Below are 56,995 nucleotides of genomic sequence, written 5' to 3' on the forward strand. Positions count from 1 at the left end.
AGTGCCGTCCTCGCGCGGGTGGGTCCACATCCGGCGGTCATCAAGGGCCTGCTGCCGACGTTCCCGCACCGCGTCGGGGTCATGACGGAACACAATCCGGTCTATCATGTCGCGGAAACGTGCCTTGCTCCAGGTCCCGTTCCGGGTCCGCAGCGTCTGTGCGATCGCCGCATCGACCAACGGCGCCGCTGACGAATCGTCGAGCAGGTCGGTCCGGCTGACCGCCTTCTGCGCGTGCCACGGCCCGATCACGCCGTCACGCAAACATTCCGACACCTCCGGCAGCCGGTCCCGCAACGCGACCGCATCATTGAGCAGTGTTTCCGCGGCGCCACGAGAAGTGCCGCGGAGTTTGGCGATACGTGCTGCGGCGTCGGCGAAGCCGTCCACCACGAAACCGTCGGTGTCGTCACGCGCAGCGACCAGCCGGTCGTAGAGTGCTGCCACCGAACGATATTCGGCGTAGGCGAGATAGGCGCGACCGCGGTCGAGCTCGGCCATCCCGAGCAGAATGTCGTTGGTGGGGTCTTCATCCGGGTAGGCCGCATCCACACCACCGAGAAAGTCACGCGGCAACTGCGGCCACGGCGACGGCGAGGACAACACGGACGACACGAGCGCACCCTTCACGGATCTGATCACAACCAACTGATGCAGGATCATTTCCGATATGCCACCCACCGTGATCAATCCGACCCCGAGACCGGATTCAGCGAGTTCGCGCCCACCCGTTTCGCATCAACTCATCCTGCACACACCAATCTAGAACACACCACCGACAAGAATGATCACCGCAGGTCAGAGTGTCTGTTTGCGAATCTCAGCGTTGCGCCCATTGGGCCAACGCGTCGACAGTGGTGACGTGGTCGACGCCCCGCAGGGCGGCGCCGTGCAGCGGCCCGTCATCGCCGTGGATTCCATCGACGACCGGTGACGGCAGGTGCTTGCGAAACGACATCAACCCGGCTCGGTAGGCCGCCTCGAAAGGTTCGGGGGCGGCCGCCCTCAGGGGGGTCGCGAGCCCGCCGAGGGTGACCATGTCGGGGTCGTGTATCGAGACAAGGCCGGCTATGCCGCGGCCGAGCGCGGCGGCCACGCGGTCGAATGCTCGCTGGTGGCGTTCGTCGGACGCCCCGGCCGAATGCTGCCGAAGAAGCTCATGGGCATAGTCAAAAGCATTGTCCGGCGGCGGTTCTCCCAGGTGCTCGGCCAATGCGCGCCCGTCGATGGTGAGATCCCAGCAGCCGTGCGCACCGCACGGACACTGCTTGGCCGGATCGCCGAAGGGTACGTGCCCGTACTCACCGGCGCCGCCATGTGCGCCGACAACCGGTACGCCGTCCACAACCAGGGCGCCACCCAAGCCCACTGCGATGATCAGGTGCAACGCCGTGCCGACACCGCGCGCCGACCCGGTGCGGGCCTCGGCCAGCCCGGCCAGGGTCGCATCGTTGGCCACCAGCATCGGGATGTCGCTGTCTGCCAACAGGTTCGCGGTCAATGGGGTGAGGTCGACGTCGGTCCAGCCCAGCGGCGTGAACTGGACCAGTCGGTCGTCGAGTACCGCACCGGCCACCGACACCGACACTGCCCGAACCCGTGACGGGTCGCGTTGAACGACGGCGCCGATCGCGTCTGCCATGTCGGCGAGCACCCGATCCGGCCCACCCCGTAACCGGCCCGCCGCGGCCTCGATCCGGGGTTCGCCACAGAGATCCGCAGTGGCCACCCGCCACCCGGTCGGGCTCAACTCCGCGATCACCACCAGCGGCCCAGCGGGATGTGGTTCGAGGATCGTCGTGGGGCGTCCGCGACCCTGCGCCGGCGCGGGTGATTCGTCGAGTAGGTCCAGGCGGCGCATCCGAGCCATCAGATCGGTGGCCGCCCCACTGCCGATGCCCAACTCCTGCGCCGCCACCGCGCGGGTGACGCCGGGGCGCGAACGCACCAGATCGATCAACCGTGCCGGTGTCGACCAACGCGCGGCGCCCGGGCCGGGAGACGGGAGTGACACCCGGACATTGTGGCATTTACATTAAACTCGAACACCGATTATATTCGTGAGATGCTCACGACCCCGACCGCTGCGCCCGACACCCGCCAGGACGTTCGGCAACGCATGCCTGCGCTGGCAGCACTCGCGGTGGCCGGGTTCCTCGCGGTGACCACCGAGATGCTGCCCGTGGGCCTGCTCCCGGCGATCGGCGGCGCGTTCGGGGTCGACGACGCCGTCACCGGCCTGCTCGTGACGGTGTTCGCGGTGATGGTCGCCGTGTTCGCGGTTCCGCTGACCGTGGCGACGCGCCGATATCCCCGCAAGCCGCTGATCCTCATCACGGTGGCGGGCTACCTGATCAGCAACCTGCTCAGCGCGTTCGCGCCCAGTTTTGCAGTGGTGGCCGCGGGCCGGGTCGTCGGCGGCGTGGCGCACGCGCTCTTCTTCTCGGTGTGCATCGGCTATGTCCCGCGATTGGTCGAACGTGGACAGGTGGGCCGAGGGCTGGCACTCGTCGCCGGTGGCACCACCGCGGGATTCGTACTGGGTGTGCCGTTGTCGACGGCACTGGGCGCCGCGATTGGTTGGCGGGGATCGTTCGCGGTGCTCGCGGTGCTCGCGGCCGGTGTCCTGGTCGCGATCCTGCGGTTCCTACCGGCGGTGTCCGGCACACCCGCCGGCCGCCGCATCCAAACCTCCGGCGCCCGCTCGGCGCTCGGTGTGGTGGTCACCTCCAACACGCTTACGTTCATCGGCCAGTACACGGTGTACACCTACATCAGCGTGATCCTGCTGACCGGCGGCGCCGGCGAATCCTGGATCGGCCCGCTGCTGCTGGTGTGCGGAGTGTGCGGCCTGGCCGGTCTCGCCTGCGTCGGGCGCACCATCGACCGGCACCCGCGCACGACGGTGCTGACCGTGCTGGCGCTGTTGGCCGCCACCATCCTCGCGGTCGGCCTCACCCACGCGTGGTTCGTCGGTCTCGTCGTGGCGATCGCCCTGTGGAACGGGTTGTTCGGCGGCGTTCCGTCGATGTATCAGACGGCTGCGGTGCGCGTGTTCCATGAGGCGCCCGAGGTGGCGGGTGCATGGATCAACGGCACCTCCAATCTCGGCATCGCGCTCGGGGCCGTGCTCGGCGGACTGTTCCTCGGGTCGTCGCCGGCCATCCTGGCGTTGAGCGTGACGGCAGCCGCGCTGGTGGTCGCGGGGCTCACGGTTGCGGTGATGGGGAAGCGGGGTTTCGCGCCCTGAGGAGCGGAGCGCCGACACGTCTCACCCGACGATGAGCGGCCAGAGTCCGTCGGCGCCCGCGTCGACGGCGGCGTCGGTGATCCGCTGCTCCCAAGCGTGCACCGAGCCGAACTCCGAACACCACGCCAACGCGGGCAGCGTGAATTCATGCAGGCCGTGTTCCTGTGTTGTCCCGAGGGCCCCGTGAACCTGATGAGCGTTGCGCACCACCGTCGATGTGGCTCGCCCCGCACATGACCGGGCCACCGCGATCAGGAACGCCAGGTTCGGCGCCGACCACTCGCTGTGTACCGCCGCGGCCAGCGCGGCCTCGGTCGCCGCGCGCGCGAGCGCGGCTTCGGCCGCGGCGTCGGCGACCAGCGCCGCCACCGCCTGGAATCGCGCCAGCGGTCGGCCGAACTGTTCCCGGGCAGAGGCATGGGAAACACTCAGGGTGACAGCCCCATCGAGAGCCCCGCAAGATTGCACCGCGCGGGCCAGTGCGCCGCGCAGACCGAACCGGTCGATCACGCCCGGCGGGACGTCGACGCCGGTGAGACGATCAACGGCAACTGCGACGACGTCACGCGGCTCGCCCGCCATGTTGACGCCGGCGGTCACATCGACATCGGCGATGTCGACGTCGGCGACCTGATGGCCACCCGCGTGCGGCCAGGCAACGACGAGTTTCTCGGCGCCGGACGCCCAACCGACTCCCCGCGCGATGCCGTGTTCGTCGGTGACACACGCGGATCGTCGCGCGTCGTCTACCGGCAGGGCGGCCTCGTCCAGGAGCCAGCCGGCCAGCAGATCATGCTCGACGACGGGTGTCGGTACGCCGAACCGGGCTGCGGCATCCAGCAATTCGGCGGCGGCGAACCAGGTGGCACCGCTACCTCCGCTGGCCTCGGAACCGGTCAATCGGGCCAGTCCGACCTCGTCGAGCTGCTCCCAGAGTGCCAAGTCCCAGGTCGGCACCGTGGTGCGGTCCGGTGCTGTGGACCGCTTCCTGCGGTGCTCGACGAACACCGCCGACATCAGTTCGGCGAGTTCTTGATCCACCTCGATCATTACCGCAGCCCCAGACCGCGGGCGATGACGCCGCGCAAAACCTCGTTGGTGCCGCCGCGCAAGGTGAAACCCGGACGCTGCACCAAAGCGGTCCGGGTCAGACGGGTGTGCTCGGCCAGGGCTGGGTCGAGCCCGTCGCTCAGCGTGTCGACGAACGCGGCGATGTTGCCCTCGGTGCTGGTGCCCAACACCTTCACCACTGCGGCTGCGGTGTCGGCAGACTCGTGGCGCGCCAACGCACCGGCGACCGCGGTGGACATCTGATGCAACCCGGCGAGCCGGGCCACGTAGCGTCCCAGGTCCGGATGGTGCGGAATCATGTGCGCCCGCGTCTGTTCTGCGGTCTCGGCGAGCAGCGGCAGGGTGGACAGGAACCGCTCGGGGCCACTGCGTTCGAAGGCGAGTTCGGAGGTGACCTGGGTCCACCCGTCGCCGATGGTGCAGAAGACCATCTCGTCTGGGACGAAGACGTTGTCCAGGATCACCTCGTTGAAATGGTGCCTTCCGTCCATCGACCGAATCGGGCGGACATCGACCCCGGTGCTGTCGAGGTCGATGATGAACTGGCTCAGCCCGGCATGGCGGTGCGCGGTGTCCAGGGCCTGTGACCGGGCCAGACAGATGAACACCTCGGCCCGGTGGGCGCCGGAGGTCCACACTTTGGTTCCCGACAGCGACCACCCTCCGTCGACACGTGTAGCGCGGGTGCGCACGCTGGCCAGGTCGGAGCCGGAATCGGGTTCGCTCATGCCGATCGCGAAAAAGCAGGTGCCGTCGGCGATCCGCGGAAGGTACCGCTGTTTCTGTTGTTCCGTGCCGTAATTCAGCAGCGACGGGACGACCTGCCGGTCTGCGATCCAGTGGGCGGCCACCGGGGCGCCTGCGGCGAGCAACTCTTCGGTGACCACGAACCGTTCGACATGCCCGCGCCCGCGGCCACCGTATTCGACCGGCACCGTCATACCCAGCCAGCCGCGTTGCGCCAGCGCTTGGGTGAAGTCCTCGTCCCACCCGGTCAGCCAGGTGTCGACCTCACGCCCGATGTGTCCGGCAGCGCGCTGCTCGGCGACGAAGGCGCGGACCTCGCTGCGTAGGGGCTCGAACTGTGCGGGATCGTCGGTGATCGGCGGGACCAGTCGGAGATCGGGCATGACCTGCACCATAACCCGTCGGGGAGTGCGAGTGCGGTGGTCTCATGGAGACCGACGGCGTGGAGAGGTGGACGATGAACGGGCGGACGATCGCGACGGCAGCACTGAGGCAGTTCACCAAGGCGCGCGTGGCGTATCTGCGGTTACGCGGTCAGACGCCCGACAGCGTCGCCGAAAAACGCGTGGCGAGCGGGACGTCGTGGGACGAGTTCTGCGACACGCTCAAAGCAGCCGGGGCGGCAATCGTCTTCCCTGGCACGCCGACCGACCCCGTCACGCAGGCCGAGGGCTATCGATACCTCAGCCGGCTCACCCGGGCCGGCCTCGAGGCCTTCGTCGAGTACGCCGATCCCACCGCGCCGGTATTGCGTCGGATGATTCACGAGACCGCCAAGATGGGATCGGACAATCCCGACAACCACTATCTCAACGCCACCATCGACGGATCGCTGGAGTACCGCATCACCGGAACCCGCGGCACCGTCGACTATCTGGGATTCGGCACCCAGGAAGGCAATTACGGTGAGGGCGGCCAAATGCCGACCACCGGATACGTCGAGGCCACCGAGCTCGCCATCGACGACGACGGTCGATTCGAACTCATCCTGTCGGCCACCGAACACCCGGGCAACTGGTTGCCGATGACTCCGCAGACCGGATTGCTGATCGTGCGACAGACCTTTGCCGACCGGACCGCCGAGGTTCCCGCCGAACTGCACATCGAACTCCTCGATGGTGCGACTCCACCGACGCCGCTGACCGCCGCCCAACTCGACGCGGGGCTCGGCAAGGCGAGCCTGCTCGTGGCCGGGGCGTCGATGCTGTTCGCGAAGTGGGCGCGTGACTTCGCCCAACATACCAACGAATTGCCGATGTTCGATCCCGAACGGTCCACGAAGGCCGGTGGCGACCCGAACATCATCTACTACCACAGTTATTGGCGGCTCGGCCCCGACGAAGCGCTCGTCATCGACGCTGAGATCCCCGTCTGCGACGGCTGGAACTTCCAGCTCGACAATCACTGGCTGGAGTCACTGGACTACCGCTACCACCAGATCCACGTCAACAAGCACACCGCGATCTACCGCGATGACGGCAGTGTGCGGATCGTCGTCGCCCACCGAGACCCGGGGCTGCCCAATTGGATCGACACCGCCGGCCACGAGTGTGGCGCGATGACGTTTCGCTGGATAAAAGCAGACACCCATCCGCAGCCGCGGACTCGTGTGGTGACGCTGTCGGCCCTGGCGCAACTGTACTGATCCCGTGTCGAGCACTTTCGAGCCGTTTCGTCGGCGTCCGGTCCGCGCGGTCAACCGCATCGGCGAGATGCTGCAGGCGCGTGACGTCTCGGTGGTCGACCTGTCGGCGGACACCTTGCGACGACGCGCACAACGGGCCACCGGCCTGCCCTGGGATGCCGATCCGCAAGCAGACGAGGCCCTCGATGTGTTGTGTTCCTCGATCATCGATGAAGCCCGGCTGAGTCTGTTCGGCGCGTTGGTGATCCGGGCGCGACTGCACGGCATCCTCACCACCCGGTTGCGGGTGGGCGACCGGCTGCGGCGGGACCCGACGATCGTGGCGACGCCCATCACGCCGCCGATCGTCATCGCCGGGCTGCAACGAAGCGGAACCACCATGCTGCACCGGCTCATCGCCGCCGACCCGGACATGCGTGCGGTCGGATCGTGGGAGGTCGTCCATCTGCTACCACGCAGGCGGGAGAAGTCCGGTCGGCCGAGGATGCGCGTGGCGCAGACAAGGGTCGCCGAATGGTCGCTGCGCTATCTGAATCCGCAGTTCTTCGCCATCCACGCGGTGGAGGCGGACGGTCCCGAGGAAGATGTTCTGCTGCAGGAGTATTCACTTCTGTCACAGGTGCCGGAGGCGATGCTGCACGTGCCGTCCTACGCCGCGTGGCTGCAGCGGCAGGACGTGCACGCGTCCTATCGATACCTCAGAACTCTGCTGCAGATCCTGCACGCCCAGAACCCGCGACCGCGCTGGGTGCTCAAGACGCCGGCTCATCTCGAACATCTCGACACCCTGCTCGATGTGTTTCCGGGTGCGGTGATCGTGCAGACCCACCGCGATCCGCTGCGGACCACCGCGTCGTTCTCCAGCATGCTCGCCCACGGACACTCCATGTTCAGCGACCATGTGGACGCCGCAGGTGTCGCGCGACATTGGTTGGCGCGCAATGCGGCGATGGTCGAACGCGCCCTCGAAGTGCGCCGGCAACGCCCCGAGGTGTTCGTCGACGTCTTCTACGACGACCTCGTCGACGATCCGATGGTGCAGGTCGCGCGGATCTACACCGCGGCGGGCGTCGACCTCACCGACGGCACGCGGGCACAGATGGAGCGTCACCGGGCCGGCCATACCCAGCACGCCCACGGCGTCCACACCTACGCGCTCGCCGATTTCGGTCTCGCCGAGGATGAGGTGAACGCCGCATACGCGCGTTATCGCACCGCGTTCGACCTGTGACGCTCGTTCAGGAGATCGGGCAGGGGATGCCGGTCAGCGTTTCGGCCTTGGCCCACAGTCGGGCGGCGGACTCGAAATCGCATGCAGCGGTAGATCGTCCGAACAGCACGGGCTCGCCGCGCAGGGCCCATATGCCGTCCACGCCGACGTAGCTGCCCGGTGCGATCGGATGGGTGAGACAGTACAGGGTGGTCTGTGCGCCGGCATCGACATTGTTGGCGAACCGAGCGGCGGCGCCCTGCACCACCTTGTGTGCCATACCGAGGTGCGGTTTGTTGGAGATGTTCGAGGCCACCCAGCCCGGCGTGGTCAGCATCGCGCTCACCGGTGAGCCACTTGTCCGGAGCCTCCGGTCGAGTTCCAGGCCCCACAGCATCACCGCCAACTTGGACCGTGCGTAGGCACGCGGCGGGCTCCACCGCGACCGGGTGAGGTCGAGGTCATCGGGATCGATGGACTTCGCGCCGCGATGAGCGTCGGAGGCCACCGACACGATCCGCCGCTCGATGCCTGGCAGTAACAGATTGGTCAATGCGAACGGGCCGAGGAAGTTGGTACCGATACCCAATTCGAAGCCGTCGGTGGTGCGGCGATGCTGGTGCGGGAACACTCCGGCATTGTTGATCAGGTAGTCGATCGGACCATCGAGAGTGTCGGCGAACGCCCGTACCGACGACAGGTCGGCGAGATCGAGCGGCAGCACCTCGCAGTCGCCGCCGAACTGGTCGGCGCGCTGCATGCCGAGGTCGGTGTCGCGCACTGCCAACACCACGCGCAGCCCTGCCTGTGCGAGTGCCCGCGCGGTGGCCATCCCCAGTCCGTTGGTGGCGCCGGTGACGACCACACGTCGTCCGGCGAGAGCCGTGAGTCGGTCATTCATGCCACGAGCGTAGCGCTGACAGTTCTGGCCGCACTTGCAAGTTCTGGCCGCAGTTCCGGCCCCAAGCCGGACTCCGAAACTGCGGCCAGACCGATCAACTGTGCTTGCCCATGTAGGCGAGCATCGTGTCGTGTTGGTAGCGCGACACTTCCGCGGCGTTCTCGTTCTCGGCGAACACCGATGACACCATCACCGTATCGTCGCGATCGTAGAAGCCGAGACGCCCCAAACCGCCGAAGAACTCGTCCCAGTCGACGTCACCGTCGCCGATCTTGAGGTGCTGATGCACGCGCACGGCGTTGCCGGGCGGATTGGTGATGTAGCGCAAGCCGTGTGACCGGTGGTGGTCCATCGAGTCGGCGACGTGCACCAGGCGGAGCTTGTCGCCGGCGGCGGTCATGATCTCGGACATGTTGCCGCCCATGTGGAAAGTGTGGCAGGCGACGTACACCATGCCGAGGTTCGGTGAGTTCACCCCGCGGATGATGCGGACCGCCTCCAGTCCGTCCTCGACGAAGTCGTCGGGGTGCGGGTCGATGCGGACGTCGATGCCCTCGCGTTCGATGATCGGCATCAACTCTTCCATCGAGCGGAAGAACGCGCGCTCGGATTCCTCGGCACGTTCCGGACGGCCGGAGAACTCGGTGTTCATCACGTTCACCCCGAGGTCGACGGTGATCTGGATGGCGCGTTTCCAGTTGCGCACGGCGGCTTCCCGGGCGTCCTCGTCGGGTCCCGACCAGCGCAGCACCGGCAGCACCGAGGCGACACCCACCCCCGCATCCGCACAGGCCTTGCGGAACTTCGCGACGAGATCGTCGTCGGCGCGCGGGTGGTTGAAGAACGGGATGAAGTCACGGTGCGGGGTCAACTGCAGATACTCGTAGCCGAGCTCGGCGACCAGTGCCGGGAACTCCAACAATTCGTGGCTGTGGTGAAACGGAGTCGGGTCGAGGGCGAGTTTCATCAGCGGGTTCCTTGACTGTTCGGCGGCGTGTCAGCGGGCGGTGCCGACGGAATTGGCCGATTCCAGACTCTCGGCGGCCACCTGTAGGCCTTCCAGCGCACCGAATTCGACATCTTCGTGTTCGATGTTGACCCACATGTCGGGATCGACCTTCTCCAGCGCTTGCAGGAAACGGGCCCAGAAGTCGACGTCGTGCCCGCGGCCGACGGCGACGAAATCCCACGCCGAGTCCTCCGGCCACTTGTTCACCACGTGCTTGCCACCGAGACCGGTCGGATTCTGCGACATCGGGATACGGGTGAACCGCTCGTCCAGCACACCGTAGATCTCGCAGTTCTTGTTGATCCGGGTGTCCTTGGCGGCGGCGTGGAACACCAGCGGCCCCAGCCACTCGATGGCGGCGACGGGGTCGATGCCCTGCCAGAACAGATGTGACGGGTCCATCTCGGCGCCGACATTGGTGGCGCCGACCTTGTCCACGAGACGCTTGAGCGTCGGCGGGTTGAACACCAGGTTCTGCGGATGCATTTCGATGGCGACCTTGACGCCGTGTTCGCGGGCCAGGGCGTCGATCTCTTTCCAGAACGGCACGGCCACCTCATCCCACTGGTAGTCCAGCGAATCAAGATAGCCCGAATCCCAGGTGTTGACGTGCCAGGCCGGCCACTGCCCGCCCGGATGGGCCTGTGGCAGACCGGACATGGTGACCACCCGGTCCACGCCCAGCAATCCCGCGACACGGATGGCCTTGCGCAGGTCTTCGGCGTCCTCGGGGCCGACCTCGGGGTCGGGGTGCAGCGGGTTGCCGTTGCAGTTGAGTCCGGCGATCGACACGCCGGTGCCGTCGAAGGTGGCCAGATACTCCTGCGGGGAGACCGCGCCGGACAGCAGATCGTCGACCGGCAGGTGCGGGGTCGGCAGGAATCCGCCAGCATTGATCTCCGCGCCCGTCAGACCGAGGGAGCCGATGGTCTCCAGGGCCTCACGCAGGGGCTTGTCGTGCAAGATCGCGGTGTAGACGCCGAGTTTCATTGTTCAAGAACCTTTCGAAAAGTGTGTGAAGCGAGTGGATTTCAGGAGACCTTGACGGTGGCGCCACCACCGAGGGCCGATTCGGTGATCGCCGCGACGGTGCGCATGCTGTGCACGCCGGTGGCGAAGTCGGGGACCGGGGCGAGGCCGCCGTCGATTCCGGCGACCTGGTCGAGGAAGGCGCGTGCCTGATAGGCGAAGAACTCGGCCTTGCCGTGTCCGACGCCGCCGGCGTCCATCGGCAGACCGCCACGGATGTAGGGGTGATCAGGGCCGATGATCACGCGACGCGGACCGGAGAGCTCGGGGCGGTCGCCGACCACGGAGATCTCGTACTCGCTCGCCCGGAACAGCTGCCATGACGCCGAGCCCTGCGAGCCGAAGAGCTCGAAACCGAGACCGTCGGGCAACGCGTGGGCGACGCGGGATGCGGAGAAGGTGCCCACGGCGCCGTTGGCGAAGGTGGCGGTGAAGGTGGCGACGTCCTCGTTCTCCACCGGTGCCATCTCGCCGGTGACCTCGGCTTTGGTGTGGCCGTAGGTGGTGCCGACCGGGACCGGACGCTCGGTGATCAGCGTGTGGAACGTGGCGCCGCTGACCTCGGTGATCGGTCCGCACACGAACTCCGAGAGATCGATCAGGTGGCTGCCGACGTCAGCCAGCGCCCCGGTGCCGGGTCCGCCGCGATGGCGCCAGGTGATCGGCGACGACGGGTCGAGGCCGTAGTCGCACCAGTAGTGGCCGTTGAAATGAACCAACTCGCCGACGGTACCGGCGGCCAGTTCACGACGGATCTGCTCCACGGCGGGCGAGCGACGGTAGGTGTAACCGACCACGGCCAGGCTGTCGGCGCGCTCGGCCGCGAGCAGCATCGCCTCGGCATCGGCAGCCGAGCCGGCCAGGGGCTTCTCGCACAGAACGTGTTTGCCGGCGGCCAGCAGGCCCTCGACCATCTCACGGTGCAAGTGATTGGCGACGACGACGCTGACCACGTCGATGTCCGACGCCTCGGCGATGGCCTGCCAGTCGTATTCGGCGCGTTCGTAGCCGTAGCGCTTGGCGGTGTCGTCGGCGACGGCCTTGTTGGCGTCGGCGATGGCCACCAACCGCACGTCGGGGCGGTGGGTGCCGAACAGGGTGCTCGCCATCCGGTAGCCCGCGGCGTGCGCGCGGCCTGCCATACCGCCGCCGATGACGGCGACGCCGATCGTTCTGTCAGTCACTGGCCAGCTCCTTCGTGCTGATTCCGGCTCCCTCGCCGGGTGGTCGAAGTCTCAACTTGTCCGGTCTACTAAACCGGTCTAGTTCCGCTACTATGAGCCCAGTCACAGGGGTGTGTCAAGCCCCCGGGTCTGAAGCAATCGGATGGGAGTGTGCAGAGGTGGCGAACGGGTCGAGCCGACCGACGATGCAGGACGTCGCGGATCGTGTCGGTGTCTCCAAAGCGACCGTGTCGCTGGTCTTCCGGAAGGCGCCAGGGGTCGGCGACAAAACGCGCGAGGACGTGCTGGCTGCGGCCGACGCCCTCGGCTACCGGATGAACCGTGCGGCCGCGCTGATGACTGCTCGCCGGTCCCATCTGCTCGGTGTGGTGGTGCAGATTCGCAACAGTTTTCACGCCGAGATCGTCGAGAGTATCGTGTCCGCGGCGGATCTGGTCGGATACGAGACCGTGCTGGGGGCGGTCACGCCCACCCACGACGAGCGCCGGGTCATCGAGACGCTGATCGACTTTCGCTGTGAGGGAATGCTTCTCATCGGTCCGGAGCTGGAGACCAAAGACATCGTCGGACTGGGTGAACAGCTGCCGACTGTGGTGGTCGGTCGACGGATGAGCTCGGCGTCGATCGACGTGGTGCGCGCCAACGACGGTCGCGGCATCGGTGCGGTCGTCGATCACCTGGTCGGTCTCGGTCACCGCCCGATCGCGCATGTGGCGGCGGGGCCCGGTGTGATCGCGAGCGATCGGCGAACCGGCTTTCTGCGCGCCATGCAACGGCATCAGCTTGATCCCCGTGGCGCCGTAATCGACGCCGGCGGCTACACCGAGGACGCGGGGATGGCGGCCGCTCGTGACATGGTCGGCGCTGCGATGCCCACCGCGATCGTCTGTGCCAATGACCGGCTCGCCGTCGGGGTGCTCGATGTGGTGCGACGCGCCGGCTACGACGTACCGGGGGAGGTGTCGATCACCGGATACGACGACTCTGCCCTGGCGAGGCTCGCGAATGTGGACTTGACCACGGTGAGTCAGCAGCCTGGCGCGCAAGCCGAGCAGGCCGTCGCGGCCGTGGTCGAGCGCCTCGACGGCCGGCGCGCCCGCCGCGCGTCGTCAGTGCTCGTACCCAAGCTCGTCGTGCGGTCGACCAGTGGCCCGGCACGTTTGTCCGAACTCGGCGTGCCATGACGTTTACCGGCTCGTTCACGTCGCGCCGGCAGCCCTCTCCGGCAGACCCGAGCTTGGATCGACGGTCTCATCGTCGACGTCTGCTGCATTACGGGAATCGACCATCCGCTGCTGATCGGCGCTGAGCGTGTTCAGCGCGACCTCCTTGATGAACAGGATGGCGATGAGACTCAGGCCCGCCATCACCGCGGCAACCAAGAAGATGCGTGCGGTGCCGTCGCCGTAGGCGCCGCGGACGATATCGGCGATCGGTGTGGGCAACTCGTTGAGGTTGGCGAGCCCGGCCGTGGCACCATCTGACTGGCCGGCGCCGACCCCCAGCGCCGACAACCCTCGGGCGATCAGATCGGTGACGTGATTCGACAACACAGCGCCCAGCACGGACACACCGGCGGCGCCGCCGAGGGAGCGGAAGAACGCGACGGTTGACGTGGCCGAGCCGAGATCGTCGGGCCGCACATTGTTCTGCACGGCAAGGACCAGATTCTGCATGGTCATGCCCATGCCGACGCCGAGGATGAACAGGAACCCACCCAGCAGCACCATGTTGGTGTGGGCGTCGATCGTCGACAACAGGCCGAAGCCCAGCGTCATCATCGCCGCGCCGACCACGAGGTAGATCTTCCATCGCCCGTAGCGGGTGATCAGCGAGCCGGACACCGATGCGGACACCATCGACCCGATGACCATCGGCAAGGTCAGCAGGCCGGCAGCGGTGGGCGAATAGCCACGCGCGATCTGGAAATACTGACCGAGGAATACCGCCCCACCGAACAGGGCGACGCCGACGGCGACGCTGGCCACGGTGGCCAGGGTGATGGTGCGGTCGCGGAACAGGTAGAGCGGGATGATCGGATCGGCGACCCTGGTCTCGGTCCACACCGCGACGGCCAGGAGGATTACGCCGAGCGCCACCAGGCCATACGAGAAGCCAGATGCCCAGTCGAAGCTTTTGCCGGCCAGTGTCACCCAGATCAGCAGGGTGCTGACCCCGGCGGCGATCAGTGCGGCGCCCACGTAGTCGATGCGGACGTCTTTGCGGACGTGGGGCAAATCGAGGGTGCGCTGGATGACGAACAGCGCGATCACCGCGAGAGGGACGCAGACGTAGAAGGTCCACCGCCAGCCGAGCCAGCTGGTGTCGACGATGACGCCGCCGATCAGCGGTCCGGCAACGGTCGCGACCGACATGACCGCGGCGATGGGCCCCTGGTAGCGACCGCGTTCACGCGGGCTGAACATCGACGCGATGACGATCACCACCAGTGCCTGCAGGCCACCGAGGCCCAGGCCCTGGATGACGCGGAAACCGATCGGCATGCCGACCGATTGAGAAAGTCCGGCCAGGATCGAGCCGAGGGTGAACAGCACCAGTGAGAGCTGCACGAGCAGCTTCTTGTTCACCAGATCCGACATCTTGCCCCAGATGGGGGTGGTGGCCGTGGACGCCAGCAGCGTCGCCGTGACCACCCAGGTGTACTGGTCTTGCGTGCCGTGCAGGTCGGTGATGATGACGGGTAGCGCATTGGACACGATCGTCGAGGACAGGAAGGCCACGAACATCCCGAGCAGCAGGCCGATCAGTGCGAGATGCGGGCGAGAGTGCGCCGGAGTGCGGCGCGCAGCGAATAGTTGAGTACCGCAACTATCTAGCTGGTACTTGCAACCTTCAACTATCTGGGGTTATTCCTCGGGGTCGGAGGAGACGTCAGCGGTGTCGACGGCGAGGCGATGTAGCAGGTCAGCGAGTTGACGGACATCGTCCGGGTTCCAACGGGACAGACGCTCACGCCAAACCGCGGTCGCGGTGGTGGCCACCTCGTCGAGCCGTGAGCGCCCCTCGTCGGTCAACGCGACCAGGCGAGCGCGAGCGTCGTCCGGGTCGGGATGGCGCTCGACCAGACGTAGCCGAACCACCGAGTCGATCTGCCGGGTCAGGGTCGATTTCTCCAACCCGAGGTCGGAGAGCAGGTCCGACATCCGGATCGCGTCGTGGCGGGACAGCAGCACCAGCAACGGGTAGCAGGTCGGGTCGAGTCGAGGATGGATTGCACGGGCACGTGCGCGCATCTGGATGCGGCCGCGGCGCCAGATGTCGGCGAACTCGGCTTCCAGGTCGGTGATCGGATCCGATCCCATCGGCGCCGTGGTCCTTCCCCGCGAATTGTGATCGGTGTTGTCGTCGAACCCCGACCGATCACACACTACCGACCCCGCGTCTGGGCGCCGACCGCAGCGCAATGGCACACGGAATGGAACACGACGCAGCGATACCGCGTTGGACCTCGGTGGTCGGTCGAGAGGCGCCGACCGGAGAGGACCATCGCCACCATGACCGTCGCCGTCGACATCTGGACCGACATCAACTGTCCGTTCTGCTACCTCGGAAAGCGTCGCTTCGAGTTGGCCCTGGCCGAATTCGCTCATCGCGACGAGATCACCGTGGTGCACCGGTCCTTCGAACTCGATCCGACGATCCCCGCCGGCACCAGCGGAACCGTCGAAGAACACATCGCGCACAGGTACGGCATCCCGGTGGAGCAGGCGCAGGCAAACGAACGCGGCATCGCAGCCCAGGCCGCCGAGATCGATCTGCCCTACCAGGCCGGCGGCCGGGACTACGGCAACAGTTTCGACATGCATCGCCTGCTACATCTCGCTGCCGCGCACGGCAAACAGGATGTCATGCTCGATGGCCTGTATGCGGGCAACTTCGCCGACCCGACCCCCGTCTTCGGCGACCGGGAGCGGCTCGTCGCGATCGCGGTGTCCGCGGGCCTCGACGAGTCGGAGGTGCGGTCCACGCTCGATGACCCGGAGGCCTACGCCGACGATGTCCGCCGCGACGAGCAGCAGGCCCGCGAACTCGGGGTCACCGGTGTGCCGTTCTTCGTATTCGGCGGAAAGTATGCGGTGTCCGGCGCCCAGCCGACCGAAACCTTTGCGCGCGCACTGCAACTGGCATGGGAGGAGCGGCCCGTCACGATCGTCGGTGATCAAGACGCCGCCGCATGCGGTCCGGACGGTTGCGCCGTACCCAGCCCAAGCTGAGACCGCGGGCCACTGACAGCACGGCCGGGGCCCGGGCGATGATTCCGGCAAGTACGACAAATGCCGCGACACGTGCGGAAATGGGCGTCGACGAATCCCTGCGGATCGAACATGGCGCTCCTAGAGTTAGCTCCAGTCCGCAGACTCGCCGAGAGCCCATCTCGCGCGAGTCACCAGCCGAGCACGGTCGGGTAAGGGGTCGCTGTCATGTCCACGCCAGGCTCCACTGTGAAGGGTTCGTCGGCGAGCCTGCGTGAACTCACCATCAGGGGCATCATTCTCGGTGGTCTGATCACCCTGGTGTTCACCGCCGCGAACGTCTATCTGGGCCTCAAGGTGGGCCTGACCTTCGCCACCGCGATTCCCGCCGCGGTCATCTCGATGAGCATCCTGCGGTACTTCGCCGATCACTCCGTCGTCGAGAACAACATCGTGCAGACGATCGCGTCGGCGGCCGGAACTCTCTCGGCGATCATCTTCGTGCTGCCGGGCTTGATCATGATCGGGTGGTGGACCGGGTTCCCGTACTGGACGACGGTCGCGGTGTGTCTGATCGGCGGCATCCTCGGCGTGATGTACTCGATCCCGTTGCGCCGCGCGCTCGTCACGGGATCTGATCTGCCCTATCCGGAGGGTGCGGCCGCCGCCGAGGTCCTCAAGGTCGGTGACACCGCGCAGGGTGCCGAGGAGAACCGCCGCGGCCTGCGTGTGATCGTGGTGGGCGGCGTTGTGTCTGCGGTCTTCTCGATCCTCACCCAGACCAAGCTCATCGCCGGGACCATCTCGGGGTATGTGCGGATCGGTCAGGGTGGCACCACATTCGGTGCGGGTCTGCTGTTCTCGTTGATCGGTGTCGGACATCTGGTCGGCATCACCGTCGGTATCTCGATGCTGATCGGACTGTTCATCTCCTACGGTGTGCTGCTGCCGATCCGGACGTGGGGCGATCTTCCCCCGTCCGGCTCGATCGCCGACGTCGTGGACAACGTCTTCACCAACGATGTGCGGTTCATCGGGGCCGGAGCGATCGCGATCGCGGCGATCTGGACGCTGCTCAAGATCATCGGGCCGATCGTGCGCGGTATCAAGGATGCGTTGGTCTCCACCCGCGCCCGTCGCGCCGGTTCGACGGTGGACCTCACCGAGCAGGACATCCCGATCACCATCGTCTCCGGTGTCGTGTTGGCGTCGTTGATCCCGATCGGTTTCATGCTGTGGGACTTCGCGGCCAACACCGTGTTACACGGCAGCGCGGCCGGGATCATCACCGCGAGCATCATCTTCGTGTTCCTCATCGGCTTGATCGTGGCATCGGTCTGCGGATACATGGCCGGTCTGATCGGGTCGTCGAACAGCCCGATCTCGGGTGTCGGGATCGTGGTGGTGCTCGTTGCGGCCGTCGTCATCAAGATCACCTTCGGTAGCGCGAATGACGAACAGTCCGCGGCGCTGGTCGCCTACACATTGTTCACCGCCGCCATAGTGTTCGGCGTGGCCACCATTTCCAACGACAACCTGCAAGATCTCAAGACCGGTCAGCTGGTCGGTGCGACACCGTGGAAACAGCAGGTGGCGTTGGTGATCGGCGTCATCTTCGGCTCCGTGGTGATCCCGCCGGTGCTGCAGCTGATGCAGACCGCGTTCGGGTTCGTCGGTGCGCCGGGAGCCGGCGAGGACGCGTTGCCCGCGCCGCAGGCCGGATTGATCTCGTCACTGGCCGAGGGGGTGTTCGGCGGCGACCTCGACTGGGCGTTGATCGGGGTGGGCGTCCTCATCGGCGCGGTGGTGATCATTGTCGACGAGGTGTTGACCCGCACCGGAAGCAGATTCAGCGTTCCGCCACTGGCGGTGGGCATGGGCATGTACCTGCCGATGTCGGTGACGCTGATCATCCCGATCGGCGCATTCATCGGGCGCGCCTACAACAAGTGGGCCGAGGGGACCGGCAGCAACGTCGAGCGCAAGAAGCGCATGGGCGTGTTACTCGCTACGGGCCTCATCGTCGGCGAGAGTCTGTGGAATGTGGTGTTCGCGGCCATCGTCGCGTCCACCGGCGATGACACCATTCTGGCGTTGCCGTTCATCGGCGACGGATGGGAGACCGGCTCGGAGATCCTCGGTGTGGTCGCCTTCGTCGCCGTGATCGCCTGGCTCTACCGGTGGACGCGTCTGTGGGCGGCAAAGGAGACGCCGGGACCCGACGCGGCGAAGCAATCCTCGTCGTGAGTTCCTAGTGAGCGCACTCTGCGATGGCCTGATCGAGCATCTCGAGCCCGGAGTGCAACTCGTCGTCGGTGGCGGTCAGGGGTGGTGCGATACGGAAGATGCCGCCCATGCCCGGTAGCTGGACGACATTCATGTGCAGGCCGAGGTCGTAGCAGCGGCGCGTCACCGCAGCGCCGAGTTCGTCTGCGCCGGTCTTGTTGTCGCGATCGGTGACCAGTTCGATGCCCTGCATCAGGCCACGACCGCGAACGTCGCCGACCACCTCGTGGCGACCGGCGATGGACAGCAGACCGTCGCGCAGCAAGGCGCCGGCGCGGCGGGCGCGATCATCGAGTTCGTCGCGGATCAGTACGTCGAGCACGGTGTTGCCGACGGCTGCCACGAGCGGATCGGAGACGTGTGTGGTGAAGAACAGGAACCCGCGTTCGTGGGCCATGGCCTCGATCTCGGTCGACGTGATCGTCGCGGCGAGAGGCAATCCCGCGCCGAGAGTCTTCGACAGCGTCAGGATGTCGGGGACTACCTGATCCCGTTGGAACGCATACCAGTCGCCTGTCCGGCAGAGCCCCGTCTGCGACTCATCCAGGATCAACAGCATGTCGCGCTGCTCGCACTTGTCTTTCAGCGCACGCAGATACCCCGGCGGTAGGTCGATCACACCACCGGAGGAGAGAATCGGTTCGACGATGCAGGCGGCCAACGACCCGACCGACTGCGCGTCGATCATCTCGAAACCGAAGTCGAGTTGACGCTGCCAGTCCAGCGAGCCGTCGGGGTGGGTGAAGTCCGGGCGGTAGGCGTTCGGGGTGGGTAGCGCGAGGTTTCCGGCAGCGACCGGCCCGTATCCCCGTCGGCCGGAACTGTAGGTGGCGGCTGCGGCGGCGTGGGTCATGCCATGCCATGACCGGGTGAACGACACGATCTCGTGCTTGCCGGTCACGAGTTTCGCCATCCGGACCGCGGCCTCGTTCGACTCGGCGCCGGTGGTGAGCAACAGGACCTTCTCGAGCGGTTCCGGGAGCGACTCGGCCAAGCGTTGTGCCAGTTGCACGACGGGTGTCGAGAGCATGCCGCTGAACAGGTGATCCAGCGTGCCGACCTGCTCGCGGACGGTTGCGACGATGTCGGGATGGGAGTGGCCCAGGATCGCCGACATCTGTCCCGACGTGAAGTCGAGGAGTGCCCGCCCGGATTCGGTGTACACGTACGAGCCCTCGGCGCGCGCGATCAGATCGGGAGAGAACGAACCGCCGTACCGGACGAGGTGGCGGGTGGGATTGCTCGACATGCCACCCACCGTACGGCCGGCCGGGTCGTAGGCTGCAAGCGAGACCATTCGACGCAGAAAGGCCGACGACGTGCCCGAACCCCTCGACATCGACATCTCCGACGGCGTGGCCGTCTGGACCATCAACCTGCCGCAGGTCGGCAACGCGATCACCGGAGCCGAGGTGATCACGGCCTTCGAACGGGCCGTGGACGAGGCGAACGCGGACCCCGCGGTGCGCGTGGTGATCCTCACCGGGGCGGGACACATCTTCTCGGCGGGCGGCAACGTGCGGGAGATGGCCGACGGTCAGGGATTGTTCGGCCTCGAGGCCGTGGATCAACGTCATGGCTATGCCGATGGCATCCAACGTATCCCGCGGGCGCTACATCGGTGCGAGGTCCCGGTCATCGGGGCGATCAACGGCGCAGCGGTGGGCGCGGGATGCGACCTCGCGATGATGTGCGATATGCGTGTGGCGGCAGAATCCGCGTTCTTCGCGGAGAGCTTCGTGCAGCTGGGACTGATCCCGGGTGACGGCGGCTCCTGGTTCTTGCAGCGCGCCATCGGCTACGAACGGGCCGCCGAGATGACCTTCACCGGCGACCGGGTGGATGCGGCGACCGCCCTCGACTGGGGCCTCGTGGGCCGGGTCGTTTCCGACGACGTCCTGCTCGACGAGGCCACCGCACTGGCCCGACGCATCGCAAAGAACCCGCCGCACGCGTTGCGGATGGCGAAACGATTGCTCACCGAGTCGCGCACCGGCTCCTTGGATTCGACGCTCAATCTGGCCGCCGCGATGCAACCGCTGGCGCACCAGACGACCGAGCACAAGGAGCGGGTCGCGCGGTGGGCGAAACGGTGATCTCGATACGCCACTCACTCCGTTCGCCGCTACTCGATCCAAGGATCTCGATACGCCACTCACTCCGTTCGCCGCTACTCGATCCAAGGATCTCGATACGCCACTCACTCCGTTCGCCGCTACTCGATCCGAGGATCTCGATACGCCACTCACTCCGTTCGCCGCTACTCGATCCGAGGATCTCGATACGCCACTCACTCCGTTCGCAGCTACTCGATCAGCGGTAGGGCGCGCTCTCGGTAACAGCTGGTCGAGTAGTCCGAGGCGCTAGCCGAGGACGTATCGAGACCAGTGACACCACCACGCCTACCCCTGCCGCGGACGCGCAACGAACTCGGTGGCGGCCGCGGCAGCGAGTTCGGCAGCCGCAACGAGCTCGTGGCCCGACGCCAGATGAGCTCCGAGAATCCCGGCAAACACATCCCCCGCGCCAGTGGTGTCCACCGCGCGGACCTGCTCGACGTCTATGCGGCGCACCGCCGAGCCCTCGGCCACGACAACGCCGTGCGCGCCGAGAGTCATCACCGCAGAGCGCGCGACCCTCAGCAACGAACGCGCCGGCGCGACAGGATCGTCGTCGACATCCGGTGCGTAGAACCTCGCCTCGTGCTCGTTGACCACCAGCGGATCCGCAGCGGCGAGCACGTGTGCGGGCAGATCGGCGACCGGGCTCGGATTCAGCAGAAACCGTCGGTCGTGCCGCGAGCACCAGTCCGCAACGGCCTCGGTGACCTCGGGCGGCGACTCGAGTTGGGTGAGAACGACTCCTGGGAACGTGGCGTCGAGAGCGTGGAGTGCGTGCTCCGCCGTCAGCTCCCGGTTGGCACCGGCCAGCACGATGATCCGGTTGTCGCCGTCGTCATCGACCTCGATGAACGCCGTCCCGCTGGCCTCGCGGGCCCGGAGCACATGGGACACGTCGACTCCGCCGGCACGCTGCGCGGCCAGGAGTCGCCCGCCGTCCTCATCATCACCGACGGTCCCGATCAGAGCGGTGGGCGCATGCCGAGCTGCCGCGAGCGCCTGGTTGGCGCCCTTGCCGCCGAGGCGCTGCGACACCGACCGCCCCATGATCGTCTCGCCGGCCTCGGGCATCCGCTCCACCTGGATGATCACGTCGACGTTGAGCGTGCCGACCACCGCGACGTCGACGGGCGAGTTCATAAGGGCCAGTATCCTCAGTGCCCGTCGCTCTCGAGGAACTTCGGATGGTCCAACCGCCAGGTCAGCACCGCCACGACCACCGCGACCGCGGCGAGCGTGAGCAGTGAATTGCGTTCGTCGAAGGCGTTGAACAAGATTCCGCCCACGATCGCGCCGGTCAGGAAGCCCGCGTAAGTGCTGGCGTGCGCCACCCACCCCCACCGCTTCCGGCCGGCGAGATGCAAACCGATGCCCTGTCCGATCTTGACCAGCGTCCCGGTGACGTACGACAGCGGCATCACGACCTCGCCTTTGCGGCTGATGGAGGTGTTGAGAGCGCCGAGCCCGAACGCGAGGCACAGCACCGGCGCTATGCCGAACTCGTCCTTGGGTGAGTTCAGGGTGGCGTCGGAGATCGACGCGGCCACGGTCGAGGCGGCCGTCAGCACGGTTGCGCCGTGGCGGGCTTTGCGCCAGAGATGGATTCGTGCGAGCGTCGCAACGATCACGCCGAGCACGAAGGTGAGTACGGTGACCAGCGCGGTGAAACCGAGGACGTGGGCGCCTTGGATGTGTTCGAGGACCATCCGTTCGGTGTTGCCCGTCATGAAGGTGACATACCAGCCGGAGGAGTACAACCAGGCGGCGGCGCCGGTCGCGCCGGCCAGTCCCGCCAGTACCGCGGCCAGGAGCATCTCGCGGCTGTCGTAGAAGGGGCCCAGGAGTTCCTTGCGCGTCTGTGACGTGGGCGGCGCGTGGGTGGTGGTCATCTCGTCGACTCCAGTCGTGGTCGGTGGTCGAGCGTTCGGCCTTCGCCGACTGTTGGACTCGTCGGGCATCTCCAGCCCACCCGAAGCGCGCGGCCCGCGCCACGTGAAACCGACCACAGACGGACCCTCTGGACGCGCGGCCACACACCTCGCCGAACAGCGGTCTACCGATAGTGGACCATGTTTTACATCACTAAACGGTCCTGTCATCCCCGTGTAACACGATCTGGGTTTCATGAGGTCGAACAAAGTCCACTGATGTTAGCCATGTGCGTCAGTGGTCACGAAATATCGATCGAGGAGGACCTATGAGCGTCGACAGCACCGAGACCACTGCGGCACCGTTCCTGGTGACCAGCGGCGCGTGGCAGAACCTGCCCAAGATGCCGGAATCGGAGTATCCCGGCACCCAGGGGTTCATCGGCGACGTCTACGAGAACCCGCAGGGCAGCGTCATGTGCTCGGGATACTTCGAACTGCGCCATACCGACGAACCGCTCTACTACGAGTACGAGTACGACGAGATGAAGGTCGTCCTCGAGGGTGAGTTCCTGTTGGAGAACAAGGAGACGGGTCAGACTCAGGTCGCGAAGGCAAAGGACGCCATTTTCTTCCCGAAGGGTTCCAAGATCTACTTCAGCACCCCGAGTTACGCGCTGGCGTTCTACGCCGGCCACCGCGACGCCGACCTGCTCTGAGGCTCCATGTCGCAGATCGCCTATTCCAGCATCCCGGCGTGGGCTCGCCCCGCCGCACCGACCGATGATGCGCCGTTCGACCTCTCGGGTCGTTCGTACATCATCGTCGGTGTGGGACCGGCCGCGACCGAACCGGTACACCGCTGGGCCACGACCGTCGGGAGCGACAACCTCTGTTGCGCTCTGACATTCGAGGACGTCGACCAGGCGGCAGCCACGCTTCGTCACGAGCTTCTCCGGGCGCGGGTCGGGGTGCGGGTGGTGATCCTCGCCCCGCGCGGCGCGGCGCTCGCACTGCGCGGGGTTGCCACCACCGCCGGTCTCATGGATGACGAGATCGGCGTGACCGTGGTCGGCGTCGACGCGATCGAGGTGTTCTGTTCGCATTGCACGGCGCTGACCCGCACCGACCTCGGGGTCGACGACATCATCGACTGTGCGGGGTGCGGCCGCCACCTGCTGATCTACCACCACGTCTCACGCCGGTCCGGGCACTACCTCGGCTTCATGGTCGACGCCGAGACCGCTTCGGTTGCAGAAGGAGTGACGCAGTGACCATCGCCATCTCCGGAACGTCGACGGGTACGGCGCGTGCCGAATCGTCGACGTTGCGCCTCGTGGTCAGCGCCATCGAGGATGCGGCACCGGGTATTCGGAGCTTCACCCTCGCCGCCCCCGACGGGGCCGAGCTTCCCGGCTTCGTCGCGGGCAGCCATCTCGTGATCACCGCGGGTGAACGCACCAACGCCTACAGCCTCACCGGCGACGGAGTGGCGCCGAGGCGTTACTCGATCTCGGTGCTGCGTCTGCACGACGGTCTGGGCGGATCACGTTGGATGCACGATGCGGTGTCGGTGGGCGACGTGGTCGATGTCGAGATCCCGCGCAGTGCCTTCGCACCCGAGGCGCGCGCCGCCAAACATCTGCTCATCGCCGGTGGTATCGGGATCACCCCGATCCTGTCGCATCTGCGTGCGGCGCGACGATGGGGACGTGATGTCCAGGTGCTGTACTCGTTTCGCGAAGGCCGGGCCGCGCACGTCGACGACATCGTCGCACTGGCCGGTTCGCGCGCGGAGCTGTTCACCGATCAGCCGGCCTTCGTCGAACGACTTGCCGAGACCCTGATCGATCAACCGATCGGGACACACCTGTACGTGTGCGGACCGGCGGGGATGATCGACCACGTCGTCGACGCCGCGGCCCGACTCGGCTGGCCGGCATCACGCATCCATTTCGAACGCTTCGGCACCGATGCGCTCGACGCAGGCGACCCGTTCACCGTGCACCTCACCGAGTCCGACACCACAGTCGACATTCCCTCGGGCACCTCGGTTCTCGAAGCACTCGAGGCCACCGGTCGTGACATCCCCAATCGCTGCCGGCAGGGGGTGTGCGGCGAATGCCGCCTGCCGCTGTCGGGGGGAGCCGCACTACACCGAGATCTGTACCTGACCGATGCGGAGAAGAGCGCCGGGGACGCGTTCATGCCGTGCGTCTCCCGCGCCGCCGAAGGCACCATTCTGGAGGTACCACTGTGACCACCGCGCCGACCGAGTCGCCCACCGATTCCGCTCTGGTGACCGGTTTCCCGTTCCCGTTCGTCGACGACCACTACCGCTACAGCACCAACGTCGAGCCCGCCGACCACACCGTGACGACTGCCGCCGGCCAGTGGGGCGATGTCGTCATTGACGTCGACTCCGAGTACCAGGCCGAGATCGACGAACGCGCAGCAATTCTCGCGGTCGATCCCTCGCGTTCGGCCCTGCTTCCCCACATGCGTCCGGCCGCCTGGGACGCGATGGTGACCATCATGCGTGAGTTGGCGACCGCGTATCCGGACGAGTTCGTGCTGCGCACCGCAGGCGACCACTGGCAGTGGGAGAACCACAAGCTCGGGGTCGCCGACACCTTCTCCTATGGCGACGACACCACACTCCCCAGCGATCCGCTGAGCTACATCTGCGGACAGATCCAAGAAGACGTCGTCCTCCTCGACCAGCGCGACGGCCAACTCTTCGCCGACGCCGGGGTGGTCACCTTCGCCGCGGACTGGAGCTTCGGATTCGACGTGGGTATGGCCTTTTTGGAGATCCACGGACCGGTGCCGCGGGTGCGTGAGGAAGGGGTGATCACCCGCGCCCACGAGTTCATCAAACGTCTCCAGCCGCATCGGCCGTATCGCCGCACCAATTGGACCCTGACGATCGGACGCCGCCTGGATGTCTCCACCGAGCGTTACCCGGAGTGGGGACCGGACCGGGAGATGATCCAGCACGTCGACGACGAGACCTTCGGTCGACTCGTTCACCTGCGGGTCGAGGTGCAGCACCTGATCCGGCTGCCCGACTCTGGCGCGGTGATGTTCCTCATCCGCACCTACATGCTTCCGCTAGAAACCCTTGCCGCCGTGGAACCATGGCGGCGGCGGACCGCCGAGGTCGTCGCCGAGCTCCCCGACGACATGGCCGACTACAAGGGCATCATCAAGTACCGCAGTCGTGCTGCGGAATGGTTGCGCGCCGCGCAGGTTGCTCCGGCAGCGCAGGAGATCGACGAGCGTCCCGGTGAAGGGCTGCCCCAGTGGCCCGCAGTGCCCGATCCCGTCGATCCGGGTGCGGCGTCATTCCTCATCGTCGCCATTGGCGATGACCCGAAGACCGGCGAGGTGGCAGGCGGCTGGGTCACCGCGGCCGAACCGATCGGCCCCACCCGACTAGTCGTCCTCGACGCATTGAGCGAGAACGAGGACCGTGCCGCCCTGCAGTCGGCGCTCGAGCGGGCGACCACCGGTGTCCGCATCCACCTGGTCGGCGGGCAGTACGACGTGCTGACCGCGCTTGCGGTGGCCCGCGAATCCGGCGCCGTGGCAGCGGAACTGTCCGCATTCGTCGTGCACACCCGCGACCTGCCCGTCTACTGCGCGCAATGCCGGGACACCTTCCGCGTCGTCGGCGCGCCCGGCGAGGCCGCTGCCTGTCCCGGATGTGCTCGGACGTTGGAGGTCCACCAACACCACTCCGCCGTCCGCGGCGGATTCCTCGCCTCCTCGGCCGAGCCCGGAGCCGTCTCATGACGATCGCCGCCGAGGCGCCGGCCGGTCACCTGCACCCTGGCAACACCACCTCGATCCGACCCATGCGCGTGGTGGCGATCACCCGACTCACCGACGCCATCAGCCACTTTCGGTTGGTCCCGGCCGACGGGGCACCGCTGACACCGTTCGTGCCGGGCAGCCACCTCATCGTCACGGCCGGCGCCCACCGCAACGCCTATTCCCTGGTCGATGACGGCTTCCTGCCCACAAGTTACGGCATCTCGGTCTTGCGCCGGAACGGTAGCGACGACTCGGATCGTGGTGGCTCGGACTGGATGCACCGCAACGTGTCCGAAGGAACGGTGCTCGACGTCGAAGGGCCGCGGTCGATGTTCGCACCCGTCTGGAATCAGCGTCACACACTGCTCGTCGCCGGAGGGATCGGCATCACCCCGGTCCTGTCGCACCTGCGCTCGGCGCTGCGACGTGGAACCTCGGCCGAGGTGATCTACTCCTATCGGCGCGCCGGTGGCGCCCACCTCGATGAGCTGCGAGACCTGGCCACCCATCCCGACATCGGTCTGTACGAGGTCTCCGGTGCCGACGACACCCGTTGGCTGCTTGCCGAACGGTTGGCCCAACAACCGCTCGGCACCCACGCCTACGCCTGCGGTCCGGCGCCGATGTTGGAGACCTACCTCGAACTCGCCGGTGCCGCGGGGTGGCCCGCCTCCCGAGTCCACCTCGAACGCTTCGCCGCGCCCGAACAGGATCCCGGTGATCCGTTCACCGCGACAGTGCGCTCGACCGGCGCCCGGATCGACATCCCCGCCGGCATGTCGCTGCTACAGGGCCTGCTCGATCACGGCGTGCCGGTGCCGAACCTGTGCCGGCAAGGCGTGTGCGGGGAATGCCGGATCGGGGTCCGGTCCGGCGTCATCGAGCATCGTGACTTCGTACTGACCGACGACGAACGTGCCGCTGCCGACAGCATGCTGTGCTGCGTCTCCCGCGGCCAGAACATCGAGGTGAATCTGTGACCATCGAATCACGATCCGCCGCAGACTTGCCGATTTCCGAAGGCACGGATCACCTCGCGAACCTGCCGTGGCCGTTCCCCGACGACCTCGAGCAGTTCCGGTACAGCGTCAACGTGGAACCCGCCCGCGTACCGCGCGTCACCCGCGGTGGTGAGTGGGGTCGACACATAGTCGACCTCGGCGGTACCGAATACCCGGCTATCATGGCCGACCGCCGACGCATCCTCGACAGCGACCCCCACCGCGTCAAGGTGCGTCCGGGAATGGAACCGGCCTGCTGGGATCTGTTGCTCTACTACCTGCGTGATCTGTCCCTGAGCTATCCGTCGGTGATGCACCTGACCGAACACCCGGAGCATCGATTCCATTGGCGCAATGAGCTTCTGGGAACCGACCAGTACTTCGTGCTCGGCGACGACGCATCCCTGCCGGGCGGTCCGTTGGAGTTCCTGGCCCGCGAGGTGCCCGACGACCTGCTCTTGGTGATCGAACGCGACGGACACCTCTACTTCGATGCCGGTGCGGTGACCTTCGCCGCCGCGTGGTCGGTGTCCTTCGACGTCGGTATGGACATGTACGAGATCCACGCCCCGGTACCGGGATTGACCCGCCAGGGTATCGTCTCCCGCGCCGAACAGTTCCTGCGCCGACTGCCTGCCGACCAGGTCTACCGTCGACTGAACTGGACGCTGTCCGCATCGGATTCTCCCAAGCTCGACGTCAGTCTCGAGGAATTGCCGGAGTGGGCGGACGACATCCCACAGATGCTGCGCGACAGAGATTTCGGACGTGCGCGTCTACGTATCGAACTCGAGCACTTCATTCGGCTCCCGATGACCGGTGCGGTGACCTTCAACATCCGCACCTTCATGGCCTCGCTGGCAGAGATCAAGCGGATTCCCGCCTGGGCGGCCCAACTGGCCACCGTCATCGAGACGCTCAGCGAGCCGATCGCCTCCTACAAGGGATTTCTGGAGTACCGCGACGACGTCGTGGCCTACCTACGCGAAGAGTAGATCCACCGTCGATCAAATCTTCGCATCATCTGTCCACCTAAAACACCCAAGGATTCTGCTGTGGAACCCATACTCGCCGCGAACGCCGATCTGGCGTGGATGCTCGCGGCCTTCGTCTTTGTCCTCCTGATGTTCCCCGGGCTCGCCCTCTACTACGGCGGCATGATGGGAGCGCGCAATGTCTTGAACATGATGACCATGGTGATGGTCACTCTGGGCATCACCAGCGTGCTTTATGTTCTCTACGGATACGGGTTGGTGTCGGGACCGTCGGTCAACGATTGGGGACTGATCGGTAACCCGCTGGACTACATCGGTCTCGGTGCGAACATGGCCGACGACGGCTCCGGCAGCACCCAGGTGCTGTACTTCGCCGCGTGGTTCATCCTGTTCGCCGCGATCACTGTCGCGATTGTCGCCAGCGGTGCAGCGGGCCGGATGAAGTTCTCGGCGTGGATGGTGTTCGCCCCGATCTGGCTGACGCTGGTGTACTTCCCGGTGGCGCACTGGGTGTTCGCTGCCGATGGCGACGGCATCAGTGGCGGTTTCCTGCTGAACGACATCGGTGTGCACGACTACGCCGGTGGTACCGCGGTGCACATGAACTCCGGTGTCGCGGCCTTGGCGCTCGCGCTGGTACTCGGCGCGCGGCGCAAGCGCATGGAGCGACCCCATAATGTGCCGATGGCGCTGCTCGGCGGTGGCATCCTCTGGTTCGGCTGGTTCGGGTTCAACGGCAGCTGCGCACTCGGCGCCAGTTTCCTCACCCAGGTGGTCATCCTCAACACCCTGCTGGCCGGCAGCGCGGGCATTCTCGGCTTCGCAGTCATCGAGAAGTGGCGTGAAGGCCACGTGACGTCACTGGGCGCCATCACCGGTGCGGTGGCCGGCCTGGTCGGAATCACCCCCGCCGCCAACACGATGACCCCGCTCGGCGCGCTCGCGGTGGGCTTGCTCGCCGCCGGTGTGGTGGCCTTCCTGCTCAGTTTCAAGAGCCGCATGAAGGTCGATGACACCCTCGACGCGTTCGCCGTGCACGGTGTCGGCGGCATCGTCGGCACCCTGTGCATCGTGCTGTTCGCATCGGAGTCGGCGCCGGCCGGCGTGACCGGCATCCTGTTCGGCGGCGACATCAGCATCCTGTGGAAAGAGCTGGCTGGAATCGTCATCACCTGCACCTATTCGTTCGTGATGACCTGGCTGATCGCCAAGGGACTGGACAAGGTCATGACGCTGCGCGTCGACGAGGAGACCGAGGTGACCGGCCTGGATTCGACCATCCACGCCGAGACCGCGTACGAGATACCGGCGGCGGGAGTGGGGCATGCGCCGGGGTTGGGAGCCGGTGTGCCGCTGCGGAACGGTCTCAACGGACCGGTGGAGCGGGTGCCGACGTCGAGCTGAACCGGTCAGTCCATCCAGCGGGGGTTCGCCGATCACGGCGAACCCCCGCTTTGCTAGCGTCAGCGATCATGACGAGCGCACAGTCAGGGGTCGTCGTCCCGTGACCCGGTGGATCATGCTGGTGTCGGCCATCCTCTGTGAGGTCGCCGGCTCCCTGTCGTTGAAAGCCGCGCTGGACAACCCGGCGTGGTACCTGGTTGTCACGATCGGATACGTGGCGGCATTCGGCTTTCTGACCGCAGCGATGCGGGCCGGTATGGGAATCGGCGTCGCCTACGGCATCTGGGGCGCACTGGGGGTGGCGTTGACGGCGGTGTTCAGCTTTCTGATCTTCGACGAGCCGCTCACCGCGACAATGATGGTGGGGCTGGTGCTGATCATGGCCGGTGTGCTGCTGGTCGAGTTCGGGTCGCAACGAGCGCAGGCCGAGCGCGACAAGAAGATCGAGGCGGTCGCGTGACCGCCTCGATCTTCTTGGTCTGTGCAATTCTCTGTGAAGTGGCCGCGACGATGAGCTTGCGAGCGGCCGTGACCGGAACCCGCCGGTGGTACGCCGTCGTAGTGATCGGTTACCTTGTGTCGTTTGTCTTCTTGTCGCTGACCCTGGCTCACGGGATGCCGTTGGGCGTGGCCTACGGCATCTGGTCGGCCACCGGGGTCGCGCTGATCGCCGTGCTGAGCAAGTTCATCTTCCGAGAACCCTTGACCCTCATGATGGGTGCGGGTATCGCTCTGATCATCGGCGGGGTGCTGCTGGTCGAGACCGGCAGCACTCACTGAGTCGTGGCCACGCTGAATCAGGAGCCGTGGCCTGGCGCCGCGGTGCCGAAACCGTCAGCCCGGAGGAGTCAGTGATCAGCCACTCTGACAACGATGCAGTGGTGACGACTGCGCCCGCATCTCCGGTAGATCTTTCTCGCCGAAGCGCGGAATCACGGTCCTGGCTCGGCGCAAACGTGCCTTTCGCCGACTTTTTCGAGGATCTGTCGCGCTCCGGACTGAGCACTGCGGAGGTCGTGGTGCGTGAAACCTGGAGACCGGCTTTGAACTCATCCGGGAAGCGAGACTGGCCTGGGGCCCTCGTGTAACGGACGGTGCCGCGGGTCGCGAGCGCGGTGGTCGTGGACTGATCGGCGGTGGGGAGTTCATCGTCCGAAGCGCGTAGGTGAGACCGCGAGCGGCGGATTGGACCAGGATGGTCATCTCTCGTGGGTCGCGGGAGCCAGCCGTACCCAGGACCGAGATCGACGACGACGACGAGATCCATATCGGACGGCATGCCGCCGACGATAGGGTCGTGACACCGTAGCGGTCAGCGCCTGCGTGACCCGTGGATCACTCTGTGGGTGACCATGTGACGTAGCCGAGGCGGGCGCATCCCTCCAGAAGCCGGCGGTCGTAAGCGAGCACACCGGTGAGTTGCTCGCCGATGTGGGCGGCCGACGCGAGGTGGATGGCGTCCAGCGAACGCAGGGTCGAAGGGCCGATTGTCTCGGCGCGCGCAATGACGGCCTCGGTGATGGGGATGATGTCGATGCCGGCGAGCGCTCTGCTGGCGCGATCCATCAGTCCGCTGCTTCCGTCCCGAACTGCCGTGCGCATCAGTTCGACTCGAGTCAATGCGCTGGTCACGAGGTTCTCGTCGTCGTGCTGCTGTAGCCAGGCGATGAGGGCAGGTGTCTCGGCCTCGGACACGACGAGTTTGACGATGGCAGAGGTATCCGCGTAGATCATCGTTCGTCGCGCACGCGGTCGAGCTCCGACGTCAGGTCTCCGACGGGCAGATCCTCGACCTTGATGGCGTGCAGAGAGCCGGGGCTCCGCGCGGGCGTGAGGACACCGGCCCTGATCAAGGCCTCGCGTCCGGAGGTCTCGGTAGAGACAGGCACGAGTCGTGCCACCGTCTTGCCGCGATTGGTGATCGAGATCTCTTCGCCCGCTTCGACCTGCGCGAGGTAGCGAGAGGCATGCTGGCGAAGCTCGCGGATACCGATGGTCGTCATGAAAGCAATAGTAGCACTTCATGTGCTACCTAGGCCCCCCAAGTATTTCATCATCGGCTCTGCGCCCCCAACGAGAAGCCCGCGTTGTAGAGATTGTTGCTTTTCCCGGTGACCAGGTCGGCCGCCAGTACCCCGAACGCCGGGCAGAACTTGAAGCCCTTGCCGGACAACGCGGTCAGCATCGAGTACCGCACCGGCTCCCGGGTTCAGATCGGGAAAGAAGTTTCCCGCCCAGCGGTTGATCCTGGCGAGATCCGCACGGCTGACGACCGGCAGGTCCATCTCTGACCAATGTGCCGTTCGATGTCGTGCTCGTGCTCGATCTGTGAATGCACCTGCAGTGACGGGTGAGGTCAGGCCCACGCCGAGACATCGGCCCGACCCGTCTCATCGCATCTCGCCGGCCCCCTCATATGGATTGAGGCTCAGCAGCAGATCGTCCTCGGCGAATCGGGAGTACCGGAAGTCGTGCGGGTCGACGTTCTTCAGCGTGGTTGAACCGCTGAGTAGCAGGTCGGCCACGAGTTTGCCGACGGCGGGCGAGATCTTGAAGCCGTGGCCGGAGAATCCGGTCGCCAGGAACAGTCCGTCGACGGGCGCGGGACCGATGATCGGGTTGTAGTCCGGCGTCACGTCGTAGGCGCCGACATAGCTGCTGGTGATGCGCGGATCGGGCATGTCGGGCAGGCGGTGTCCGGCCTTCATGATGATCTTGTCGATGGTGCTCTCATCGGCGCGGTTGATGTAATTGTCCGGATCGATGTACTGCGGGGCAGAGTGATCCGAGTTTCCCATCAGCAGTTCGCCGTTGGGTTCCCGACAGATGTAGGACAGGCCCGCCAGATCGGACAGCACCGGCACGACCGGTGTCGGCTCACCCTGATCGACCAGCACCAGCTGTGCCCGCTGCGCGCGCACGTCGACCGGCACACCGACCGGTGCGGTGAGCGCCGGGGTCCACGGGCCGGCCGCGACGATCACCGTGTCGGCGTGAATGGTGTCCCCGTTGGCAAGTGCGGCACCGACGACGCGGCCGTCCTCGCCCTGGAGGAGTTCGGTCACCGTGGTGGACTGGCGCACCTTCACGCCGAGCTTGCGGGCCGCGGCAGCGAACGCCATGCCGGCCATGTAGGCCTCACCACGCCCGCCGAGCGGCTCGTAGGCGAAGGCGGCGAAGTCGTCGAGGTGCAGACCCGGCCACAACTCGGCCATCGTGTCGTGGCCGATGAAGTCGACTTCAATGCCGAGACCTTGCATCATCTCGACGTTCGCGCGCAACGGGCCGACGTTGTTCTCGCCGACACCGACCACGTAACCACATTGCTGGAAAGCCATGTCGTCACCGAACAATTCCATGGCGCGGGTGAAGATGTCGACGCCGTACCAGCTCATCGCAGCGAGCGACGGGTTGCCGTAGTGGCAACGCACGACGCCGCTGGACTTGCCGGTCATCCCGGAGCACAGCGTGTCCCGTTCGACGACGAGGACGTCGGTCTCGCCCTGATCGGCCAGCGACCAGGCGATGGCGAGGCCTTCGAGGCCGCCGCCGACGATGAGGAAACGTGTGGTGGTGGAGGTCATGGGTGAGTTCACTTTCTCCTGGATTCAGGGCTGGGTCAGAAGGTTGGCGAGAACGGTGGCGAGGGCGTCGCCGCCGGCATCGGCGTCAGGGTCCTCGACGTACTCTTCGGGGGAGTGCGAGATGCCGGTGGGGTTGCGGACGAACAGCATTGCCGTGGGGATTTCCTCTTTGAGAACGCCGGCGTCGTGTCCGGCGCCGGTCGGCAGGATCGGGGCGTCGGGCAGGATGTCCGAGAGCCGGCCGCGCAGGCCGGGATGGAAGTCCACCCGTGGACTCATCGACGCCTCGGTCAGCGTCATCGAGCAGCCCTCGGCCCCAGCATGTTCGCGGGCGACGGCAGCGATGTCGGCGACCAGCGCGGCCACCACAACGTCGTCGGAGTGGCGGACGTCGAGCCAGACATCGACCCGTGACGCGATCACGTTGCTGCCGCCCGGAATCGGATCGAGTTTACCGACGGTGGCGCGGGCACCGTCGACGGCCCGGCCGAGTCGTCGGACGTCCAGAACCGTTGCGGCGGCAGCGAGCATGGGGTCGCGACGCCGGTCCATCAGGGTGGTGCCGGCGTGATTGCCCTGGCCGCTGAACGATAGTCGCCACCGTCCGTGGCCGAGAATCGACGACCCGATCGCGATGGCGCGGCCCTGGTCGATCAGACCGCGTCCTTGCTCGACATGCAGTTCCACGAAGCAGCCGATCTGCGACAGCCGCTCGTCGTCGCGGCCCAAGCCGGCGGGATCGAGTCCGTTGCGGGCCGCGAGGTCGGCGAAGGTGGTGCCGTCGGCGTCGGTGAGCGCGGCAGCCCGTTGGGGGGTGACCGCGCCGGTCATCAACTGCGAACCCAGGCAGGCCAATCCGTAGCGTGAGCCCTCCTCCTCGGGGAAGACCGCCAGCGCGAGGGGACGCTCGGGCACCACCGAACCGGCCTGCAGGGAGTCGATGGCGGCGAGCGCGGACGCGACACCGAGCGGGCCGTCGAAGGCGCCGCCGCCGGGAACCGAATCGAGGTGGCTACCGGTGACCACCGCGTCGGTGAGTGGGAGCCGGGCAGGGTTCCACCACGCCCAGATGATGCCGTTGCGGTCCTGCTCGATGTCGAGTGATCGTGCGCGGGCCGCTGCGATGAACCATTCTCGAAGCTCGAGCTCGGCAGCGGAGTACACCGGCCGGCTGTAACCGCCACGGGCGCTGTCGGTGCCGATATCGGCGATCTCGGCCAGTAAGCCACTCACCGAGGACGTGCGGGCGGTGGATTCGATCATGGGTTCTCCTCGTTTTGCAGTCGGACGGCGGCGACTGTTGCGGCGCCGCGGATCTCATGACGCGGATCGGCGAGAAACACGGTGTCCCAGCGTCGTAGGTCGTGCTCGCCGACGACGAGTCGGCCGGCGAGCACCATCCACGCGATTCCGTCGTCCGGCCCAGGGTTGACGCTGCCTCGGATGTGGCGCAGGGATAGTTCCCCGAGGCACCTGCCGCGCCTGGTCATCAGATTGAGCAGACGCGTCGGCCGGCGAGTGGGGGTGGCGTCCACGACGTCCTCCCCGGCGAAGCTCACGCGATCGAGCAATGCGATCGTGCGAGTGGCGTCGTTGATGGTGAGGTCGAGGGGCTCATCGCCCACGACGACGGCCGTTCGATCCAGGCCGGGGAACAGTGAGAACCGGCCGGGGGCCGCGATGTCGGCGATGCTGAGGGTCCAGTCCGGGCTCTCGGGATGCCCGCCGGTGGAGATCCGTCGGGTGACGCCGACGCCATTGCGCCATGGAGTGGCGACAAGGTCTGCTGCGCGCACGATCGTCATATCTCTCAGTAGACGGCGTTTATTGACAAAATTCCAATACGTATTTGACGAATATTATTCTGCTGAGCAAAATAATTGGATGGAGCTGCGCCACCTTCGGTACTTCCGTGTCCTGGCCGACGAACTACATTTCGGACGGGCTGCGGCCCGTTTGCACATTTCCCAGCCGCCGCTGACGGCGCATATCAAGGACCTCGAGCGCGAGGTCGGGGCCCGTCTCTTCGATCGGACGACGCGGCGGGTGGAGCTGACGGGTGCCGGTGCGGTGTTCGCTGAACGGGTGGAGTTGTTGCTCGCCGACCTCGACGATGCGGTAGCCGAGGTGCGCGACCATGCGGCGGGTCGTCGGGGGCGTATTCGGGTCGGCTTCGTCAGTTCGGCGAGCGGGACCGTGCTGCCGCCGGGGCTGCGGATCTTCCGTGAGATCCACCCCGACGTCCGGGTGGATCTCTCCCCGTTGACAACTCGCGAGCAACTCGATGCGCTCGCGGCGGGTTCCCTTGATGTCGGACTCATTCGATCCGGAGGAGCAGACCCCGGGCTGACCGTCGAATCACTGTTCGCCGAACCCATGGTCGCGGTTCTCCCGGTGGAGCACGCGTTGTGCTCGCGCGAGCTCATCGATGTCGATGATCTCGTCGACGAGCGGCTGATCCTGTTTCCCAGTGACCTGATGCCGGCATATGTGGCGCAGATCTGGGCTCTGTTCGGCACCGTCGGGTCCGAGCCGCTGGTGGTGCAGGAGGCGATACACCACGAGACCGTCGTCGGGCTGGTATCGGCCGGAGTGGGCATCTCGATCCTGCCCGCCTCGGTAGAGCGGTTCCGTCCGTCCGACGTGGTGATCAGGCCCATCGCCGACGCGCCGATGACGGCGCTGCTCATCGCGCGGCGGGCCGATGATGCGAACCCCGCGGTCGACGGGTTCGTCGAATGCCTCCGTGCGGCGCAACGGATCGACGACTGAGCGGTATCGACACACATCACTCACGACTCCGTAATCGGACGGAAACAATCGAGATGTCTACTCGGTGTAGACAAAGTTTCCCAACAGGGGACATACTGAACTCGACATCCACACGACGGAGAATCACCATGACCGACCGCAACGAACTCGCCGACCTGTGCGAGGCCTCGGGGACGAAGTTCATCCTGGCTCTGTTCGTCGACCTCCGCGGCAAGCCGTGTGCCAAGCTCGTTCCGGTGGAGGCCGTCAACGAACTGGCCACCGACGGAGTCGGCTTCGCGGGCTACGCGGTGGGCGCCATCGGACAGGAACCCAAGGACCCGGATCTGATCGCGATTCCCGATCCGGCCTCATTCACCCCGATCCCGTTCGTCAAAGAGGGCCTCGCCGTCGTCCACTGCGATCCGCATGTCGAGGGGAAACCGTGGCCGTTCGCGCCGCGCAACATTCTCAAGTCGCTGATCGCGCAGGCTGCCGACGCCGGCTTCGAGCCGTGGGTGGGTGCCGAGGTCGAGTACTTCCTGCTCAAGCGGAATGCCGACGGCGAGCTCGTCACCGCCGACGACGCCGACGACTCGAACCAGCCCTGCTACGACGTCCGTGGTCTCACTCGCATGTACGACCACCTGACCGCCGTGTCCACCGCGATGAATCAACTCGGCTGGAGCAACTACGCCAACGACCACGAAGACGGCAACGGCCAGTTCGAGCAGAACTTCAAGTACGCCGAAGCCTTGACCACGGCCGACCGGGTGATCACCCTGCGCTACCTGTTGTCGACCATGGCGGCCGAACGTGGCATGGTCGCCACCTTCATGCCCAAACCATTCGCCGAACGTACCGGTTCCGGTCTGCACTTCCATCTGTCGCTGACCTCCGGCGGCGCTCCGGTGTTCCCCGACACCGCGGGGGAAGATGAGCGCGGACTCGGATTATCGCCCACCGCATACGGTTTCGTGGGAGGTGTGCTGGAGCACGCATGCGCGCTGCAGGCGCTGATGGCTCCGACGGTCAACTCCTACAAGCGAACCGGGGCTACGGCCACCCGGTCGGGCGCATCCTGGGCGCCGCGTCGCGCCACCTATGGCGGCAACGACCGAACCCACTTTGTGCGGGTGCCCGACGAACAGCGCGTGGAGTTGCGCGGGGGTGACGGCTCGGCCAACCCGTACCTGGCCATCGCGGCCGCGCTAGGCGCCGGACTCGACGGCGTCAAGCGCAGCCTCGACCCGGGCGAGATCGGTAGCTGCCCCGAGCACATCGACGCATTGCCGCTGACGTTGCTGCATGCTGTCGAGGCGCTCGACACCGACCCGGTGATCAGCGGCGTGCTCAACGCCGCCGTACCCGACATCGAGGACGGCGCGAGTGGTCCGGTCTCGGAATACTTCTCCCGCCTCAAGCGCGAAGAGTTCTTCGCGTGGCATTCCGCGGTGTCCCCGTGGGAGATCGACAACTACCTGACCGCCTTCTAGAACCCTCACCGGCACGTCCCAGCCAGAAACGTTTGAGAAAGACAAGGAAATCACCATGTGCGGAATCGTCGGGTTGCATCTGCGCAACCCCGAACTCCATCCACGCCTCGGCGAGCTCCTCGGCCAGATGCTCGGGGAGATGCAGGACCGCGGCGCGGACTCGGCCGGCATCGCCATCTACGGCGACCCGACATGGTCGCCGGCCGGCCACGGATGTGTGTCGCTGCTGGAAACCGGTGTGGATGCAGCCGACCTGGATGCGGCCACCGCGGCCGTCGGCGCGGAGCTGGGTAGCGAGGTCACTGCACAGCTCGTCGACGACACCCTCGTCCTCGCCGCAGCCGCCGTCGACTCGGAAACGCTGCTCACCGCCGCAACCGCCGTCTACCCCACCGCCCTGGTCGCCGGTTTCGGTGCCGACCTCACCGTGCTCAAGGGTGTCGGCGCACCGCGTGATCTGGTGCAGTCCTGGGGACTTCCGAGCGCGAGCGGTTGGCAAGGTGTCGGCCACACGCGCATGGCGACCGAGTCGGCGGTGACCCCGTCGGGTGCGCATCCGTTCGCCGTCGGGCCCGAGCAGTGCCTGGTGCACAACGGATCGTTCTCCAACCACGCCACCATCCGTCGCGAGCTACGTGCCGAAGGGGTGTCCTTCGACAGCGAGAACGACACCGAAGTCGGCGCCCGCTTCGTCGCCCACCAGCTCGCACAGGGCAAGGACGTGGAGACCGCACTGAAGGAGGTGTGCACCACCTTCGACGGCTTCTACACCCTGCTGGTGTCCAACCACGATTCCTTCGCCGTGGTGCGCGACGCCATCGCCTGCAAGCCGGCAGTCATCGCCGAAACCGACGACTGGGTCGCCATGGCCAGCGAGTACCGCGCGCTGGCGAACCTGCCCGGCGTCGAGAATGCACGTATCTGGGAACCCGAGCCTGAGGTGGTCTACGCATGGACACGCTGAACTCCAACACATTTGATCTCGCCACCACACCGCTCCGCGAGGTCAACGCCGCCCTTCACAACGATGACGTGTGCGGCGAGATCGTCATCGACCATCCCTCCGGTGCACACAGTGTCGCCGCGGGCGTGAATGCGCCCGTCAAGATCACCGTCAACGGACACGTCGGCTACTACGCGGCAGGCATGAACCAGCAGGCCGAGATCACCATCAACGGCAACGCGGGAACCGGTGTGGCCGAGAACATGATGAGCGGCACCGTGGTCGTCAAGGGCAACGCGTCGCAGTCGGCCGGTGCCACCGCGCACGGCGGCCTCCTGGTGGTCGAAGGTGACGCGGCGGCGCGCTGCGGCATCTCGATGAAGGGCGTCGACATCGTCGTCGGCGGCAACGTAGGCCACAACAGCGCTTTCATGGCGCAGGCCGGCCGGATGGTGGTTCGCGGCGATGCCGGTGACGGACTGGGAGATTCGATCTACGAGACCCGCATCTACGTCCGCGGCGAGGTCGGCTCGCTCGGCGCGGATTGCGTCGCCAAGCCGATGCGTGCCGAGCACCTCGACGAATTGGCGGGTCTGCTGAAGGCCGCCGGCTTCAAGGATGACGATCCCAAGGACTACACCCGTTACGGCTCGGCCCGCGAGCTCTACCACTTCCACGCCGATAATTCGTCTGCGTACTGAGCATTTCGGAGAACACCATGACCGACACCCGATCGATCGAACAGCGCGGGCTGCGCGAGTCCGCCACCTTCGACCGCACCACGATCGCCGCCATCCAACGGGCCGCCGACACCGGCATCTACGACATCCGTGGCTGGGGCGCCAAACGCAAGCTGCCGCACTTCGATGATCTGCTGTTCCTGGGCGCTTCGATGTCGCGTTACCCGCTGGAGGGCTACCGCGAGCGCTGCGACACCGATGTCGTCCTCGGTAGCCGAAATGCCAAGTACCCATTGCATCTCGACACACCGGTCACGATCGCCGGAATGAGCTTCGGTGCGCTGTCGGCCGGGGCCAAGGAAGCGTTGGGGCGCGGTGCATCGGAGGTCGGGACGTCCACCACCACCGGTGACGGTGGCATGACGCCGGAGGAGCGGGGGCAGTCGAAGAACCTCGTCTACCAGTACCTGCCGTCGCGCTACGGCATGAACCCCGACGACCTGCGTCGCGCCGATGCGATCGAGATCGTGCTGGGTCAGGGCGCGAAGCCCGGCGGTGGTGGAATGCTGCTGGGCCAGAAGATCTCCGAGCGCGTCGCATCGATGCGTACCTTGCCGCAGGGCATCGATCAGCGCAGTGCGTGCCGGCACCCGGACTGGACCGGACCCGACGACCTCGCCATCAAGATCAACGAGTTGCGCGAGATCACCGACTGGGAGAAGCCGATCTACGTCAAGGTCGGCGCCACCCGCACCTACTACGACGTGAAGCTGGCCGTGCATTCGGGCGCCGACGTCGTCGTCGTCGACGGCATGCAGGGCGGCACCGCCGCGACCCAGGACGTGTTCATCGAGCACGTCGGTATCCCGACGCTGGCCGCGATTCCGCAGGCAGTGCAGGCGTTGCAGGAGCTGGGAGTTCACCGAGAAGTGCAGCTCATCGTCTCGGGCGGCATCCGCAACGGTGCCGATGTCGCCAAGGCGATGGCATTGGGTGCCGACGCGGTCGCCATCGGTACTGCCGCCCTCATCGCGTTGGGCGACAACGATCCCCGCTACGCCGCCGAGTACGAGGCATTGGGTTCGGCCGCCGGTTACTACGACGACTTCCAGGACGGCAAGGACCCGGCGGGCATCAGCACCCAGGACCCGGAACTGTCGGCGCGGTTCGATCCCGTCGAGGGGGGCCGTCGCCTCGCCAACTTCCTTCGGGTGATGACCATGGAGGCACAGACCATCGCCCGCGCCTGCGGCAAGGCGCATCTGCAGCACCTCGAGCCCGAAGACCTGGTGGCCATCACCATCGAGGCCTCGGCCATGGCGCGGGTGCCGCTGGCCGGCACGAGCTGGATTCCGGGCGCCGGGTTCTGAGGCGGCGCAGTTCGGGCCGGGTACTCTTTGAAAAGCGCCCCAGATAAGCACCCCCTAGAGGATTGTCATCGACATACTGTCATCGGCAACTCTGCAAGGGGCGCTTTCGCGGGGCGCTTTTCGAGCGAGTAGCGGCGAGCGGCACGGGCGTGCGAGGGTGACCGCGGGAAGTATCCACAGGTTTCGAGCTATCCACAGGCTTCGACGAATCCGCGAACGCAGCCCCTGATCGTCAGGACGCTCCCGGACACTGGCCGGGTGGATTACGAAACTCTGGTCGCGCGCTTCGGTGGGGTGATCTCGACGCGTCAGTTGCTTCGCGCGGGCTATGACGCCGAGGGCATTCGCTCAGCGGTCGACCGCGGTGCGCTGCGTCGTCTGCGACATGGCTGGTACGCGACACCGGATGCGGATCCCGAGATCGTACGGGCCGTCGAAGCCGGGTGCCTCGTCACGTGCGCGACCGCACTCGAGCACCATGGTCTCTGGGTCCCCGAAGGACGCGAGGACTGCATTCCCGGGTCACCCGCTATGGTCGGCGGCACTCCCATGACCGCTGCCGTCGGTACGGTCGTCCCACTCCTGCCGTGGGGTCGATCGATGACGTCGGGGTGGCGCTTGAGTATGCGGCGCGATGCTTCGGCAGCGAAGGTTTCGTTATCCTGTGCGATTCTGCACTGCACCACGGCAAACTCACGGTCGACGACCTGGCGGCCGAGTTTCGTCATGCCCCCGACTCGATCCGTCGCCTCATTGACAAGTGCGACAGGCGGGCAGCATCAGGCACCGAGACCGCTGCCCGTCTTCGGCTGCGGGCGGCTGGGATGAAGGTCGAGGTGCAGCATTACGTACCGGGGATGGGATATGTGGACCTTCTCATCGGTGACCGATTGGCACTGGAACTGGACAGTCGCGACCACCATACCGGCGAATCCGGTTACGAATCAGATCGTCGCCGGGACCGGAAGGTAGTGGCTGACGGCCTCATCCCACTGCGACTCACCTACGGTCAGGTCTTCCGGGAGTGGGATGAGACCTTCGCCGACATCCAGCGGATCGTTCGTCAGAACATTCATCGTCGGCGTCCGAGCTGAGTCGTGACGCCGGGCCGGATCGATCCCGGTAGGTCCTCGAACTGCGCCCCGGATATGCGCCCGGTGTAGGCCGGTAATCGACATATTGTCATCGACGCCTCTGCGATGGGCGCTTGACTGGGGTGCTTTCCGTGAAGCAAGTCGGATAGACACCGAGTTCCTTCTGATTTCACTCAGTGAAAGCCAGGCGTCGACTTCTGTGATCGCCGACTCCTATGGTCATGCCATCGCATCACCTCACAGGATCGGAGAGCGCCCATGAGTTCAATGGCCCCCACCCGCACCCGGGTGGCCATCGTCGGCGGCGGTCCGGCCGGCCTCATGTTGTCGCATCTGCTGTACGTCGCCGGCATCGAGAGCGTCGTCGTCGACAACCGCACTGTCGAGCAGATCGAGACGACTCACCGCGCCGGCATCCTCGAACGCGACAGCGTGCGCCTGCTGGTCGACTCGGGCGTCTCTGACCGGGTGCTCACCGACGGCCACGAACACGAAGGCATCTCGTTGCGCTTCGGTGGGGTGAGCCACCGCATCGACTTCCAGAAGCTGGCGGGCGCGTCCTGCTGGCTGTACCCGCAGACCGAGGTGTTCATCGACCTGCATCGCGCCCGTACCCGCGACGGTGGTGAGCTGCGCTACGGAATCACCGACACCGAGGTCGTCGACGTCCTCGACACCCCGACTGTGCGCTACACCGATCCGCACGGTGTCCGGCACACGATCACCGCCGACCTCGTCGTCGGCGCGGACGGTTCCCGCAGCATCTGCCGCAAGCTCGTCGCCGACCCGCACATGTACTTCCGGGAGTACCCGTTCGCCTGGTTCGGTGTGATGGTGCAGGCGCCGCCGAGCGCACCCGAATTGATCTACAACCGCTCGCCGCAGGGTTTCGCGCTGATCAGTCAGCGCACCGACACCGTGCAACGCATGTACTTCCAGTGCGACCCCACCGAGGACCCCGAGGCCTGGTCCGACGATCGGATCTGGGAACAACTGCACACCCGGCTGTCCGGGTCCGACGGATTCCGGCTCCAGGACGGACCCGTCATCGAGCGGACTGTGCTGCCGTTCCGCAGCTTCGTGCAGTCGCCGATGCGACATGGCCGGCTGTTGTTGGCCGGTGATGCGGCACATACGGTTCCGCCTACCGGCGCCAAGGGACTCAACCTCGCGCTGTCCGATGTGCGGGTGCTGGCCGAGGTCATCGAACGCGCGCTGAACAACAGCGACGACGACGCACTCGACACTTACACCGCGCGCGCCCTGTCGCGGGTGTGGAAGGCCCAGCACTTCTCGTACTGGATGACGACGATGCTTCACAACAGTTCGGACGCATCGGAATTCGACGAACAGCGCCAACTCGGTGAACTGGAGACGCTGGTCTCCTCCGAGGCCGGCTCCACCTATCTCGCGGAAGGGTACACAGGATGGCCACACCATTGATGTCCGGCGCCGACGAACAGTCGGATGTCATCGACCACGGCGGTGCGTCGTCGGATGCTGCAGCCGGTACACAGCGACAGATCAGTGACGAGATCGCCCACATCGCAACCGCATATGCCGACGGATTGACCGCGGGTGCGAGCCCCGAGACCCGCCCACGGCTCGACTATGCCCCCTACCGCTCCAGCTTGCTGCGGCATCCCACGAAGGACTTCCGCCACTCCGACCCCGAGGGCATCGAACTGTTCTCGCCCGCGTTCGGACACCGGGACGTCGACCCGTTGGAGGCGGACCTGACGATCCAACACGGCGGTGACCCCATCGGGGAGCGCCTCGTGGTGACCGGGCGAGTGCTCGATAGTGCGGGACGGCCGGTGCGCGGGCAGCTGGTCGAGGTGTGGCAGGCCAACGCGGCCGGTCGCTACATCCACAAGCGCGACCAGCATCCGGCGCCGATCGACCCCAACTTCACCGGCGTCGGGCGCTGCCTGACCGATGACGACGGCTGGTACAAGTTCACCACCATCAAGCCGGGGCCGTACCCGTGGAAGAACCACCACAATGCGTGGCGACCGGCGCATATCCACTTCTCGGTGTTCGGCACGGCGTTCACCCAACGGCTCGTCACCCAGATGTACTTCCCTGGCGATCCGCTGTTCGCGTTCGACCCGATCTATCAGGCCATCGTCGATCAGCAGGCACGCGACCGTCTGGTCGCCGACTACGACCACGATCTGACCCAACACGAGTGGTGCACCGGATACCGTTGGGACATCGTTCTGAACGGCGCCGGCCAGACCCCGATGGAGGAGGACCAGTGACCCTCACGCCGACCCCCGGCCAGACCGTCGGCCCGTTCTTCCACTACGCGCTGCCCTTCGAGGGTGGTGCCGAACTGGTGTCCGCCGGCCACCCTGATCGGATCAGGCTGCACGGCACGGTGTTCGACGGTGCCGGAGATCCGGTGCCCGACGCCCTGATCGAGATCTGGCAGCCCGACGGTGCGGGTAATGTCAGTTCGGCGACGGGCTCCCTGCGCCGCGACGGCTTCACCTTCACCGGTTTCGGACGTGCGCAGACCGACCGCGTCGGACACTACACGTTCGCGACGGTGGCGCCCGGCGCGGCGAACGAAGGCGGCGCACCGTTCTTCGCGGTGTGCGTGTTCGCACGCGGGTTGCTCGATCGACTGTTCACCCGCGCCTACCTACCGGTCAGTTCACTGGCACTCGCCGCGGATACGCTGTTGAACTCGGTGCCCGACGATTGCCGCGCCACCTTGATCGCCGAGAAGGACGCCGACGGCTACCGCTTCGACATCCATCTGCAAGGCGAGGTTGAGACGGTGTTCCTCGATCACGGCGGCCGATGAGTAATCTGCTCTGGCCGGGTGATCACCATGCCGGTGACTACTTCACCGACAGTGCGTTTCTGGATGCCATGCTGCGGGTGGAAGCGGCGTGGTCGGTGGCTCTCACCGAGGCCGGGGTGGCGCCGCCCGACGCGGCGGTGACCTACGACGTGTTGCGCGATCTGGTCGGTGACGCAGATCTGTCCGCCATCGCCGACGACGCGGAATCCGGCGGGAACCCGGTCATCCCGCTCGTGAAGATGCTTCGCGGCCGGGTGGACACGGTAGCCGTGGGCAGATGGCTGCACCGGGGGCTCACCAGCCAGGACGTCGTGGACACCGCGGTCATGCGCTGTGCCGCTGACGCATCCGAGGCGGTCGCCGTCGAGCTGGAGCGCCAGGCCCGGATCCTGGCCGATCGCTCCGACGAACACCGGCACACCCCGATGGTGGCGCGCACCCTGACCCAGCATGCGGTGCCGACGACCTTCGGTCTCAAGGCGGCGATGTGGCTGCGTGGCGTGCTCGACGCGCGCGAGCAGGTCGCAGAAGTGTCCTTTGCGGTGCAGCTCGGCGGTGCGGGCGGGACGTCGGCGGCGGTCGTCGAACTCGCCGGCGGTGGCCCTGCCCGAGTGGCGGCCGAGACATCGACGATCGTGGCCCGTGAACTGGGTCTGGAGGCCACCACGCCGTGGCACGGTGCACGCAGCGCCGTGACCCGCATCGGTGACGCCGCCGTCACCTGCACCGACAGTTGGGCGCATATCGCCAACGATGTGCTCGCGCTGTCGCGGCCGGAAATCGGTGAGCTGACCGAGGGAGCCGGCGGCGGGTCGTCGACGATGCCGCACAAAACCAACCCGGTGCTGTCGGTACTCATCCGGCGGGCAGCGCTCGCCGCGCCGCCCTTGGCATCGAGTCTGCACCTGGCCGCGGTGGACACTGTCGACGAACGCACACCCGGGGGTTGGCACGTCGAATGGGACACGCTGCGGACCCTGTTGCGCCGCACCCTGGTCGCAGCCCGTCAGACCACGCGGCTCGTCGACGAACTGCGGGTCCACACCGACCGCATGGCGCACCGCCTTGCCGAGGCTGGCGACGCCGTCACCTCGGAGCAGACGACCATGGCCGCGATCGCCGGCCACACCCCGGCCGGTCAGTACCTCGGCGCCGCAGACTTCTACATCGACGCGCAACTCGAGCGCCTACGCACCATGACCAGGACACCATGACCAGGACAGGAGACCGATGACGAGCCGATACGACGACGGCATGGCGGTGCGACGCGAGGTCCTCGGCGACGCGCACGTCGACCGGGCGACCGACGCCATCACCGACCTCACCCGCGACTTCCAGGAACTCATCACCGAATACGCGTGGGGCAGCATCTGGACGCGACCCGGCCTGGATCGTCGCAGCCGTTCGATGATCACGTTGACGGCACTGATCGCCCGCGGGCACCACGAAGAACTGGCCATGCATCTGCGCGCCGCGTTGCGTAACGGGCTGACTCGCGACGAGATCACTGAAGTGCTGCTGCAGTCGGCGATCTATTGCGGTGTGCCCGACGCGAACACGGCGTTCCGGATCGCGAACGGGGTGTTCGCGGAGATCGACGCGGCTCAGTGATCCCATGCTCTGACTAGTCGGTCTCATCGACCTCCCGTCTGCGGCGATTACGCTCCCGTTCTTGTTGTCGGCGGGCGTGTTTGGCTTCTACCCGGGTCATGGATCGGGTGGGTGGTGGAGGCTTCGCGTTCCGGGGTGGTTCGGTGTCGTCGGGCGGCGCGGGTGGGTCTGGTGACGCGAACCGGATGCGGAGCAGTCCGGGGAACATGCTCTCGAGATTGTCGGGGTCGCCCTCGATCACCAGACCTTCCGGAGTTTTGAATTCGGTGCGAAGGCGGCCGCTGCGGTCGCGGTACATGTCGTCGACCCAGCGGCCGAAGGTTTTCAGGATGTGGAAGAACCGGCCTTTGATGTTCAGGTTCTCCGGCGCGGTCTGCCCACCTGCCGCCGGGCGGGCGTGGTTGTACTCGTGGACATGTTCGACATCGCCCTCGAACGCGGGAGTCGCATCGCCGGGCACCACGCTGTGTCCATCGCGCACCCGGACATAGGTGTCCAGCGCGGCCGAGGGGCGGTAGGGGTCGGAGGGCAGATGCGCGGGCAGGGTGAAGGTGCCATCCGGATTCTGCGGAGTGCCTTTCGGGACCAACCTCTTGACGATGGCGTCCGGTCGCGCTGCCAGGTCTCGCACGTGTTCGTCCGAGATCACTCCGTGCCCGTCGACGAACCCGGCGTTCTCGGCAGTGCCTGCGAGGGTTCCCTCGTCGCAGACGACGTGAATGACCACCTTGGCATCCACCGGCGGCACCGTGGCCGGCTCAGGAATCTCTGCGGCACAGTCCTCTCGGCCGCACAGACATTCGAACCGCGTGCCCGATAGCAATGCGAACATCGCATCCGAGGCGCGCTGCGCCTTCGTGCGTTCGTCATGAGCGCACACCGCGGCCGCCAGAGACTTGACGGCGGCCGCGGCGATACGGACGTTCTCCGCCGCCATCGTGACAGAAATCTCGGCCATCCCATCTGGCTGCGGCTTGGTTGACATCCGCCGATCGGCCAGCGCGCGTCTGCGTGCTTCTCGGACCGCGTCCGGGTCGTGGCGGAAGACAACGCGGTCGATCATGTCTCGCAATCGCTCGGCGGACCACGCGCCACGATGCAGGTCCAACTCGGCCGCGATCTCGGCATCCACATCGGCCATGCAGGCATGCCCGGTGAGCAGATCGGTCCGCGCAATGATCGTCGAGACCCGGGCCTGGGAGATCTGGCCGTTGCGGAGTCGCTCGGCGACCTCGGGAAGGCGATCCCGCAACGCGACTGCCTCCCGCAGGACCTGCTCGGCGGCATTCTGGGAAACACTCAGTGCCAACGCGATCCGAGCTGCGCAGTCGGCGAAACCGTCGACCACCAACATGTCCTCCGGACGTTTCCCATCGCCGACAATTCGGCGATGGAGCTCGGCGGCGAGCTGATAGTCGTGCCAGGCCAGTTACGCTCGTCCGCGTTGGGACGAGGCCATCGACCCGAGCAGGCCATTGGTGTCTGCGTCTGCGACGTCATCGCCATGGAGACGGCCGGTGAAGCGGGGCGCAAGATCCGGCCACGGCGAGGGTTCACCCCACCAGGACGACAACGCCCAATCGCGACTCGACACCGCCAGCACCTTTCAGAGAATGGACACGGCGAAACCACACGTCCCACATAGCTCTGAAAGTGACCGACCCCCGTGGGCCGATCCGGTATCACATCAACACTTCGATTTCGCTGGTACCCAATGTATGCCATCGCACCGACAAGAATGGTTTGCGCAGGTCACCTGAGGTTTAGGTCCGGAACCGATCACTCCGGATGAATCGCGCACACCAGGACCTCGATGAGTACTCGTTCCTCGGTCGGGTCCCGCGGGGGGAGGGTCACGATGGACAGGATCGATCGGATCGCGAAGCGGACCTGCACGCCATCGGCCGCGTCGAGGCCCATCAGCTCGGCTGCGGTCGCGATGATCGTCGGCGAGTGGATGACGGTGTCCGCCGCGGCGTAGACCCGACGCGATTCGACGAACTGTCGGATCACCGGGTCGGCGCGAATTGCTCGCACGGCCACAGTGATCGCAAGGAGCGCCCGCTCTCGCCCTTCGAGACCGGCGACCGACTTCTCGACCTCGGCGACCACGGCCGTCGAGGAGAACGCCCACACCGCCTCGAGCAATTGCCTCTTGCCGCCGACGTGACGGTAGACGGTAGCCCGCGAACAGTGGGCGCGACGGGCGAGGTCGTTGAGGTCGAACCGATCGAGTCCGTCGCGACCGATCATCTCTGTGGAGAGTGCGTAGAGGCGATCACGGGCCGCTTGGTTGCGGTCGCCACTCACCAGCCAGTCGCCTGCCATGTTCTCAGTGTGAGACATCTTGCTGAGATGTTTCACCCGTATGTCGAGGTTGGGTACACGGTATGAGACGCCGCGAACCACGACCAGACATCTGATGTGTCGACTTTCCCGCAACCTGTTGCTCTGTACGCGCGATGGAGTCGACGCTGGTCAGATGCATGATCTGGACAACCCCTATCCGTACTACGAGACGTTGCGGACCGACACGCCGGTGGCCCGGCTCGCCGACTCCCCGTTCTACGTGGTGACGAGCTGGGATCTCATTGCCGAGGCCGTGGCCCGGCCCGATCACTTCTCGTCAAATCTCACCGCGACGATGGTGTGGAACGCCGATGGCACCGTGACCACGTACCCGATCGCGGAACTGGATTCACCCATCCACGCGCTCGCCACCGCCGACGACCCGGCCCACCGGGACCATCGCAGGATGGTGATGCCGTCTATGGTCGCCAAACGTATCGGTCAACTCGAACCGTTCATCGATCACACCGTGAAGCGACTGTGGGACAGCGGAATCGACAGCAACGGAATCGACGGCAACCGGATCGACTGGATGACGGCGGTCGCGCACCGGGTGCCCATGGCCGTCGTCGCCGAACTCCTGGGATTCCCGACCTACGACATCGACGACCTGATCCGCTGGTCGTTCGCGACCACCGTGCTGCTCGACGGAGTGGTGACCGCCGAACAGTTGACGGCGGCCACTCAGGCAGCGACCGAACTCGGCGGCCACATCGCTGAATCCTTCACTGCGACCCGCGACGATCCGGGCGGCGGCGTCATGGGCGACCTCGCGACCCTGGTGAACCGAGGCGACCTCGATGAGTCGACAGCGATCATCATGCTCATTCAACTCGTCGCGGCCGGGGCGGAATCCACCGTCAGCCTCCTCGGCAACGCCGTGTGGCTGCTCGGCGAGCAGCCGGAACTGGTCGGACAACTGCGGGACAATCGTGATCTCGTGCGCCTCTTCGTCGAGGAGGCGCTGCGCGTCGAATCGCCGTTTCGCGGTCACTACCGCCACGTCGTGCACGACACCACACTGGGGGACGTGGCATTGCCCGCCAACTCCCACCTCTATCTGATGTGGGGCGCTGCCAATCGCGACGCCGAGCATTCTGATGAGCCGGACCGGGTGAACCTGGATCCGGCCGTGCGGCGACCACACATGGCGTTCGGGAAAGGGCTACATCTGTGTGTCGGAGCGGCGCTGGCGCGACTCGAGGCGCGGGTGGCGGTCAACCACCTACTCGATGCCACCACCGACTTCACCGTCCATGGCGCGAACCCCCAGTGGGAACGAAGCCTGCTGGTGCGTCGACTGCGCACATTGCCGCTGACCGTGACCTGACAGGGCTCGAGCTCGCTACACTCGATTCCACTGAGTGAAAGGCGACGATGGCAGGTAACACGGGCGCCCCGGGCCAATCGGTGGCCGCGCGCACGCTGGCGGTGCTCGCCGCCTTCGACCGCACCCACCGCGCGTTGACCCTCACCGAGATCGCCGAGCGCGCCGACCTTCCGGTGCCGACGACGCATCGCCTGGCCCGCGAGCTCGAGTCGTGGGGCGCGCTGACCCGTCGGCCCGACACCCGCTACGTCATCGGACGGCGGCTGTGGGATCTGGGGCTTCTGGCCCCGATCCAATCGGGTATCCGGGAGGTCGCCGCGCCCTTCTTGCAGGACTTGTACGCCGCGACGTTCGCCACCGTGCATCTCGCCGTCCGGGAGGGAACCCAGGTGCTGTATCTGGACCGCCTGTCGGGTCGCGCGTCTGTGCCGGTGGTCAGTCGGGTGGGTAGCCGACTTCCGTTGCACTGCACCGGTGTCGGCAAGGTTCTGCTCGCGCATGCACCCGACGGGATACGGCGTGAGGCGATGAGTGACCTGCGCCCGATGACACCGCACACGATCGTTGCGCCCGGGGTATTGGATCGTCAACTCCGCCAGATCCGGCAGCAGGGCTACGCCACCACCGCCGAGGAGATGACGCTCGGTGCCTGCTCGATCGCCGTGCCGATCCGCCGCGGCGACGAGGTGGTCGCCGCGCTCGGGGTGGTGGTGCCGTCGCTGGGGCGCAACCGGGCGTCGTTGGTGGCCGCCGCACAGGTGGCTGCTCAGGGTGTCGGCCGCACATTGGGCGGGGGCGTACCGCCGCCCGCGACGGTCTGACGAGTTTCAGGCGCCCACGCGGTCCAGGCCGGCCAAGAACTCCTCGACCCGCGGCCACGTCTGCGCGGTCGCCTCGCTGCCGGCGATCAGACCCAGATGGCTGGTCTCGACGGTGGTGAAGTGCACCTCGGGAGAGTCGGCGAAGATCTCCACGCCGTGTCGCGCTGCACCCCAGCTGACGATCGCGTCGCGATGGCTGCCGAACAGCTGGATCGGGAGCGCGATGGATGTGAGGTCGATGCTGCGATCACCGAATCGCAGTACGCCGCCGGCGATTTCGTCGCGGAAAACAAGATTTTCCCACATCTGCTCGGCCAGCTTGCCGGGATATCCGGGCAGCGCCTCCTGGAACCAGTCGATGACCTGCATCCGCGCCAACGCCTCCGTGTTGTCCGCGTTGCGGAGGATGTAGCCGGGCTTCTTGAACTCGCGTTCCCACGCCGTCGCGCGGTACCCGAGGCGCACCAGCGGCGCCGGGATGCCGCCCATCGCTTTCAGCGCGTACGTCACCGGAGCGGGACCGATCGGCCGGATGAGCGTCTTCACCAACGGATACGGCTGTACCAGCGAATAATTCAGCGGTGTGCCAACTGCGGTGATCGACCGGACGGGCAGGTCGGGATGTGCGGCGGCGGTGAGGAACGCGACGGTGCCGCCCAGGCTCCATGCGGCGAGGTCTACTGTGCTCGAAGTGTCGCCGTAGTCGGCGAGCACGTGTCCGATGGCGGCGGGGACGATGTCGTCGCAGAAGTCCTCGAAACCGAGATGGCGGTCGGCATAACCCATCTCGCCGAAATCGATCACGTACGGGATGCGTCCGGTCGCCAGCAGTGTCGCGACCACCGACATGTCCGGCGCCAGGTCGTAGCAGCGGGCCGGAACCGCGAGCGGCGGGATCAGCAGGACCGGTGAGCGTCCTGCATTGCGAGCCGCATCGACGTCGGCGGTGGTTCCGTAGCGGCGTAGCGTCCGATGCCGCCCCTCGGAAAGGGTGACGTGCGAGGTGGGCTGGTCATCGGCCACGCGTTCACCGCGCGTCAGGCGGTAAAGGGTACGGACACCGTCGAGCATGGGCACCTTCCGGTCTCGTTGGGACACGGGGTGCGATCCTACGGGAGGCTCAGCCGGCGGCAGCCAGGATGGCCCGCGTGTAGGCCTCGGAGCGGTCGGATCCGATGATGCCCGGTGCCATCTTGTTCATGACGTAGGAGATGGTCATCTTCTGCAGCGGGAACATCACAGTGATCGACCCTCCCCATCCACCCCAGAAGCAGATCCGTTCGTCGGGGAGTGAGGGCACGGTCGCGGGTTCGGGAAGACCGAATCCGATTCCCCAGCGCAGCGGCACGCCCAGAACGAGGTCGTCGCCGCGCGTCTGTTCGTCGAAGATCTGATCGATCGTCTTCTCCGTCAGCAGCTGCACGCCGTCGACGGTCCCGCCGCGGGAGATCACCGACATCGTTCGTACGAGGGCGCGGGCGTTGGTGTGGCCGTTCAGTGCCCCCATGTCGGCACGACGCCACTCGATGGTGTTTGCGGCGGCGGCTGACGCCACTGGCCCGGTGAAGGTCTTGAACATCGGCGAATCGGTGGGCAGTGCCGCGATGTCGATCGGCAGCGGTGGGGGTGGGATCACCTCGGCGATCCGTGCGTCGTCGTCCGGCCCTGCACCGATCTGTAGATCGACTCCCAGCGGGCCGGCGATCTCGTCGGCGACGAACTGTGTGAGATGTTTGCCGGTTACCCGGCGGACGATTTCGCCCAAGAGGTGGCCCTGGTTCTGCGCGTGATAACCCGACGCGGTGCCGGGTTCCCACCACGGGGCCTGGCGAGCGAGGTGTTCGACCGAGGTGTCCCAGTTGTACATGTCGGTGAGCTCGAACGGCTGATCCCACCCCGAGACCCCCGAGGTGTGCGCCATGATGTGGCGGACCTCGATATCGTCTTTGCCGTTCTGGGCGAATTCCGGCCAGTAGGTTGCGACCGGTGCGTGTAGGTCGACGAGTCCTCGGTCGGCCAGCATGAGGACCGCGAGCGCGGTGACCTCCTTGGTGGTCGACCACACGTTGACGATGGTGTCGCGCTCCCACGGAAGTGTTCGGGCGGCGTCGCGGAACCCGCCCCAGACATCGACCATCAGTTCGCCGTCGACGTCGACGGCGATGGCCGCACCGAGTTCGTTGCCTGAGTCGAGTTGGGCGGCAAGCTCATCGCGCACCCGCTCGAACTTCGGATCGATGTGACCGTGGACGTCGGGTGTCTCGGACATGTCGGACTCCTTGCCGGACGACCGCGGTGTCGCCCTCTCGGCCGACCGTAGAACATGTTCCGGCGGCCCGGTTGCGGTTTGCGCCGGTTGCCGGCACAAACCGCAACCGCCGACTCATCCTGCGTCGCGCAGCTCGCGGCGCAGGATCTTGCCGGTGACCGTCTTCGGGAGCTCGCCGACGATCTCGACCTCGCGCGGATACTTGTAGGCGGCCATCTGCTCCTTACAGAACTCGACGAGCTCGGCGGTGTCGACCGTCGCGCCGTCCTGCAGTGACACATAGGCCTTGACGGTCTCGCCGCGATACTCGTCGGGCACCCCGATCACGGCAGCCTCCCGCACCGCGGGATGGGTGTACAGCACGTCCTCCACCTCGCGTGGCCACACCTTGTAGCCCGACGCGTTGATCATGTCCTTCTTGCGATCGACCACGTAGAACCAGCCGTCGCTGTCCATGAATCCGACGTCGCCGGTCTTCAGTGCACCGCCGGGAATCGATTCGGCCGTCTTGTCCGGCTTGTTCCAGTAGCCCTTGACCACCTGCGGACCGGATGTGACGAACTCGCCGACTTCGCCGACGGGAAGGTCTTCGCCATCCTCCCCGACCACCCGGACGACCGTGTTGAACACCGGCACTCCCACCGACAGTGCACCCGAGGTCGCGTCGACGGGCGCCCGAACACCGAGCGGGACACCGTGTGACGGCGACGACGTCTCCGTCAGCCCGTAGATGTTGTGGATGTAGGCGCCGAAGACCTGCTCGAGCCGGTCGGCCATCGCCGGTGCGATCGGCGCGCCACCGGAGTAGAGAATACGCAGACTCTCGAAGTCGGCCGGTGTGGCACCGGGGGCGGCGGACAACGCGTTGAACGCGGTGATCGCCGCGACGGTGAACACCGGCCGGCGTTCGCGGATCGCGTCGAGCGTGACGTCCGGGGCAAACCGGTGTGTCAGCGTCAGCGGTGCCCGCACCAGCATCGCGATCATCACATGTCCCACGAGTCCGGTGATGTGGAACAACGGCGCGACGCCGAGCACCCCCTCGCCCGGTTTCAGACCCGTCCAGTCGCGGTAGGTCTGCGCGTTGAACGCCAGGTTTCCATGAGTGTTCATGGCGCCCTTGGGTTCTCCGGTGGTACCGCTGGTGTAGGTGAGGACGGCGACATCGTCGGCGGTGAGGGTCGGCGCCGGCAACGACGATCCGTCGAAGCCGTCGATCGTCTCGACCAGATCGCGGGTGCCGGGATTGCGGCGGCGCTCGACGCCGGCGAACAGCCGAGGATCATCGCGCGTCTGAAAGTCGAGCGGAGACGTCGTGAAGACCGTTCGGACCGCCGTCTTCCCGGTGGCGATGACCGGCGCGGCCACATCGTCGTAGAGGTCGTCGAGGGTGAGCAACGCCGTTGCGCCGGAATCGACCAGCATGTAGGTGAGTTCGCGCTGCTTGTTCATCGGATTGATCGCGACGGCGATACCGCCGGCCTTCCATGCCGCCACGATCCCGATGATGAAGGCCGGATTGTTCTGAACGTAGACCGCGAGACGATCACCGGCCGAGAATCCATCGCCGACGAGTGCGGACGCCAGCGCCGTCGCGGCCCGATCCACGTCGGCGAAGGTCAGCGTCGCGTCGAAGTAGCAGAGAAAAGGGCTGTCCGGCTCGGCCGCCACCGCAGCATCGAACACGTCGAGGGCGGTGGTGTACTCGGCCTCGATGTCGGCCGGGCTGCCCGCCGGATAGCGGGTCAGCCACGGCCGATCGGCGTAACTCACTTGATCACCACCGGGTTCACGGGTGCGCCGGTGGCCCGGTGGATCTTCAGCGGCGCAGCCACATAGAAGAACTCGTAGACCCCGTCGGCGGCACAATCCGCGGCGAGTTTCTCCAGGTCGCAGATCTCGGTGAAGGCGATGCCCAGGTTGCGCATCAGCGCATTGTGCAGAACCAACGCGACCCCGTTGTGCGGGTCGGTGGTGACCTCGTTGGCGATGGTGTCGGTGACCAGATTCGGGATCTCCTTGTCCTGGAACCACTTCACCAGTTCTGCGGAATGCACCAAGCCGGGTTCGCAGAAGTCGTCGTAGAACTTGTCGCCCTGCTGGAAGAACAGTTGGAGGTGATTGGTGCGGATGAGCAGGATGTCGCGCGGTTTGATCTCGATACCCTGTGCCGCGGCGCACTTCTCGAGGTCGGTGTGGTCGAAGGTCTCGCGCGGCCCGAGGCAATCCACCCCCCTGAAGCGGGCCATGTCCAGCAGGACCGCGCGACCGGCGACGCCACGTTGTGCGATCGGCTCGACGCTGGCCTTGTCCAGGCCGCCCACGGTGGTGCGGGCGTCATACCCGTTGTAGATCTGGCCGTCGTACCAGACGTGGCCGAGTGCGTCGTACTGCGTGGACCCCTGCAGGAAGGCGTCGATCTTGTCGTCGGCGTAGTGCAGACCGCCCGGGAAGGCCGGGCCGTCGCCGCCCTCATCCCAGTTGGACTCGTCGAAGATCATCTCGCGGGTCGCCGGGCTGCGGCCGGGCCACACCGGATCGCCCTCGGGGTCGCCGATGAGTCGCTGCAGCGTGAACAGTTCGCCCTTCTTGATCAGGCCGACGCCGGCGAGGACCTGCTCGGCGGTGAGGTAGTTGAGGCTGCCGACCTCGTCGTCGGCGCCCCATTTGCCCCAGTTGGAGGGGGAGTCGGCGAGCAGTTCGGTGAGATCGGGTGCAGTCATGGGACGCCTCTCCAGTGAGTCGATGTGAGTGGACTGAACGATTCGAGCGAACGTTCGGAAAGTTCAGGTGAGATGAGGATCACAGGATTCGGGGCGTCCGTCAAGGGGTTTCGCCGAAGTCGAAAAGGGATGTCGGACAGGCGGATTTCGGTTCAGCGGGGCTGAACAAGCATCATCGCCAGGGCGTGATCGGCGTAGTCGTGGGCGACCTCGGCAGGCGTCTTCGGTCCGGCGGTGGAGAACCAGTAGGGCAGGGCCATGCACATGGTGGCGACGACCCGCGCGGTGCCACGCGGATCCGGCGATGCGAAGGAACCGTCGGCGGCCGCGGCGACGGCCGCATCGTCGAGGCGGGCCTGCAGGCGTCGGCGGGCGTCGAGGATGACGCTGCGGTCGGGTTCCTCGAGGCTACGCATCTCGGTGGCCGTGATGAACGCCAAGTCCCGGCGTACCGCATGGCAGAGCGCCAGCGCCTCGACCATCAGCGCAAAGCGCTCAGCAGGCCGCTCGCCCTCGGCATCCGCTGCCAGCACGCGCCATTCGATGTCGGCCATCGTCTGGGTCATGAGCGTCACCAAGAGATGCTGCTTGCTCCGGTGATAGTGGTAGATGCCGGCCACGCTGCTGTCGGCGGCGGTCGCCACCAGGCGCATCGTCGCACCGTGATAGCCGACGTCGGTGAACACCTCGACCGCGGCACGTAGCGCCGGGTCGAGATCGAGATCGCTGAATCGGCGCCAGTCGGAGGTGGGTGTGGCCCCGAGGGTGTCGGACTGGCGGGCGGGTGGCGGACTCACCAGGTGGCCGGGCGAGACGTCGAGGCGCCGGGCGATCTGGTGCAGGCGATCGATCGTGAGCGCGACCTTGCCGTTCTCGATGGCGCTCATCGTCCCGACGCTGACCCCGATGTCGGCGGCCAGGGCGCGCAGGGTCAGGCCGGACTGCACACGCGCCTGGCGGACCGCCGGTCCGGTCAGGTTCTGTTCAGCCATGCTGAACACGGTAGCGCTGTGTAACACGGTAGCGCTGTGTGCCGGTCACCGTAGACTTCACCCGACGATGTCGACTCCTCGGGGGGACGGAAAGGTGACGGTCGGGTGAGTGCCTACGATGACCGGCCGTGGCTCGCCCATTACGGCGGACGGCCCGCACATCTGCGGGTGGAGTTCGGTACCGCGATGGACATGTTCGACGCCGCGGTCGCGGCAGCCCCGGATGCCCCGGCCGTGCACTACTTCGACTCCACGCTCACGTGGTCCGGCCTCGATCACGCATCGGACGCGTTGGCTGCGTTGCTGCTGGCCCGTGGATTCGGTCCGGGCGACCGGTGTGCCCTGTTCGTCCAGAACGATCCGGCGTTCGTGATCGGTCTGGTGGCGGCGTGGAAGGTGGGTGGTGTCCCGACC

General features: G+C 66.3%; 56 protein-coding genes and 1 pseudogene (1 of these 57 cut by a window edge). 31 read left to right on the forward strand and 26 right to left on the reverse strand.

What is annotated here, in order from left to right:
• On the reverse strand, positions 1–615 hold a 615-nt coding region (locus OSB52_RS05270), incomplete at its 3' end, for a DUF222 domain-containing protein (protein ID WP_266060568.1).
• 205 nt (positions 616–820) lie between these two features.
• Positions 821–2,014, reverse strand: coding sequence for an ROK family protein (locus tag OSB52_RS05275; RefSeq protein ID WP_266060570.1), 1,194 nt, complete (start codon positions 2,012–2,014; stop codon positions 821–823).
• Between the two features lie 51 nt (positions 2,015–2,065).
• Between OSB52_RS05275 and OSB52_RS05280 the strand changes: the two genes are divergently transcribed.
• Positions 2,066–3,250, forward strand: a complete 1,185-nt coding sequence (locus OSB52_RS05280) for an MFS transporter (RefSeq protein WP_266060571.1) — start codon at positions 2,066–2,068, stop codon at positions 3,248–3,250.
• Positions 3,251–3,271: 21 nt separating this feature from the next.
• Here the strand turns inward: OSB52_RS05280 and OSB52_RS05285 are convergent, their stop codons facing one another.
• Both OSB52_RS05285 and OSB52_RS05290 read right to left on the reverse strand, forming a co-directional pair.
• Positions 3,272–4,300 carry an acyl-CoA dehydrogenase family protein gene (locus OSB52_RS05285; RefSeq protein ID WP_266060572.1) on the reverse strand — a complete coding sequence of 343 codons (1,029 nt, stop codon included), beginning with the start codon at positions 4,298–4,300 and terminating at the stop codon, positions 3,272–3,274.
• Positions 4,300–5,451, reverse strand: coding sequence for an acyl-CoA dehydrogenase family protein (locus OSB52_RS05290; protein WP_266060574.1), 1,152 nt, complete (start codon positions 5,449–5,451; stop codon positions 4,300–4,302). Before OSB52_RS05290 ends, OSB52_RS05285 begins: the two co-directional genes overlap by 1 nt.
• Before the next feature lie 44 nt (positions 5,452–5,495).
• On the opposite strand from OSB52_RS05290, the gene OSB52_RS05295 reads away from it, so the two are divergent.
• Positions 5,496–6,713: a DUF1214 domain-containing protein gene (locus tag OSB52_RS05295; RefSeq protein WP_266060575.1), complete on the forward strand. Its 1,218-nt coding sequence runs from the start codon at positions 5,496–5,498 to the stop codon at positions 6,711–6,713.
• Between the two features lie 4 nt (positions 6,714–6,717).
• Positions 6,718–7,944, forward strand: coding sequence for a sulfotransferase family protein (locus OSB52_RS05300; protein WP_266060576.1), 1,227 nt, complete (start codon positions 6,718–6,720; stop codon positions 7,942–7,944).
• Positions 7,945–7,951: 7 nt separating this feature from the next.
• Here the strand turns inward: OSB52_RS05300 and OSB52_RS05305 are convergent, their stop codons facing one another.
• The 4 genes from OSB52_RS05305 to OSB52_RS05320 form a co-directional block, all read right to left on the reverse strand.
• Entirely contained in the window at positions 7,952–8,824 is an 873-nt protein-coding gene (locus tag OSB52_RS05305) for an SDR family NAD(P)-dependent oxidoreductase (protein ID WP_266060577.1), read from the reverse strand.
• Positions 8,825–8,918: 94 nt separating this feature from the next.
• Positions 8,919–9,791, reverse strand: coding sequence for a sugar phosphate isomerase/epimerase family protein (locus tag OSB52_RS05310; protein WP_266060578.1), 873 nt, complete (start codon positions 9,789–9,791; stop codon positions 8,919–8,921).
• Between the two features lie 30 nt (positions 9,792–9,821).
• Positions 9,822–10,823 (reverse strand): sugar phosphate isomerase/epimerase family protein, encoded by a 1,002-nt coding sequence (locus tag OSB52_RS05315; protein ID WP_266060579.1) that lies wholly within the window; start codon positions 10,821–10,823, stop codon positions 9,822–9,824.
• Positions 10,824–10,864: 41 nt separating this feature from the next.
• Positions 10,865–12,046: a Gfo/Idh/MocA family protein gene (locus OSB52_RS05320; RefSeq protein WP_235722996.1), complete on the reverse strand. Its 1,182-nt coding sequence runs from the start codon at positions 12,044–12,046 to the stop codon at positions 10,865–10,867.
• Positions 12,047–12,231: 185 nt separating this feature from the next.
• On the opposite strand from OSB52_RS05320, the gene OSB52_RS05325 reads away from it, so the two are divergent.
• Entirely contained in the window at positions 12,232–13,230 is a 999-nt protein-coding gene (locus tag OSB52_RS05325) for a LacI family DNA-binding transcriptional regulator (protein ID WP_277614946.1), read from the forward strand.
• Positions 13,231–13,245: 15 nt separating this feature from the next.
• Here the strand turns inward: OSB52_RS05325 and OSB52_RS05330 are convergent, their stop codons facing one another.
• Positions 13,246–14,793, reverse strand: a complete 1,548-nt coding sequence (locus OSB52_RS05330) for an MFS transporter (protein ID WP_266060581.1) — start codon at positions 14,791–14,793, stop codon at positions 13,246–13,248.
• Between the two features lie 120 nt (positions 14,794–14,913).
• Positions 14,914–15,369, reverse strand: a complete 456-nt coding sequence (locus OSB52_RS05335) for a MarR family winged helix-turn-helix transcriptional regulator (protein ID WP_235722994.1) — start codon at positions 15,367–15,369, stop codon at positions 14,914–14,916.
• A gap of 192 nt (positions 15,370–15,561) precedes the next feature.
• On the opposite strand from OSB52_RS05335, the gene OSB52_RS05340 reads away from it, so the two are divergent.
• Both OSB52_RS05340 and OSB52_RS05345 read left to right on the forward strand, forming a co-directional pair.
• Positions 15,562–16,281 carry a DsbA family oxidoreductase gene (locus OSB52_RS05340; protein ID WP_266060582.1) on the forward strand — a complete coding sequence of 240 codons (720 nt, stop codon included), beginning with the start codon at positions 15,562–15,564 and terminating at the stop codon, positions 16,279–16,281.
• A gap of 207 nt (positions 16,282–16,488) precedes the next feature.
• A complete protein-coding gene (locus tag OSB52_RS05345; protein ID WP_266060583.1) occupies positions 16,489–18,507 on the forward strand; it encodes an OPT family oligopeptide transporter in 2,019 nt (672 codons plus the stop codon).
• A gap of 4 nt (positions 18,508–18,511) precedes the next feature.
• Here the strand turns inward: OSB52_RS05345 and OSB52_RS05350 are convergent, their stop codons facing one another.
• On the reverse strand, positions 18,512–19,795 hold the full coding sequence (locus OSB52_RS05350) for an aspartate aminotransferase family protein (RefSeq protein WP_266060584.1): 1,284 nt from the start codon (positions 19,793–19,795) through the stop codon (positions 18,512–18,514).
• A gap of 70 nt (positions 19,796–19,865) precedes the next feature.
• Between OSB52_RS05350 and OSB52_RS05355 the strand changes: the two genes are divergently transcribed.
• Positions 19,866–20,642, forward strand: coding sequence for a crotonase/enoyl-CoA hydratase family protein (locus OSB52_RS05355; protein ID WP_235722990.1), 777 nt, complete (start codon positions 19,866–19,868; stop codon positions 20,640–20,642).
• Between the two features lie 306 nt (positions 20,643–20,948).
• On the opposite strand, the gene OSB52_RS05360 is transcribed toward OSB52_RS05355, so the two are convergent.
• Together OSB52_RS05360 and OSB52_RS05365 are read right to left on the reverse strand one after the other, a co-directional pair.
• On the reverse strand, positions 20,949–21,806 hold the full coding sequence (locus OSB52_RS05360; RefSeq protein WP_266060585.1) for a ribokinase: 858 nt from the start codon (positions 21,804–21,806) through the stop codon (positions 20,949–20,951).
• A 14-nt stretch (positions 21,807–21,820) separates the two neighbouring features.
• Positions 21,821–22,555, reverse strand: a complete 735-nt coding sequence (locus OSB52_RS05365) for a YoaK family protein (RefSeq protein WP_266060586.1) — start codon at positions 22,553–22,555, stop codon at positions 21,821–21,823.
• Positions 22,556–22,863: 308 nt separating this feature from the next.
• Between OSB52_RS05365 and OSB52_RS05370 the strand changes: the two genes are divergently transcribed.
• From OSB52_RS05370 to OSB52_RS05410, 9 genes are all read left to right on the forward strand, one after another.
• Complete coding sequence (locus tag OSB52_RS05370) at positions 22,864–23,253, forward strand: cupin domain-containing protein (protein ID WP_235722987.1); 390 nt, start codon at positions 22,864–22,866, stop codon at positions 23,251–23,253.
• A 6-nt stretch (positions 23,254–23,259) separates the two neighbouring features.
• Positions 23,260–23,808 carry a dimethylamine monooxygenase subunit DmmA family protein gene (locus OSB52_RS05375; RefSeq protein WP_266060587.1) on the forward strand — a complete coding sequence of 183 codons (549 nt, stop codon included), beginning with the start codon at positions 23,260–23,262 and terminating at the stop codon, positions 23,806–23,808.
• Positions 23,805–24,794 carry a PDR/VanB family oxidoreductase gene (locus tag OSB52_RS05380; protein WP_235722985.1) on the forward strand — a complete coding sequence of 330 codons (990 nt, stop codon included), beginning with the start codon at positions 23,805–23,807 and terminating at the stop codon, positions 24,792–24,794. Before OSB52_RS05375 ends, OSB52_RS05380 begins: the two co-directional genes overlap by 4 nt.
• A complete protein-coding gene (locus tag OSB52_RS05385) occupies positions 24,791–26,332 on the forward strand; it encodes a heme-dependent oxidative N-demethylase family protein (RefSeq protein WP_266060588.1) in 1,542 nt (513 codons plus the stop codon). Before OSB52_RS05380 ends, OSB52_RS05385 begins: the two co-directional genes overlap by 4 nt.
• Entirely contained in the window at positions 26,329–27,333 is a 1,005-nt protein-coding gene (locus OSB52_RS05390; RefSeq protein WP_266060589.1) for a PDR/VanB family oxidoreductase, read from the forward strand. The genes OSB52_RS05385 and OSB52_RS05390 overlap by 4 nt, the downstream gene beginning before the upstream one ends.
• Positions 27,330–28,349 carry a heme-dependent oxidative N-demethylase family protein gene (locus OSB52_RS05395; protein ID WP_235722982.1) on the forward strand — a complete coding sequence of 340 codons (1,020 nt, stop codon included), beginning with the start codon at positions 27,330–27,332 and terminating at the stop codon, positions 28,347–28,349. Before OSB52_RS05390 ends, OSB52_RS05395 begins: the two co-directional genes overlap by 4 nt.
• Positions 28,350–28,409: 60 nt before the next feature.
• Positions 28,410–29,753: an ammonium transporter gene (locus OSB52_RS05400; RefSeq protein WP_266060590.1), complete on the forward strand. Its 1,344-nt coding sequence runs from the start codon at positions 28,410–28,412 to the stop codon at positions 29,751–29,753.
• Between the two features lie 115 nt (positions 29,754–29,868).
• Positions 29,869–30,213 carry a DMT family transporter gene (locus OSB52_RS05405; protein ID WP_277614949.1) on the forward strand — a complete coding sequence of 115 codons (345 nt, stop codon included), beginning with the start codon at positions 29,869–29,871 and terminating at the stop codon, positions 30,211–30,213.
• Between the two features lie 8 nt (positions 30,214–30,221).
• Positions 30,222–30,533: a DMT family transporter gene (locus tag OSB52_RS05410; protein WP_442903717.1), complete on the forward strand. Its 312-nt coding sequence runs from the start codon at positions 30,222–30,224 to the stop codon at positions 30,531–30,533.
• 555 nt (positions 30,534–31,088) lie between these two features.
• Here OSB52_RS05410 and OSB52_RS05415 read toward each other — a convergent pair.
• The 6 genes from OSB52_RS05415 to OSB52_RS05440 all read right to left on the reverse strand — a co-directional run bounded on the left by OSB52_RS05415 (position 31,089) and on the right by OSB52_RS05440 (position 35,142).
• On the reverse strand, positions 31,089–31,487 hold the full coding sequence (locus OSB52_RS05415; protein ID WP_266060595.1) for a type II toxin-antitoxin system VapC family toxin: 399 nt from the start codon (positions 31,485–31,487) through the stop codon (positions 31,089–31,091).
• The gene (locus tag OSB52_RS05420) at positions 31,484–31,756 is read right to left on the reverse strand and encodes a type II toxin-antitoxin system Phd/YefM family antitoxin (RefSeq protein WP_266060596.1); all 273 of its coding nucleotides are present in this window, start codon (positions 31,754–31,756) and stop codon (positions 31,484–31,486) included. Before OSB52_RS05420 ends, OSB52_RS05415 begins: the two co-directional genes overlap by 4 nt.
• A 50-nt stretch (positions 31,757–31,806) precedes the next feature.
• On the reverse strand, positions 31,807–31,950 hold the full coding sequence (locus OSB52_RS05425; protein ID WP_266060597.1) for a hypothetical protein: 144 nt from the start codon (positions 31,948–31,950) through the stop codon (positions 31,807–31,809).
• 193 nt (positions 31,951–32,143) lie between these two features.
• Entirely contained in the window at positions 32,144–33,337 is a 1,194-nt protein-coding gene (locus OSB52_RS05430; RefSeq protein WP_266060598.1) for an NAD(P)/FAD-dependent oxidoreductase, read from the reverse strand.
• Between the two features lie 24 nt (positions 33,338–33,361).
• The gene (locus tag OSB52_RS05435; RefSeq protein ID WP_266060599.1) at positions 33,362–34,600 is read right to left on the reverse strand and encodes an allantoate amidohydrolase; all 1,239 of its coding nucleotides are present in this window, start codon (positions 34,598–34,600) and stop codon (positions 33,362–33,364) included.
• The gene (locus OSB52_RS05440) at positions 34,597–35,142 is read right to left on the reverse strand and encodes a HutD/Ves family protein (RefSeq protein ID WP_266060600.1); all 546 of its coding nucleotides are present in this window, start codon (positions 35,140–35,142) and stop codon (positions 34,597–34,599) included. The genes OSB52_RS05435 and OSB52_RS05440 overlap by 4 nt, the downstream gene beginning before the upstream one ends.
• A gap of 79 nt (positions 35,143–35,221) precedes the next feature.
• On the opposite strand from OSB52_RS05440, the gene OSB52_RS05445 reads away from it, so the two are divergent.
• The 12 genes and pseudogenes from OSB52_RS05445 to pcaC all read left to right on the forward strand — a co-directional run bounded on the left by OSB52_RS05445 (position 35,222) and on the right by pcaC (position 46,097).
• Positions 35,222–36,109 carry a LysR substrate-binding domain-containing protein gene (locus OSB52_RS05445; RefSeq protein ID WP_266060601.1) on the forward strand — a complete coding sequence of 296 codons (888 nt, stop codon included), beginning with the start codon at positions 35,222–35,224 and terminating at the stop codon, positions 36,107–36,109.
• Between the two features lie 128 nt (positions 36,110–36,237).
• The gene (glnT, locus tag OSB52_RS05450; RefSeq protein ID WP_266060603.1) at positions 36,238–37,584 is read left to right on the forward strand and encodes a type III glutamate--ammonia ligase; all 1,347 of its coding nucleotides are present in this window, start codon (positions 36,238–36,240) and stop codon (positions 37,582–37,584) included.
• Between the two features lie 55 nt (positions 37,585–37,639).
• Entirely contained in the window at positions 37,640–38,548 is a 909-nt protein-coding gene (locus OSB52_RS05455) for a class II glutamine amidotransferase domain-containing protein (RefSeq protein ID WP_235722970.1), read from the forward strand.
• A complete protein-coding gene (locus OSB52_RS05460; protein ID WP_266060604.1) occupies positions 38,536–39,228 on the forward strand; it encodes a GltB/FmdC/FwdC-like GXGXG domain-containing protein in 693 nt (230 codons plus the stop codon). Before OSB52_RS05455 ends, OSB52_RS05460 begins: the two co-directional genes overlap by 13 nt.
• Positions 39,229–39,245: 17 nt before the next feature.
• Complete coding sequence (locus OSB52_RS05465) at positions 39,246–40,577, forward strand: FMN-binding glutamate synthase family protein (protein WP_235722968.1); 1,332 nt, start codon at positions 39,246–39,248, stop codon at positions 40,575–40,577.
• Between the two features lie 294 nt (positions 40,578–40,871).
• Positions 40,872–40,919: pseudogene (locus tag OSB52_RS24960) on the forward strand (hypothetical protein); the annotation flags it as partial.
• 245 nt (positions 40,920–41,164) lie between these two features.
• Positions 41,165–41,671 carry an endonuclease domain-containing protein gene (locus OSB52_RS24965; protein WP_266060907.1) on the forward strand — a complete coding sequence of 169 codons (507 nt, stop codon included), beginning with the start codon at positions 41,165–41,167 and terminating at the stop codon, positions 41,669–41,671.
• A 267-nt stretch (positions 41,672–41,938) separates the two neighbouring features.
• The gene (locus OSB52_RS05480; RefSeq protein WP_372512347.1) at positions 41,939–43,114 is read left to right on the forward strand and encodes a 4-hydroxybenzoate 3-monooxygenase; all 1,176 of its coding nucleotides are present in this window, start codon (positions 41,939–41,941) and stop codon (positions 43,112–43,114) included.
• Positions 43,099–43,935, forward strand: a complete 837-nt coding sequence (gene pcaH / locus OSB52_RS05485) for a protocatechuate 3,4-dioxygenase subunit beta (protein ID WP_372512335.1) — start codon at positions 43,099–43,101, stop codon at positions 43,933–43,935. Before OSB52_RS05480 ends, pcaH begins: the two co-directional genes overlap by 16 nt.
• On the forward strand, positions 43,932–44,486 hold the full coding sequence (pcaG, locus tag OSB52_RS05490) for a protocatechuate 3,4-dioxygenase subunit alpha (protein ID WP_266060606.1): 555 nt from the start codon (positions 43,932–43,934) through the stop codon (positions 44,484–44,486). The genes pcaH and pcaG overlap by 4 nt, the downstream gene beginning before the upstream one ends.
• The gene (locus OSB52_RS05495; RefSeq protein ID WP_266060608.1) at positions 44,483–45,700 is read left to right on the forward strand and encodes a lyase family protein; all 1,218 of its coding nucleotides are present in this window, start codon (positions 44,483–44,485) and stop codon (positions 45,698–45,700) included. The genes pcaG and OSB52_RS05495 overlap by 4 nt, the downstream gene beginning before the upstream one ends.
• Positions 45,701–45,716: 16 nt before the next feature.
• Positions 45,717–46,097 carry a 4-carboxymuconolactone decarboxylase gene (gene pcaC, locus OSB52_RS05500; protein WP_266060609.1) on the forward strand — a complete coding sequence of 127 codons (381 nt, stop codon included), beginning with the start codon at positions 45,717–45,719 and terminating at the stop codon, positions 46,095–46,097.
• Positions 46,098–46,110: 13 nt separating this feature from the next.
• Here pcaC and OSB52_RS05505 read toward each other — a convergent pair whose 3' ends face one another.
• Together OSB52_RS05505 and OSB52_RS05510 are read right to left on the reverse strand one after the other, a co-directional pair.
• Positions 46,111–47,451 (reverse strand): DUF222 domain-containing protein, encoded by a 1,341-nt coding sequence (locus OSB52_RS05505; RefSeq protein WP_266060611.1) that lies wholly within the window; start codon positions 47,449–47,451, stop codon positions 46,111–46,113.
• A gap of 425 nt (positions 47,452–47,876) precedes the next feature.
• On the reverse strand, positions 47,877–48,425 hold the full coding sequence (locus tag OSB52_RS05510) for a TetR/AcrR family transcriptional regulator (RefSeq protein ID WP_266060612.1): 549 nt from the start codon (positions 48,423–48,425) through the stop codon (positions 47,877–47,879).
• Between the two features lie 154 nt (positions 48,426–48,579).
• Here OSB52_RS05510 and OSB52_RS05515 point away from each other — a divergent pair, with 154 nt between their 5' ends.
• On the forward strand, positions 48,580–49,776 hold the full coding sequence (locus OSB52_RS05515; RefSeq protein ID WP_266060613.1) for a cytochrome P450: 1,197 nt from the start codon (positions 48,580–48,582) through the stop codon (positions 49,774–49,776).
• Between the two features lie 47 nt (positions 49,777–49,823).
• Positions 49,824–50,597 carry an IclR family transcriptional regulator gene (locus tag OSB52_RS05520; protein WP_266060615.1) on the forward strand — a complete coding sequence of 258 codons (774 nt, stop codon included), beginning with the start codon at positions 49,824–49,826 and terminating at the stop codon, positions 50,595–50,597.
• A 6-nt stretch (positions 50,598–50,603) separates the two neighbouring features.
• Here the strand turns inward: OSB52_RS05520 and OSB52_RS05525 are convergent, their stop codons facing one another.
• The 5 genes from OSB52_RS05525 to OSB52_RS05545 form a co-directional block, all read right to left on the reverse strand.
• Positions 50,604–51,668: a polyhydroxyalkanoate synthase family protein gene (locus OSB52_RS05525; RefSeq protein ID WP_277614952.1), complete on the reverse strand. Its 1,065-nt coding sequence runs from the start codon at positions 51,666–51,668 to the stop codon at positions 50,604–50,606.
• A 49-nt stretch (positions 51,669–51,717) separates the two neighbouring features.
• Complete coding sequence (locus OSB52_RS05530) at positions 51,718–52,866, reverse strand: serine hydrolase domain-containing protein (protein WP_266060617.1); 1,149 nt, start codon at positions 52,864–52,866, stop codon at positions 51,718–51,720.
• Between the two features lie 114 nt (positions 52,867–52,980).
• On the reverse strand, positions 52,981–54,639 hold the full coding sequence (locus OSB52_RS05535) for a class I adenylate-forming enzyme family protein (RefSeq protein ID WP_266060619.1): 1,659 nt from the start codon (positions 54,637–54,639) through the stop codon (positions 52,981–52,983).
• On the reverse strand, positions 54,636–55,589 hold the full coding sequence (locus OSB52_RS05540; RefSeq protein ID WP_235722957.1) for a cyclase family protein: 954 nt from the start codon (positions 55,587–55,589) through the stop codon (positions 54,636–54,638). The genes OSB52_RS05535 and OSB52_RS05540 overlap by 4 nt, the downstream gene beginning before the upstream one ends.
• 152 nt (positions 55,590–55,741) lie before the next feature.
• Complete coding sequence (locus OSB52_RS05545; protein ID WP_235722956.1) at positions 55,742–56,581, reverse strand: TetR-type transcription factor C-terminal domain-containing protein; 840 nt, start codon at positions 56,579–56,581, stop codon at positions 55,742–55,744.
• A gap of 105 nt (positions 56,582–56,686) precedes the next feature.
• Between OSB52_RS05545 and OSB52_RS05550 the strand changes: the two genes are divergently transcribed.
• Positions 56,687–56,995: the beginning of a class I adenylate-forming enzyme family protein gene (locus OSB52_RS05550; protein ID WP_266060621.1), read on the forward strand. It continues 1,392 nt past the right edge of the window; only the first 309 of its 1,701 coding nucleotides appear in the window; its start codon is at positions 56,687–56,689; its stop codon lies beyond the right edge, outside the window.

It is taken from the genome of Gordonia aquimaris (assembly GCF_026262595.1).
GTDB lineage: Bacteria > Actinomycetota > Actinomycetes > Mycobacteriales > Mycobacteriaceae > Gordonia > Gordonia tangerina.

Coding starts and splice junctions, on each gene's coding strand:
- OSB52_RS05465 (WP_235722968.1), top strand. CDS start 39,246: ATGACCGACACCCGATCGATCGAACAGCGCGGGCTGCGCGAGTCCGCC.
- OSB52_RS05510 (WP_266060612.1), bottom strand. CDS start 48,425: ATGGCAGGCGACTGGCTGGTGAGTGGCGACCGCAACCAAGCGGCCCGT.
- OSB52_RS05375 (WP_266060587.1), top strand. CDS start 23,260: ATGTCGCAGATCGCCTATTCCAGCATCCCGGCGTGGGCTCGCCCCGCC.
- OSB52_RS05365 (WP_266060586.1), bottom strand. CDS start 22,555: ATGACCACCACCCACGCGCCGCCCACGTCACAGACGCGCAAGGAACTC.
- pcaH (WP_372512335.1), top strand. CDS start 43,099: ATGGCCACACCATTGATGTCCGGCGCCGACGAACAGTCGGATGTCATC.
- OSB52_RS05525 (WP_277614952.1), bottom strand. CDS start 51,668: ATGCTCGACGGTGTCCGTACCCTTTACCGCCTGACGCGCGGTGAACGC.
- OSB52_RS05315 (WP_266060579.1), bottom strand. CDS start 10,823: ATGAAACTCGGCGTCTACACCGCGATCTTGCACGACAAGCCCCTGCGT.
- OSB52_RS05290 (WP_266060574.1), bottom strand. CDS start 5,451: ATGCCCGATCTCCGACTGGTCCCGCCGATCACCGACGATCCCGCACAG.
- OSB52_RS05430 (WP_266060598.1), bottom strand. CDS start 33,337: ATGACCTCCACCACCACACGTTTCCTCATCGTCGGCGGCGGCCTCGAA.
- OSB52_RS05335 (WP_235722994.1), bottom strand. CDS start 15,369: ATGGGATCGGATCCGATCACCGACCTGGAAGCCGAGTTCGCCGACATC.
- OSB52_RS05520 (WP_266060615.1), top strand. CDS start 49,824: ATGGCAGGTAACACGGGCGCCCCGGGCCAATCGGTGGCCGCGCGCACG.
- OSB52_RS05480 (WP_372512347.1), top strand. CDS start 41,939: ATGGCCCCCACCCGCACCCGGGTGGCCATCGTCGGCGGCGGTCCGGCC.
- pcaC (WP_266060609.1), top strand. CDS start 45,717: ATGACGAGCCGATACGACGACGGCATGGCGGTGCGACGCGAGGTCCTC.
- OSB52_RS05280 (WP_266060571.1), top strand. CDS start 2,066: ATGCTCACGACCCCGACCGCTGCGCCCGACACCCGCCAGGACGTTCGG.
- OSB52_RS05305 (WP_266060577.1), bottom strand. CDS start 8,824: ATGAATGACCGACTCACGGCTCTCGCCGGACGACGTGTGGTCGTCACC.
- OSB52_RS05435 (WP_266060599.1), bottom strand. CDS start 34,600: ATGATCGAATCCACCGCCCGCACGTCCTCGGTGAGTGGCTTACTGGCC.
- OSB52_RS05505 (WP_266060611.1), bottom strand. CDS start 47,451: ATGTTGGTGGTCGACGGTTTCGCCGACTGCGCAGCTCGGATCGCGTTG.
- OSB52_RS05530 (WP_266060617.1), bottom strand. CDS start 52,866: ATGTCCGAGACACCCGACGTCCACGGTCACATCGATCCGAAGTTCGAG.
- OSB52_RS05345 (WP_266060583.1), top strand. CDS start 16,489: ATGTCCACGCCAGGCTCCACTGTGAAGGGTTCGTCGGCGAGCCTGCGT.
- OSB52_RS05515 (WP_266060613.1), top strand. CDS start 48,580: ATGCATGATCTGGACAACCCCTATCCGTACTACGAGACGTTGCGGACC.
- OSB52_RS05360 (WP_266060585.1), bottom strand. CDS start 21,806: ATGAACTCGCCCGTCGACGTCGCGGTGGTCGGCACGCTCAACGTCGAC.
- OSB52_RS05390 (WP_266060589.1), top strand. CDS start 26,329: ATGACGATCGCCGCCGAGGCGCCGGCCGGTCACCTGCACCCTGGCAAC.
- OSB52_RS05330 (WP_266060581.1), bottom strand. CDS start 14,793: ATGTTCGTGGCCTTCCTGTCCTCGACGATCGTGTCCAATGCGCTACCC.
- OSB52_RS05405 (WP_277614949.1), top strand. CDS start 29,869: ATGCTGGTGTCGGCCATCCTCTGTGAGGTCGCCGGCTCCCTGTCGTTG.
- OSB52_RS05370 (WP_235722987.1), top strand. CDS start 22,864: ATGAGCGTCGACAGCACCGAGACCACTGCGGCACCGTTCCTGGTGACC.
- OSB52_RS05495 (WP_266060608.1), top strand. CDS start 44,483: ATGAGTAATCTGCTCTGGCCGGGTGATCACCATGCCGGTGACTACTTC.
- OSB52_RS05340 (WP_266060582.1), top strand. CDS start 15,562: ATGACCGTCGCCGTCGACATCTGGACCGACATCAACTGTCCGTTCTGC.
- OSB52_RS05420 (WP_266060596.1), bottom strand. CDS start 31,756: ATGACGACCATCGGTATCCGCGAGCTTCGCCAGCATGCCTCTCGCTAC.
- OSB52_RS05455 (WP_235722970.1), top strand. CDS start 37,640: ATGTGCGGAATCGTCGGGTTGCATCTGCGCAACCCCGAACTCCATCCA.
- OSB52_RS05285 (WP_266060572.1), bottom strand. CDS start 4,300: ATGATCGAGGTGGATCAAGAACTCGCCGAACTGATGTCGGCGGTGTTC.
- OSB52_RS05460 (WP_266060604.1), top strand. CDS start 38,536: ATGGACACGCTGAACTCCAACACATTTGATCTCGCCACCACACCGCTC.
- OSB52_RS05310 (WP_266060578.1), bottom strand. CDS start 9,791: ATGAAACTCGCCCTCGACCCGACTCCGTTTCACCACAGCCACGAATTG.
- OSB52_RS05325 (WP_277614946.1), top strand. CDS start 12,232: ATGCAGGACGTCGCGGATCGTGTCGGTGTCTCCAAAGCGACCGTGTCG.
- OSB52_RS05295 (WP_266060575.1), top strand. CDS start 5,496: ATGGAGACCGACGGCGTGGAGAGGTGGACGATGAACGGGCGGACGATC.
- OSB52_RS05540 (WP_235722957.1), bottom strand. CDS start 55,589: ATGACTGCACCCGATCTCACCGAACTGCTCGCCGACTCCCCCTCCAAC.
- glnT (WP_266060603.1), top strand. CDS start 36,238: ATGACCGACCGCAACGAACTCGCCGACCTGTGCGAGGCCTCGGGGACG.
- OSB52_RS05440 (WP_266060600.1), bottom strand. CDS start 35,142: ATGACGATCGTGCGCGCAGCAGACCTTGTCGCCACTCCATGGCGCAAT.
- OSB52_RS05415 (WP_266060595.1), bottom strand. CDS start 31,487: ATGATCTACGCGGATACCTCTGCCATCGTCAAACTCGTCGTGTCCGAG.
- OSB52_RS05445 (WP_266060601.1), top strand. CDS start 35,222: ATGGAGCTGCGCCACCTTCGGTACTTCCGTGTCCTGGCCGACGAACTA.
- OSB52_RS05350 (WP_266060584.1), bottom strand. CDS start 19,795: ATGTCGAGCAATCCCACCCGCCACCTCGTCCGGTACGGCGGTTCGTTC.
- OSB52_RS05545 (WP_235722956.1), bottom strand. CDS start 56,581: ATGGCTGAACAGAACCTGACCGGACCGGCGGTCCGCCAGGCGCGTGTG.